Origin of the sequence: Nocardia implantans (assembly GCF_035544775.1) — a bacterium.
Taxonomy (GTDB): Bacteria; Actinomycetota; Actinomycetes; order Mycobacteriales; family Mycobacteriaceae; genus Nocardia; species Nocardia implantans.
The window spans coordinates 1-56,253 of sequence record NZ_JAYKYQ010000005.1; the positions used below are offsets into that span (position 1 = coordinate 1).

General features: G+C 68.6%; 50 protein-coding genes and 2 pseudogenes (1 of these 52 only partly in view). 36 read left to right on the top strand and 16 right to left on the bottom strand.

The annotated features are described in order from the left end of the window. Nucleotides 1–348: 348 nt before the first annotated feature. The gene (locus tag U3653_RS13235) at nucleotides 349–1,878 is read right to left on the bottom strand and encodes a UDP-N-acetylmuramoyl-L-alanyl-D-glutamate--2,6-diaminopimelate ligase (protein WP_435406564.1); all 1,530 of its coding nucleotides are present in this window, start codon (nucleotides 1,876–1,878) and stop codon (nucleotides 349–351) included. Nucleotides 1,879–2,545: 667 nt separating this feature from the next. Between U3653_RS13235 and U3653_RS13240 the strand changes: the two genes are divergently transcribed. The 7 genes from U3653_RS13240 to U3653_RS13270 are packed head-to-tail and all read left to right on the top strand — an operon-like array spanning nucleotide 2,546 to nucleotide 11,335. Further along, nucleotides 2,546–2,899 (top strand): L-rhamnose mutarotase, encoded by a 354-nt coding sequence (locus U3653_RS13240; RefSeq protein WP_323124409.1) that lies wholly within the window; start codon nucleotides 2,546–2,548, stop codon nucleotides 2,897–2,899. Between the two features lie 51 nt (nucleotides 2,900–2,950). Continuing rightward, nucleotides 2,951–4,321 carry an MFS transporter gene (locus U3653_RS13245; protein WP_323124408.1) on the top strand — a complete coding sequence of 457 codons (1,371 nt, stop codon included), beginning with the start codon at nucleotides 2,951–2,953 and terminating at the stop codon, nucleotides 4,319–4,321. Between the two features lies 1 nt (nucleotide 4,322). Further along, complete coding sequence (gene rhaI / locus U3653_RS13250) at nucleotides 4,323–5,522, top strand: L-rhamnose isomerase (RefSeq protein WP_195080287.1); 1,200 nt, start codon at nucleotides 4,323–4,325, stop codon at nucleotides 5,520–5,522. A 36-nt stretch (nucleotides 5,523–5,558) separates the two neighbouring features. Then, nucleotides 5,559–7,595: a bifunctional aldolase/short-chain dehydrogenase gene (locus U3653_RS13255; protein ID WP_195080286.1), complete on the top strand. Its 2,037-nt coding sequence runs from the start codon at nucleotides 5,559–5,561 to the stop codon at nucleotides 7,593–7,595. Then, a complete protein-coding gene (locus U3653_RS13260) occupies nucleotides 7,592–9,043 on the top strand; it encodes a rhamnulokinase (RefSeq protein ID WP_195080285.1) in 1,452 nt (483 codons plus the stop codon). The genes U3653_RS13255 and U3653_RS13260 overlap by 4 nt, the downstream gene beginning before the upstream one ends. Next, complete coding sequence (locus tag U3653_RS13265; protein ID WP_195080284.1) at nucleotides 9,043–10,293, top strand: alpha-hydroxy acid oxidase; 1,251 nt, start codon at nucleotides 9,043–9,045, stop codon at nucleotides 10,291–10,293. Before U3653_RS13260 ends, U3653_RS13265 begins: the two co-directional genes overlap by 1 nt. A 52-nt stretch (nucleotides 10,294–10,345) precedes the next feature. Then, entirely contained in the window at nucleotides 10,346–11,335 is a 990-nt protein-coding gene (locus tag U3653_RS13270) for a LacI family DNA-binding transcriptional regulator (protein WP_195080324.1), read from the top strand. Nucleotides 11,336–11,712: 377 nt separating this feature from the next. Here the strand turns inward: U3653_RS13270 and U3653_RS13275 are convergent, their stop codons facing one another. Continuing rightward, nucleotides 11,713–12,021: a DUF8020 domain-containing protein gene (locus U3653_RS13275; RefSeq protein WP_195080283.1), complete on the bottom strand. Its 309-nt coding sequence runs from the start codon at nucleotides 12,019–12,021 to the stop codon at nucleotides 11,713–11,715. 432 nt (nucleotides 12,022–12,453) lie between these two features. Between U3653_RS13275 and U3653_RS13280 the strand changes: the two genes are divergently transcribed. Both U3653_RS13280 and U3653_RS13285 read left to right on the top strand, forming a co-directional pair. Then, nucleotides 12,454–13,254 (top strand): SDR family NAD(P)-dependent oxidoreductase, encoded by an 801-nt coding sequence (locus U3653_RS13280; RefSeq protein ID WP_195080323.1) that lies wholly within the window; start codon nucleotides 12,454–12,456, stop codon nucleotides 13,252–13,254. A 41-nt stretch (nucleotides 13,255–13,295) separates the two neighbouring features. Next, a complete protein-coding gene (locus tag U3653_RS13285; protein ID WP_195080282.1) occupies nucleotides 13,296–13,829 on the top strand; it encodes a VOC family protein in 534 nt (177 codons plus the stop codon). Between the two features lie 9 nt (nucleotides 13,830–13,838). Here the strand turns inward: U3653_RS13285 and U3653_RS13290 are convergent, their stop codons facing one another. Continuing rightward, the gene (locus U3653_RS13290; protein WP_195080281.1) at nucleotides 13,839–14,216 is read right to left on the bottom strand and encodes a nuclear transport factor 2 family protein; all 378 of its coding nucleotides are present in this window, start codon (nucleotides 14,214–14,216) and stop codon (nucleotides 13,839–13,841) included. Nucleotides 14,217–14,354: 138 nt separating this feature from the next. On the opposite strand from U3653_RS13290, the gene U3653_RS13295 reads away from it, so the two are divergent. Further along, nucleotides 14,355–15,815: an FAD-binding protein gene (locus U3653_RS13295; RefSeq protein ID WP_195080280.1), complete on the top strand. Its 1,461-nt coding sequence runs from the start codon at nucleotides 14,355–14,357 to the stop codon at nucleotides 15,813–15,815. A 169-nt stretch (nucleotides 15,816–15,984) separates the two neighbouring features. Here U3653_RS13295 and U3653_RS13300 read toward each other — a convergent pair whose 3' ends face one another. Beyond that, nucleotides 15,985–16,245 (bottom strand): nuclear transport factor 2 family protein, encoded by a 261-nt coding sequence (locus U3653_RS13300; RefSeq protein WP_195080279.1) that lies wholly within the window; start codon nucleotides 16,243–16,245, stop codon nucleotides 15,985–15,987. 294 nt (nucleotides 16,246–16,539) lie between these two features. Between U3653_RS13300 and U3653_RS13305 the strand changes: the two genes are divergently transcribed. The 5 genes from U3653_RS13305 to U3653_RS13325 are packed head-to-tail and all read left to right on the top strand — an operon-like array spanning nucleotide 16,540 to nucleotide 21,304. After that, nucleotides 16,540–17,487, top strand: coding sequence for an SMP-30/gluconolactonase/LRE family protein (locus U3653_RS13305; protein ID WP_195080278.1), 948 nt, complete (start codon nucleotides 16,540–16,542; stop codon nucleotides 17,485–17,487). Between the two features lie 36 nt (nucleotides 17,488–17,523). Further along, nucleotides 17,524–18,429: an SDR family NAD(P)-dependent oxidoreductase gene (locus tag U3653_RS13310; RefSeq protein WP_195080277.1), complete on the top strand. Its 906-nt coding sequence runs from the start codon at nucleotides 17,524–17,526 to the stop codon at nucleotides 18,427–18,429. A gap of 29 nt (nucleotides 18,430–18,458) precedes the next feature. Then, complete coding sequence (locus U3653_RS13315; RefSeq protein WP_195080276.1) at nucleotides 18,459–19,688, top strand: cytochrome P450; 1,230 nt, start codon at nucleotides 18,459–18,461, stop codon at nucleotides 19,686–19,688. A gap of 8 nt (nucleotides 19,689–19,696) precedes the next feature. Then, the gene (locus tag U3653_RS13320; RefSeq protein WP_195080275.1) at nucleotides 19,697–20,017 is read left to right on the top strand and encodes a 2Fe-2S iron-sulfur cluster-binding protein; all 321 of its coding nucleotides are present in this window, start codon (nucleotides 19,697–19,699) and stop codon (nucleotides 20,015–20,017) included. A 3-nt stretch (nucleotides 20,018–20,020) separates the two neighbouring features. Then, nucleotides 20,021–21,304 (top strand): NAD(P)/FAD-dependent oxidoreductase, encoded by a 1,284-nt coding sequence (locus U3653_RS13325; protein ID WP_195080274.1) that lies wholly within the window; start codon nucleotides 20,021–20,023, stop codon nucleotides 21,302–21,304. Nucleotides 21,305–21,371: 67 nt separating this feature from the next. Here U3653_RS13325 and U3653_RS13330 read toward each other — a convergent pair whose 3' ends face one another. The 6 genes from U3653_RS13330 to U3653_RS13355 are packed head-to-tail and all read right to left on the bottom strand — an operon-like array spanning nucleotide 21,372 to nucleotide 27,371. Next, nucleotides 21,372–22,340 carry an alpha/beta hydrolase gene (locus tag U3653_RS13330; RefSeq protein WP_323124407.1) on the bottom strand — a complete coding sequence of 323 codons (969 nt, stop codon included), beginning with the start codon at nucleotides 22,338–22,340 and terminating at the stop codon, nucleotides 21,372–21,374. 4 nt (nucleotides 22,341–22,344) lie between these two features. Next, complete coding sequence (locus U3653_RS13335) at nucleotides 22,345–23,073, bottom strand: GntR family transcriptional regulator (RefSeq protein WP_195080273.1); 729 nt, start codon at nucleotides 23,071–23,073, stop codon at nucleotides 22,345–22,347. Then, a complete protein-coding gene (locus tag U3653_RS13340; RefSeq protein WP_195080272.1) occupies nucleotides 23,070–24,329 on the bottom strand; it encodes a CaiB/BaiF CoA transferase family protein in 1,260 nt (419 codons plus the stop codon). The genes U3653_RS13335 and U3653_RS13340 overlap by 4 nt, the downstream gene beginning before the upstream one ends. Next, nucleotides 24,326–25,411, bottom strand: coding sequence for an acyl-CoA dehydrogenase family protein (locus U3653_RS13345; RefSeq protein WP_195080271.1), 1,086 nt, complete (start codon nucleotides 25,409–25,411; stop codon nucleotides 24,326–24,328). The genes U3653_RS13340 and U3653_RS13345 overlap by 4 nt, the downstream gene beginning before the upstream one ends. Continuing rightward, complete coding sequence (locus tag U3653_RS13350; protein ID WP_195080321.1) at nucleotides 25,408–26,574, bottom strand: acyl-CoA dehydrogenase family protein; 1,167 nt, start codon at nucleotides 26,572–26,574, stop codon at nucleotides 25,408–25,410. The genes U3653_RS13345 and U3653_RS13350 overlap by 4 nt, the downstream gene beginning before the upstream one ends. Further along, nucleotides 26,571–27,371: an enoyl-CoA hydratase-related protein gene (locus U3653_RS13355; protein WP_195080270.1), complete on the bottom strand. Its 801-nt coding sequence runs from the start codon at nucleotides 27,369–27,371 to the stop codon at nucleotides 26,571–26,573. Before U3653_RS13355 ends, U3653_RS13350 begins: the two co-directional genes overlap by 4 nt. A 133-nt stretch (nucleotides 27,372–27,504) precedes the next feature. Between U3653_RS13355 and U3653_RS13360 the strand changes: the two genes are divergently transcribed. From U3653_RS13360 to U3653_RS13375, 4 genes are all read left to right on the top strand, one after another. Further along, on the top strand, nucleotides 27,505–28,263 hold the full coding sequence (locus tag U3653_RS13360; protein WP_195080269.1) for an SDR family NAD(P)-dependent oxidoreductase: 759 nt from the start codon (nucleotides 27,505–27,507) through the stop codon (nucleotides 28,261–28,263). Beyond that, entirely contained in the window at nucleotides 28,260–28,673 is a 414-nt protein-coding gene (locus U3653_RS13365) for a VOC family protein (protein ID WP_195080268.1), read from the top strand. Before U3653_RS13360 ends, U3653_RS13365 begins: the two co-directional genes overlap by 4 nt. Before the next feature lie 86 nt (nucleotides 28,674–28,759). After that, the gene (locus U3653_RS13370; RefSeq protein ID WP_195080267.1) at nucleotides 28,760–30,325 is read left to right on the top strand and encodes an FAD-dependent oxidoreductase; all 1,566 of its coding nucleotides are present in this window, start codon (nucleotides 28,760–28,762) and stop codon (nucleotides 30,323–30,325) included. 284 nt (nucleotides 30,326–30,609) lie between these two features. Then, entirely contained in the window at nucleotides 30,610–31,575 is a 966-nt protein-coding gene (locus tag U3653_RS13375; RefSeq protein ID WP_195080266.1) for an alpha/beta hydrolase, read from the top strand. Between the two features lie 297 nt (nucleotides 31,576–31,872). On the opposite strand, the gene U3653_RS13380 is transcribed toward U3653_RS13375, so the two are convergent. Beyond that, complete coding sequence (locus tag U3653_RS13380) at nucleotides 31,873–32,673, bottom strand: IclR family transcriptional regulator (protein WP_195080265.1); 801 nt, start codon at nucleotides 32,671–32,673, stop codon at nucleotides 31,873–31,875. Between the two features lie 228 nt (nucleotides 32,674–32,901). On the opposite strand from U3653_RS13380, the gene U3653_RS13385 reads away from it, so the two are divergent. The 12 genes and pseudogenes from U3653_RS13385 (at nucleotide 32,902) to U3653_RS13440 (ending at nucleotide 45,783) form a co-directional block, all read left to right on the top strand. Next, nucleotides 32,902–33,981: a 2Fe-2S iron-sulfur cluster-binding protein gene (locus U3653_RS13385; RefSeq protein ID WP_195080264.1), complete on the top strand. Its 1,080-nt coding sequence runs from the start codon at nucleotides 32,902–32,904 to the stop codon at nucleotides 33,979–33,981. Nucleotides 33,982–34,109: 128 nt separating this feature from the next. Then, entirely contained in the window at nucleotides 34,110–35,306 is a 1,197-nt protein-coding gene (locus U3653_RS13390) for a 3-ketosteroid-9-alpha-monooxygenase, oxygenase component (protein WP_195080263.1), read from the top strand. A 40-nt stretch (nucleotides 35,307–35,346) separates the two neighbouring features. Further along, nucleotides 35,347–36,531: an acyl-CoA dehydrogenase family protein gene (locus U3653_RS13395; protein WP_195080262.1), complete on the top strand. Its 1,185-nt coding sequence runs from the start codon at nucleotides 35,347–35,349 to the stop codon at nucleotides 36,529–36,531. 27 nt (nucleotides 36,532–36,558) lie between these two features. Further along, the gene (locus U3653_RS13400) at nucleotides 36,559–37,497 is read left to right on the top strand and encodes a VOC family protein (RefSeq protein WP_195080261.1); all 939 of its coding nucleotides are present in this window, start codon (nucleotides 36,559–36,561) and stop codon (nucleotides 37,495–37,497) included. Between the two features lie 184 nt (nucleotides 37,498–37,681). Continuing rightward, nucleotides 37,682–39,280, top strand: a pseudogene (locus U3653_RS13405) (flavin-containing monooxygenase); the annotation flags it as partial. A 213-nt stretch (nucleotides 39,281–39,493) separates the two neighbouring features. Further along, nucleotides 39,494–40,231 (top strand): annotated as a pseudogene (locus U3653_RS13410) (alpha/beta hydrolase); the annotation flags it as partial. Next, nucleotides 40,228–41,115 (top strand): SDR family NAD(P)-dependent oxidoreductase, encoded by an 888-nt coding sequence (locus tag U3653_RS13415; RefSeq protein WP_195080259.1) that lies wholly within the window; start codon nucleotides 40,228–40,230, stop codon nucleotides 41,113–41,115. The pseudogene U3653_RS13410 and the gene U3653_RS13415, both read left to right, overlap by 4 nt. Next, nucleotides 41,115–41,999, top strand: coding sequence for an SDR family NAD(P)-dependent oxidoreductase (locus U3653_RS13420; protein WP_195080258.1), 885 nt, complete (start codon nucleotides 41,115–41,117; stop codon nucleotides 41,997–41,999). Before U3653_RS13415 ends, U3653_RS13420 begins: the two co-directional genes overlap by 1 nt. Further along, nucleotides 41,996–43,969 (top strand): flavin-containing monooxygenase, encoded by a 1,974-nt coding sequence (locus tag U3653_RS13425; RefSeq protein WP_195080257.1) that lies wholly within the window; start codon nucleotides 41,996–41,998, stop codon nucleotides 43,967–43,969. The genes U3653_RS13420 and U3653_RS13425 overlap by 4 nt, the downstream gene beginning before the upstream one ends. A gap of 51 nt (nucleotides 43,970–44,020) precedes the next feature. Then, on the top strand, nucleotides 44,021–44,575 hold the full coding sequence (locus U3653_RS13430; RefSeq protein WP_195080256.1) for a flavin reductase family protein: 555 nt from the start codon (nucleotides 44,021–44,023) through the stop codon (nucleotides 44,573–44,575). Continuing rightward, nucleotides 44,572–44,832 (top strand): hypothetical protein, encoded by a 261-nt coding sequence (locus U3653_RS13435; RefSeq protein WP_195080255.1) that lies wholly within the window; start codon nucleotides 44,572–44,574, stop codon nucleotides 44,830–44,832. Before U3653_RS13430 ends, U3653_RS13435 begins: the two co-directional genes overlap by 4 nt. Before the next feature lie 84 nt (nucleotides 44,833–44,916). Then, entirely contained in the window at nucleotides 44,917–45,783 is an 867-nt protein-coding gene (locus U3653_RS13440) for an alpha/beta fold hydrolase (RefSeq protein WP_195080254.1), read from the top strand. Here the strand turns inward: U3653_RS13440 and U3653_RS13445 are convergent. Together U3653_RS13445 and U3653_RS13450 are read right to left on the bottom strand one after the other, a co-directional pair. Beyond that, complete coding sequence (locus tag U3653_RS13445) at nucleotides 45,780–46,475, bottom strand: Dabb family protein (RefSeq protein ID WP_195080253.1); 696 nt, start codon at nucleotides 46,473–46,475, stop codon at nucleotides 45,780–45,782. The genes U3653_RS13440 and U3653_RS13445 overlap by 4 nt on opposite strands. Further along, nucleotides 46,468–46,815: a hypothetical protein gene (locus U3653_RS13450; RefSeq protein WP_195080252.1), complete on the bottom strand. Its 348-nt coding sequence runs from the start codon at nucleotides 46,813–46,815 to the stop codon at nucleotides 46,468–46,470. Before U3653_RS13450 ends, U3653_RS13445 begins: the two co-directional genes overlap by 8 nt. 163 nt (nucleotides 46,816–46,978) lie before the next feature. Between U3653_RS13450 and U3653_RS13455 the strand changes: the two genes are divergently transcribed. Beyond that, nucleotides 46,979–47,584: a PadR family transcriptional regulator gene (locus U3653_RS13455; RefSeq protein WP_195080320.1), complete on the top strand. Its 606-nt coding sequence runs from the start codon at nucleotides 46,979–46,981 to the stop codon at nucleotides 47,582–47,584. A 34-nt stretch (nucleotides 47,585–47,618) separates the two neighbouring features. Here U3653_RS13455 and U3653_RS13460 read toward each other — a convergent pair whose 3' ends face one another. The 3 genes from U3653_RS13460 to U3653_RS13470 all read right to left on the bottom strand — a co-directional run bounded on the left by U3653_RS13460 (nucleotide 47,619) and on the right by U3653_RS13470 (nucleotide 50,384). After that, nucleotides 47,619–48,395 carry an IclR family transcriptional regulator gene (locus tag U3653_RS13460; protein WP_195080251.1) on the bottom strand — a complete coding sequence of 259 codons (777 nt, stop codon included), beginning with the start codon at nucleotides 48,393–48,395 and terminating at the stop codon, nucleotides 47,619–47,621. A gap of 91 nt (nucleotides 48,396–48,486) precedes the next feature. Then, a complete protein-coding gene (locus tag U3653_RS13465; protein WP_195080250.1) occupies nucleotides 48,487–49,728 on the bottom strand; it encodes an NADH:flavin oxidoreductase in 1,242 nt (413 codons plus the stop codon). Next, complete coding sequence (locus U3653_RS13470; protein WP_195080249.1) at nucleotides 49,725–50,384, bottom strand: TetR/AcrR family transcriptional regulator; 660 nt, start codon at nucleotides 50,382–50,384, stop codon at nucleotides 49,725–49,727. The genes U3653_RS13465 and U3653_RS13470 overlap by 4 nt, the downstream gene beginning before the upstream one ends. Before the next feature lie 89 nt (nucleotides 50,385–50,473). Here U3653_RS13470 and U3653_RS13475 point away from each other — a divergent pair, with 89 nt between their 5' ends. The 4 genes from U3653_RS13475 to U3653_RS13490 form a co-directional block, all read left to right on the top strand. Next, nucleotides 50,474–51,325 carry an SDR family oxidoreductase gene (locus U3653_RS13475; protein ID WP_195080248.1) on the top strand — a complete coding sequence of 284 codons (852 nt, stop codon included), beginning with the start codon at nucleotides 50,474–50,476 and terminating at the stop codon, nucleotides 51,323–51,325. 185 nt (nucleotides 51,326–51,510) lie between these two features. Continuing rightward, a complete protein-coding gene (locus tag U3653_RS13480) occupies nucleotides 51,511–52,755 on the top strand; it encodes an ABC transporter substrate-binding protein (protein ID WP_195080247.1) in 1,245 nt (414 codons plus the stop codon). A 38-nt stretch (nucleotides 52,756–52,793) separates the two neighbouring features. Further along, complete coding sequence (locus U3653_RS13485; protein WP_195080246.1) at nucleotides 52,794–55,586, top strand: ABC transporter permease subunit; 2,793 nt, start codon at nucleotides 52,794–52,796, stop codon at nucleotides 55,584–55,586. Beyond that, nucleotides 55,583–56,253, top strand: the 5' portion of a protein-coding gene (locus U3653_RS13490) for an ABC transporter ATP-binding protein (RefSeq protein WP_195080245.1). Its footprint extends 64 nt past the window's final position; the window shows 671 of its 735 coding nt (coding positions 1–671); the start codon lies at nucleotides 55,583–55,585; its stop codon lies beyond the right edge, outside the window. The genes U3653_RS13485 and U3653_RS13490 overlap by 4 nt, the downstream gene beginning before the upstream one ends.

A 56,253-nucleotide genomic window follows, 5' to 3' on the forward strand; every position in this document is an offset into this window, starting at 1 on the left:
GCGGTCCGGCCGACTGCACCGGATTCTCTTCTCCGCCGGAGGGGATGGTGGATCTTGCTTCCGGTGCAGTTCACCTGCCCGGCCAACCAGACATCTCATCTCCAACGACAGTGAATGTACTCCCCGCTTTCCAGAATGTCTACACCCTGCGATACAGATTTTCCCGCTTACCGAGTAGCTGTTTTCTGTCATGGATCGTCCGCCGCCGGCATCCTGCTCGTCACCAGCACATTCGATAGGCGAGCCGGTTGTTGTCGGCCGGTAGGTCGCCGACGGTGCGCAACGCGCCGGAGGCGTTGGAGATGAGCGGCGAGGACGAGCGCGACCGAATCCCGGTTTGGCCGGGTGTTATCGACGAGGTGGGACGACGTTTGCCGTGCCGCGTTCCAGAGCGTGTCGCAGTTCGGTTCGATCATCGAAGGCGAGTGTTACGGCGCCGTATGTTTGCACGGGGTCGTGTCCGCGGCCGGTGACGACGAGGACGTCGCCGGCTTGGGCGAGGGTGACGGCCAAGGCGATCGCGTCGGCGCGTCTGGGTTCGAGAATGACTTCGGCGTGGCCGGCGGCGTAGGCGCCTGCGGCGACGTCTTCTCGCAGTCGCGCGGGGTTGTCGGAGAAGGGGCTTTCGTCGGTGACGATGACCGTGTCGGCGAAGGTTGCCGCTGTCCAGCCAAGGGGGCGGCGTTTGCCGGGGTCGCGTTCACCGGTGGCTCCGATGACGACGATGATCTTGCCGCTGGTCAATGATCGCAGGTAGGGGAATTGGCGTTGTTGGCCTGCGGTGTTGTGCATGTAGTCGACGAAAGCCAGGAACGGTTGCCCGGCCTCGATGCGCTGCATCCGGCCTGGGACGCATTCCAGACTTTCCATGCCTTCGATCGCGGGTTCCGGATCGACGCCTGCTGTGGAAAGGGCCGCGATCGCGCCGAGGGCGTTGTCGACCTGATGACGGCCAAGGAGTCTGAGCCGGACCGCGGTGCTGCGGTCGGCGCCGTGCACAATGAACGAGGTGTTGTGTTCGTCGAGCCGGATGTGGTCGGCGTAGAAGTCGGCTGCTGTGGATTGTGTCGAGAACGTGCGGTGGGGAAGTGCGGTTTCCGCGGCGAGTCGTCGGCCGTAGTCGTCATCGATGCCGATCACGGCGGACTCGCATCGCTCAGGCGAGAACAGTTTCGCCTTCGCCGAGTAGTAGTTTTCGAGGTCGTTGTGGAAATCCAGGTGATCCGCGCCGAGATTGGTGAAAACGCCGACGCGGAATCGAATCCCTTCGACGCGGTGTAGAGCCAGCGCGTGACTGGACACTTCCAGCGCGACCGCGGACACGCCGCTCGCGTGGAAGGTCGCCAGGGTTTGTTGCAGTTCGCTGGCCTCGGGTGTAGTCCGCACGGCCGGCCGCTCGCCCCACGGTCCGCGGATCTCGACGCCGCTGATCAAACCGGTTTCGATCTTCGCCCCCCGCAGGCCCGCGTCGAGCAGATAGGCGGTGCTGGTCTTGCCGTTGGTTCCGGTGACGCCGAAGACGTCGAGTTCGCGGGAGGGGTGACCGTAGATCCACGAGGCGAGCGGCCCCAGCACACGTCGGGGGTCATCGACCAGAAAGGTCGGCAGCGCCTCACAGGGCCGGTCGCTGATCGCCGCGACCGCGCCGCGGGCCGCCGCCTCGACCGCGAAAGCGGCGCCATGGTGGCGGGCGCCGGGTAGCGCCGCGTACACCTCGCCCGGCGCGACCAGCCGCGAATCCTGACTGATTCCGGTGATCGTCGATTCCGCCGCGAGACCGTCCGGTGGCCCCGGCGCGCCCAAGCGCAGGGCGAGATCGCTCATCGACCGGCGATGCGGCGGTCGCGGACGATCGGCACCCCTGATCTGCGCGGTCATGCTGGACAGTGAACCACCTCACATCCGCTGACTTGCCGAACTGCGCCGGTCGCGTCGCGACCATCGGTGCGGCGCGGGTCGAGGGCGTCCAACGACGCCATCGGGGGCACGCGTTACCCGGAAGGCGTACAAGTCGAGTTCGTCGCACGGTCGCGCGACTCCTCGGTCAACCGAGTTTCGGCCTGCTCCTCTACAGCGCCGCTTGGGCGGGCTTCCGGGTCCGAGACCACTTCCGGATGCTCGTCGGCGGCCTGTCCGAAGCGGCCGACTCCCCCCGACGTCGCCGCGTGGGCCGGTCTCCTGAACGTCCATTGCGCCCTGCGTCCACAGGACCCGGCCGCGACGACACCGACAGGCTCGAGTTGGCTCCCTAGGTTGTGCCACGACCCGACGCAGCGTTCGCAACTCGAGCACACGGCCGCTCGATGACGCCTCCGACTGCGACCTTGATGGCTCGCAGGGTGATGGGCTGTCTGATCCGGTACGCGGTAGCGAAACCTTCGAGCGCGAAGGCGGCGGGGTCGCGGTGCCCTCGGTCTCCTAAGTTCGCGGGTACTCGGTCGGCGGGGTTCGTTCCGGGCGCTGCGATCCAGTATTGACTGGATCACCAATGCCCCGTACGGTGACTGCATTCACATTTTGAAACGTTTCAATCGAGGTTGAACCTATGCCCGACACCATGGAGCGTGTCTGCTTCCTGCTGACTTTGCGGCCGGACCGGATCGAGGACTATCTGGCCGCGCATGCCACGGTGTGGCCGGAGATGCTGGCGGCGCTGCGGGCGGCGGGTTGGCGGAACTACTCGCTGTTCCTCCGTCCAGAGGACGGATTGGTCGTCGGCTACCTGGAAACCCAGGACTTCGCACGCGCACAGGCGGCGATGGCGGCCACCGAGGTCAACGCGCGCTGGCAGGCGAGCATGGCCGAGTATTTCCAGGCGTCCCCGTTCTCCCGGGTGCAGCCGGACGCGCGTCCGGACGAATCCGTGCACCGCCTCGCGGAGTACTTCCACCTCGACTGACCCATCGTCCCCACTCCGCTTGGAACCCACTGCTAGACCCGAGGAATACCAATGAAGGTAGGCGCACGAACCACCACCGGGTGGAAGGCGACGATCTCCGTCGCGATGTCCAACTACATCGAGGCCGGCTCCATCATCGCCATCGCCACCAGCCTGACCTTCTGGCAGGACGCGTTCGGCATCAGCAACTTCGCCGTGGGCCTGCTGGCCGCGCTGAGCGCCAACGCCTTCGGCGCGGCGATCGGCGCGGGGATCGGCGGGCCCCTGTGCGACCGCTTCGGCCGCAAGGCGATCTACACCTACGACCTGCTCGTCTACATGGCGGGCGTACTGCTCGCGGCGTTCGCGATGAACTTCGCGATGCTGCTGGCCGCGTTCGTGATCACCGGTGTCGCGGTCGGAGCGGGGGTGCCCGCTTCCTGGACCTACATCGCCGAGCAGGCGCCGACCACCAACCGCGCTCGCCACGTCGGTACCGCGCAGCTGGCCTGGTCGGTGGGGCCGCTGGTGGGATTCGCCTTGGCCGCCGCGCTTGCGCCGCTGGGATTGCTCGGCTCGCGGCTGATCTTCCTGCATCTGTTCGTGGTGGCGGCCGTGGTCTGGTGGATCCGGCAAGGGCTGGCCGAATCGAAGATCTGGCAGGACGAGGCGGCCTCCGGTGCGAGCGCATCGCTGCGGTCGACCACGGGTGGGCAAGGGCTGCGCGGGCTGTTCTCGCGCCGGATCAATCTCACCGCCCTGCTCGTGCTGATGGGCATCTACGGATTCTGGAACACCGTCGCAGGCCAGGCCGGCATCTTCATGCCGCGGGTCTACGACAGCGCCGGTGTGCACAGTGCCGTGCAGCAGAACCTGCTGCAGGTGCTGGTATGGGGGTGCACCGTCGCGGCCACGTACTTCGGTTTCATGGCTTACGCCGACCGGATCTCGCAGCGGCTGCTCTACCTCATCGGCGCGGCGCTGGGGGTGCTGGCTTGGTGCGTGCTGGTGTTCTTCACCGACGCCGGGATGCCGACCTTGCTGCTGTTCGCGGTGCTGTGGGGAATCTCCAGCGGCATCGGCGCGCAAGCGTTCTACAGCCTGTGGACCAGCGAACTTTTCGCCACCCCCTATCGGGCCAGCGCTCAGGGTTTCCTGTTCTTCGTGGTCCGCTCGGCCACCGGCCTGCTCAGCTACTTCTTCCCGACCATGCTCGCCGCCACCGGGCTCACCACCGTCGGCTTGCTGCTGGTCGGACTGCTCACCGTCGCGCTGGTGATCGGTGCGGTGTTCGCGCCGCGGACGCAGGGCAAGACGCTGCGCGAGATCGAAGTCGAGCGCTACGGCAGCCCCGTGGGCGAGCTCGGCGGAGTCGGGCCGCGCACGGTGATCAGCACCGAGACCGGTCGCGGTGTCGAGGGCGCCCCGGTGGGAGGGCACTGACATGACCGACCCGTATCTCCCTGCCCCCGTAAAAGGAGCGCCGCTCGTGTCCGTCGACACCGTCCTGGAGTCCCTCGCCATCGAGTTGCCGTCCTGGGCGTTCGGTAACTCCGGCACCCGGTTCAAAGTGTTCGGGACCCCCGGCACGGCCCGCACCGTCCACGAGAAGATCGCCGACGCGGCCACCGTGCACCGGCTCACCGGGCTCGCACCCACCGTCGCGCTGCACATCCCATGGGACACCGTCTCGGACTACGGTGAACTCGCGCGATATGCCGAAGATCTCGGGGTCCGGCTCGGCACGGTCAACTCCAATACCTTCCAGGACGACGACTACAAGTTCGGCAGCCTGACCCACACCGACAAGCGGATCCGGCAGAAGGCGATCGACCACCACTTCGACTGCCTGGAGATCATGGCGGCCACCGGGTCGCGGGATTTGAAGATCTGGCTGGCGGATGGCACCAATTATCCCGGCCAGGGCGATATTCGGGGGCGCCAAGATCGTCTCGCCGAATCGCTGGCCACCATCTACCGGCATGTCGGTGCGAACCAGCGGTTGGTGCTGGAGTACAAGTTCTTCGAGCCGGCCATGTACATGACCGACGTACCGGATTGGGGTACCGCCTACACCCAGGTGAGCGCGCTCGGGGAGCGGGCGGTGGTGTGCCTGGACACCGGGCATCACGCACCGGGCACCAATATCGAGTTCATCGTGGCGCAGTTGCTGCGGCTGGGGAAGCTGGGGTCGTTCGACTTCAATTCTCGGTTCTACGCCGACGACGACCTGATCGTCGGCGCGGCCGATCCGTTCCAGCTGTTCCGCATCCTGTTCGAAGTGCTGCGCGGCGGCGGCCTCGACCCGGCGTCCGGGGTCGCGCTGATGCTCGACCAGTGCCACAACATCGAGGACAAGATCCCCGGCCAGATCCGCTCGGTGCTCAATGTGCAGGAGATGACCGCGCGCGCCGCGCTGGTCGATCTCGACGCACTGGCCGCCGCCCAGGAGGCGGGGGACGTGCTCACCGCCAACGGTGTGTTCATGGACGCCTTCTACACCGACGTCCGGCCGCGGCTGGCGGCCTGGCGCGCCGAGCGAGGCTTGCCGGAGGACCCCATGGCCGCCTATGCCCGCTCCGGGCAGCAGGAACGGCTCACCGCCGAACGCGCCGGGGACAGCGCCGCCTCCTGGGGCGCCTGACCACATCGACCACCCGAAACGAGGAAAGAACCTGTCATGACCCACCCCACGGTCGCGGACCTCATCGCCCGGTCCAACCGGCTCGGCGCCGACCCGAAGAACACCAACTACGCCGGCGGCAACACCTCCGCCAAGGGCACCGACACCGACCCGGTGACCGGCGAGCCCGTCGAGCTGATGTGGGTCAAGGGCTCCGGCGGTGACCTCGGCACGCTCACCGAGCAGGGCCTGGCCGTGCTGCGGCTGGACCGGTTGCGTGCCCTGGTCGGCGTCTATCCGGGTGTCGAGCGCGAAGACGAGATGGTCGCGGCGTTCGACTACACGCTGCACGGTCGCGGCGGCGCCGCCCCCTCCATCGACACCGCCATGCACGGCTTGGTGGAGGCGGCGCACGTGGACCACCTGCACCCGGACTCCGGGATCGCGCTGGCCACCGCCGTGGACGGCCCGGCGTTGACCGAGAAGATCTTCGGCGACCGGGTGGTGTGGGTGCCGTGGCGGCGACCCGGTTTCCAACTGGGCCTCGACATCGCCGAGATCCGCAGGCGCAACCCGCAGGCGATCGGCACCATCCTCGGCGGGCACGGCATCACCGCCTGGGGCGACACCTCGGACGACGCGGAGGCGCATTCCCGCGAGATCATCCAGACCATCGAGCGTTTCCTGCAGGTCAACGGCAAGCCCGAGCCGTTCGGGGCCGTGCTGCCGGGATATGAGGCGCTGCCCGAGTCGCAGCGCCGGGCCAAGGCGGCCGCGCTGGCGCCGTTCCTGCGTGGACTCGCGTCCACCGACCGACGCCAGGTGGGGCACTTCACCGACACCGCCCCGGTGCTCGAATTCCTCTCCCGCGCCGAGCATCCGCGGCTGGCCGCGCTCGGCACCAGCTGCCCGGACCACTTCCTGCGGACCAAGGTCGCGCCGCTGGTGCTCGACCTGCCCGCGGACGCGTCCGTGGAGCGGTGCAAGGAACGGCTCACCGAACTGCACGAGGCGTACCGGGCGGAGTATCGCGCCTACTACGAGCGGCACGCCACCCAGGACTCCCCGGCCATGCGCGGCGCCGACCCGGCCATCGTGCTGATCCCGGGCGTCGGCATGTTCAGCTATGGCGCGGACAAGCAGACCGCGCGGGTGGCGGGCGAGTTCTATCTCAATGCCATCAATGTCATGCGCGGTGCCGAGTCGGTGTCTCGATACCAGCCGATCGACGAGGCCGAGAAGTTCCGGATCGAGTACTGGGCGCTGGAAGAAGCCAAGCTGGCCCGCCGGCCGAAACCCAAGCCGCTGGCCACCCGGATCGCTTTGGTCACCGGCGCGGCGTCCGGCATCGGCAAGGCCATCGCCCAGCGGCTCGCCGCCGAGGGCGCCTGCGTGGTGGTCGCCGACCGGGACGGCGAGAAGGCCATCGAGGTCGCGGCCGAGATCGGCTCGGCCGACGTGGCGGTCGGCATCAGTGCCGACGTCACCGATGAGGGGCAGGTCCAGGCCGCGGTGGACGCGGCGGTGCTCGCGTTCGGCGGCCTGGACCTGGTGGTCAACAATGCCGGACTGTCGCTGTCGAAGTCGCTGCTCGAGACAACCGAAGCGGACTGGGACCTGCAACACGACGTCATGGCCAAGGGCTCATTCCTGGTTTCCAAGGCGGCGGCCCGTGTGCTGATCGACCAGCGTATGGGTGGTGACATCCTCTACATCTCGTCCAAGAACTCGATCTTCGCCGGTCCGAACAACATCGCGTACTCGGCGGCCAAGGCCGACCAAGCGCACCAGGTGCGGCTGCTTGCCGCCGAACTCGGCGAACACGGCATCAAGGTCAACGGCATCAACCCCGACGGGGTAGTGCGCGGCTCGGGCATCTTCGCCGGTGGCTGGGGCGCGCAGCGCGCCGCGGTCTACGGGGTGGAGGAGTCCGAGTTGGGCGCCTTCTACGCCCAGCGCACCCTGCTCAAACGGGAGGTGCTGCCCGAGCACATCGCCAACGCCGCGTTCGCGTTGTGCAGCGCGGACTTCTCGCACACCACCGGCCTGCACGTGCCGGTCGACGCCGGGGTCGCCGCGGCGTTCCTGCGATGACCGCGACCGGCGCGGTGGCCGCGGTCGATCTAGGGGCCACCAGCGGACGGGTGATGCTCGCCCGGGTCGGCCCGGGTCGGCTCACCATGCGGCAAGTCGCCCGGTTCGCCAACGATCCACTGCCGCTGTGGAACGGCGTTCGCGAGGCACTGCACTGGGATCTGCCCGGGTTGTACCGGCAGGTCGGGCGCGGGCTGGCCGAGGCCGCCCGGTCCGAACCCGCGTTGCTCGGCGCCGGAATCGACTCGTGGGCGGTGGATTACGGCCTGTTCCGCGACGGTCGGCTGCTCGGACTGCCCTACCACTACCGCGACGGCCGTACCGCCGACGGTGTCGCCGCCGCGCACGCCGTCGTCGCACCGTCGGATCTGTACGGCCGCAACGGCCTCCAGTTCCTACCGTTCACCACCGTGTACCAGCTCGTAGCCGAGCGGATCGCGGGCACATTGGCCGCCGCCGACTCGGCTCTGCTGATTCCGGACCTGCTGGGCTTCTGGCTCACCGGAACCCGGGTCACCGAGCGGACCAACGCGTCCACCACCGGCCTGCTCGGCATCGACGGCCGCTGGGACGCCGACCTGCGGGCGCGGCTGAGGCTGCCGAGCCTCTTCCCGGCGCTGGCTGATCCCGGCACCCCGCTGGGCCCGGTACTGCCCGGTGTCGCGTCGGCGTTCGGGCTGGACCGCCGACTCACCCTGAGTACCGTCGCCTCGCACGACACCGCGTCCGCGGTCGCCGCTGTCCCGATGGCGCCGGAGTCTGCGGCCTACATTTCCTGCGGCACTTGGGGTTTGGTGGGCGTGGAACTGTCCGACCCGCTGATCGGCCCGGCGAGCCGGGCCGCCAACTTCACCAACGAGGCGGGTCTGGACGGTCGCACCCGTTTCCTGCGCAATGTGATGGGGCTGTGGCTGCTCAGCGAATCCATGCGGCACTGGCAGGGCGCGGGCGCGACCTATGATCTGGCCCGCCTGCTCGCCGCGGCCGCCGAAAGCCCCGCGCCCGCAGCAGTATTCGACGTAGACGATCCTGTGTTCCTCGTACCCGGCGACATCCCCCAGCGCATCGCGGAGTGGTACGCGCAGCGCGATTTGCGGGTGCCGGAAGGGCCGGTCGCGACCGTGCGAGCGATCGTGGAGAGTCTTGCCGCCGCTTTCGCCACCGGCGTGCGCACCGCCGCCGAACTCAGCGGCGTCCCCGTGCGCACTATCCACCTGGTCGGCGGTGGCGCGCGCAACCGGCTGCTGTGTCAGCTGCTGGCCGACCACTCCGGCCTACCGGTGCTCGCAGGCCCGGTGGAGGCGACCTCACTCGGCAACATACTGGTCCAAGCCCGCGCACACGGATTGCTGCACGGCGACGTGGACGCGCTGCGGGCCGAGGTGGCCACCGCGTTCCCGTCGCAGCGGCACGAGCCGCGCACCGAACCCGTCAGGAAGGCTGGCTGATGAAGCGACAAGTACCCCGCCCCCGCGATCTCGCACCGCTGCTACGGTTCCGCGCGCCGCGTCTGAACGCGACCCGGCGCCGCCTCGACGCCGCACTCACCATCGAAGACCTGCGCCGTATCGCCAAGCGGCGCACCCCGCGGGCGGCGTTCGACTACACCGACGGCGCCGCCGAAGCGGAGATTTCGCTCGATCGCGCACGGCAAGCGTTCCTGGACATCGAATTCCACCCCGCGATCCTGCGTGACGTGTCCAAGGTGACCACCGGCTGGGACGTGCTCGGCGGTCCTGTCTCGCTGCCCTTCGGCATCGCCCCCACCGGTTTCACCCGCATGATGCAGACCGAGGGGGAGTACGCGGGCGCACGTGTGGCAGGGCGAGCCGGCATCCCCTTCTCGCTCTCCACCATGGGCACCGCCTCCATCGAGGACGTGGCAGCCGCCAACCCGCACGGGCGCAACTGGTTTCAGCTCTACATGTGGAAGGACCGCGACCGGTCCATGGCTCTGGTCGAGCGGGCCGCCGCCGCGGGCTTCGACACCTTGCTGGTGACCGTGGACGTGCCGGTGGCCGGCGCCCGGCTGCGCGATACCCGCAACGGCATGTCCATCCCACCCGCGCTCACCCCGGCCACTGTCCTGGACGCGCTGCCCCGGCCGCGCTGGTGGATCGACTTCCTCACCACCGAACCGCTGGCCTTCGCGTCCCTGGACCGCTGGTCCGGCACCGTCGCCGAACTGCTCGACTCCATGTTCGACCCCACGGTGAATTTCGAGGACCTGGCCTGGATCCGGGACCAGTGGCCGGGCAAGGTCGTGGTGAAGGGCATCCAGACCCTCCCCGACGCCCGCGCCGTGGTGGACGTCGGAGTCGACGGCATCGTGCTGTCCAATCACGGTGGACGACAGCTGGATCGGGCACCGGTGCCGTTCCACCTGCTGCCCGAGGTCGCCGCCGAACTGGGCAACGACACCGAGATCATCCTCGACACCGGCATCATGTCCGGCGCGGACGTCGTCGCGTCCATCGCGCTCGGCGCCCGCTTCACCCTCATCGGTCGCGCCTACCTCTACGGCTTGATGGCGGGCGGCGAGGCCGGTGTCGCCCGTGCGGTGGAGATCCTGGCCGGGCAGATCGAGCGCACCATGCGACTGCTCGGCGTGACCTGCCTGGAAGAACTGCAGCCCCGGCACGTCACCCAGCTGACCAGACTTGCCCCGCGCGCGGTGTCCATCCAAGATCGAAGGTGAGGAGTTCGGGCAAAGTATCGGCACATAGGAGGCGCGGTCACCGGTGGTGAGCATGCGGGAAGTGGCCGCTGCGGCCTCGGTGTCGGTCGGCACCGTCTCCAACGTGCTCAACGCCCCCGACAAAGTCGCTCCCGCCACCGTGGAACGGGTACTGGCCGCCATCGATCGCCTCGGATTCGTCCGCAACGACGCGGCCCGTCAGCTCAAGGCTGGCCGCTCCCGCTGCGTCGGCCTGGTAGTGCTCGACATCGCCAACCCCTTCTTCTCCGACGTCGCCCGCGCCGCCCAGCAGCGCGCCGCCGAACACGACCTCGTCGTGCTGCTCGGCTCCAGCGACGACGACCCCCACCGGGAGCGGCTCTACCTCGAAACCTTCGACGAACAAAGGGTTTACGGTCTGCTCATCACCCCTTCCGGGAGCGATCAGGACCGGCTGATCGCCCTGCACAACCGAGGCGTTCCGGTCGTGCTGGTGGACCGCGACGGGCACGGCACCCCCTTCTCCTCGGTCGCCGTCGACGATGTGGCCGGTGGAGAACTGGCCGTCCAGCACCTGTGCGCCACCGGCCGCCGCCGCATCGCCGTCGTCGGCGGCCCCGCGACGCTCTCCCAGATCGCGGACCGCCGCACCGGCGCTCACCGCGCCGCCGCCGGGCGCCCCGGCGTCACCCTCACCGTTATCGACACACCCGCCCCCACCGTGCTCGCCGGCCGCGCCGCGGGTGAACGCCTCGCCGCCATGCCCGCAGGCGACCGCCCCGACGCCGTCTTCTGCGTCAACGACCTGCTCGCCATCGGCGTCTTGCAGGGCCTGACCCTGCACGGCGTCACGGTGCCCGACGACGTGGCCCTGATCGGTTACGACGACATCGATTTCGCCCAGTCCGTCGTCGTCCCGCTCACCTCGATCCGCCAGCCGCGCGCGGACATCGGATCCTCTGCCATCGACCTTCTGGTAGCAGCGGCAAACGATCGGCAGCAGGGGCAGGAACATATCTGTTTCCGCCCCGATCTCGTCGAGCGTGCCTCCACCGTCGGCTGAACGATCCGACGACTTCCGATTATCGGTGACACCTGTCCCAGGAGGTGAGCGGCCACGACGCGTCGCGAGTGCGACGACTTCCGGTGATCCGCCGACTTCGTGTCTCGGAGGTGTTTCTCTCCTGAGCGAGCGGCGGTGAGCGTACGGCCCGGGTAAGGCGCGGTGTCATGCCTGCGCACGCGGTGCATGAGGAGATCTGCCTGTTCTGGCCGTCGACTGCTATCGTGCAACTAGCACGAGATAGTGACAGGAGATGCGAAGCCCTCATGGACGCAATCGCTGAAGAGGCCCCCACGGCGGCGCTGACGCTCGATCAAAAGATCGCGCTCGGCGCTGGGGCGTCGTTCTGGACCACGCGAGCCGTTCCCGGAGTCCGTTCATTGATGCTCACCGATGGCCCCCACGGACTTCGGGATCAGGGCAAAGCGGGAGATCATCTGGGTATCGGCAGAAGCCGCCCCGCGACCTGCTTCCCGACAGCAAGTGCGCTCGCGTCGTCCTGGGACGTCGGCGTCCTGCAGGGCGAAGCTGCCGTTCTCGAGGGTGGTCACCACCGATTCGCCGACCAGCTTTGCCTGATAGGACACGGGCGGCGGCTGGTTCGAATCGGCATGCGCGGTGGTCATGCCCACCACGACGCCGGTCACGGCGAGCGCGGCCGTGAGCGTCGTTCGGCGAAGTTTCATCGAAGTTCCTCATCGAAGTGGTTCGGAACACTGTCGAGCGACAGTGAGAGGTGTATCACTAGCACGAGACAGTAAGGTAAACGAAAAGTAGCGCCGGTGTCACGTGCTAGTTCGATCAGGCGCTTCGGTGGATGAATCTGTTCGTCGCATCTCCCGACCAGCGGGACACCTGTCGTCGAGAGCGGCCGAGTTGCGCCACGCTGGCGTTGTGGCATCGGAAACCGTCAGGACGTTCTCCTCGGGCATGGTGGAGCGAGAGTTGTTCCGGACGTGCGGACTGCCGCGCGGCTGGCTGGAACCGTCGAGCATCTGGTGTCGGGGAACGGCTATCGGCGTCCCGATCCCTGCGGCGCCTCCCGGTACCGCTCGAATCCAGGCGGCATCCGTAGCACGAGGTGCCTGCGACGCCGTGCTACTCAGAAACGAGGACCGATGCAACTGAACGGAAAGGTTTTGGCCGTCACCGGAGCGGGCAACGGCATCGGCAGGCAGACGGCGCTGCGCCTGCTCGCGCGCGGAGCGCGAGTCGCGCTCATCGACCTGAACGAGGATTGGCTGCGGGAGACGCGTGCGCTCGCCGGCGCGCCGGAGGACCGCCTCTCGCTGCACGTTGCCGATGTCACCGACCCGGCGGCCGTCGCATCGCTGCCCGCCGCGGTGCTGGCCGAGCACGGAGAGGTCGACGGCCTGGTGAACATCGCGGGCATCATCCATCGCTTCGCTCCCGTCATCGAACTCGAGCGTGGCGAGATCGAGCGGGTGGTGCGGGTGAACCTGTGGGGCACCATCGACATGTGCCTGGCGTTTCTGCCCGAGCTGCGGACACGTCCCGAGGCGATCCTGGTGAACATGTCGAGTCTGTCCGGGCTGATTCCCTTTGCGGGCCAGACGATCTACAGCGCCACCAAGGCAGCGGTGAAGCAGTTCAGCGAGGGGCTGTACCAGGAGCTGGCGGACACGAACGTCACAGTCGTCACTGTCTTCCCCGGCAACGTCAGCACGAATCTGAGCGGCAACTCAGGCGTCGCGATGATCGACTCCGGCGGCCGGAAGGTCAGGGCGAGTACCCCCGAGCGTACGGCAGATCTGGTCGTCGCCGGCATGGAGAAGGGCAGCTTCCGGGTGCTTGTCGGGCAGGACGCGAATCTGCTCGACCGGCTCGTCCGCCTCGCTCCGCGCTGGGCGACGAACATGGTTGCCGGGCAGATGAAGAACGTGCTTCGCGCCGAGTGAGCCGGATCGAGCGGAGCAGCCGGCGAGGAGGTCACAGGGATATGCGCGGAATCAACCACATCGTTCTGTACGTAGCGGATCTGGAGCGCAGCTTGGAGTTCTACGAGAGCGTGCTCGGGTTCGAACGTCTGCCCGGAGGCGTCCCGGGTGGCGCGTTCCTGCGCTGCGCGGGATCGGCGAATGACCACGATCTGGGGCTGTTCCGATCCAGGAACCGTGCCGTCCCTGCGGCAGGCTCCGTGGGGTTGTATCACGTCGCCTGGGAGGTCGCGACACTGTCCGAACTCGCGGCGGTCCGCGATCGTCTGAGGCGTGTGGGCGCCGAGATCGGTGCCTGCGACCACGGCTCGACCAAAGCGCTGTACGGTCGCGACCCCGACGGCATCGAGTTCGAGGTGTGCTGGCTGGTTCCGGACGAACATGTCGAGGAGGCGCTGCGGCCGGGCACCGCGATGACGGCTCCGTTGGACATCACGGCCGAGGTCGCGCGTTACGGTGCCGACACCCCGGGCGGCCCGCGCACCGACACGACCATGTGGGAGCGCGTGGCCGCGAGGCTGGCCGCAGGGCGGTGAGCCCCGCTCTCAGCGAGCTGTGGTGACGATATCGGCGGCGTTGTAGAAGGCGCGCATGCTCGTGATGTGTCCGTCGGCGTCGAAGGCCATGACATCGATGGGTTCTACGATGATCACCCGGTCGGGCGTCGTCGTGGTGACTCGCATGTGGAAGGCCGCCGAAGACCCCGAGACCCGGACCACCAGCAGCTCCGCGCTGTTGTCGACGGCGTCGAGCGGGCCGTAGAAGGCGGTGATGGCGTCGCGCCCGCGCCGGACTTCCGCGCCGACGGGGTCTTCCACAGTGGCGTCCTCGGCGTAGAGGGCGGCGATTTCCGCCGCCGTGCCGGTGGTGAGGCGGGACACGTATTCGCGCACCACCGCGGTGATCTGCGCTACCGATGACATGGAGTCCTTTCCCGGCGGCGCTTTCGGCCGCCTCGACCTGCTCATGGCAGCAGACCGGCCCCCAGGCGTGGGGGGCTCGTTCCGCTCGGTGGGAGGCGATCTGGCGCATCGCCGTCGGTCCGGGCGACTCTGCCCGGCATGCGAACCGATATTCCTGAAGTAGTGGCGGCCGCCGAGGTGGCGGAGTGGTCGGACGAGGTCGACGTCGTCGTGATCGGCGCGGGCATCGCCGGGGGTTGCGCGGCGGCCGAGGCCGCGGCACAAGGAGCACGGGTGCTCGTCCTGGAACGCGCGGCGGCGCCTGGCGGGACCTCGGCGATGGCCGGAGGCCATTTCTACCTCGGCGGTGGCACGCCCGTGCAGACGGCGACCGGGCACTCCGATTCGGCCGAAGAGATGGCGAAGTACCTCACCGCAGTTTCACGCAGCCCCGACGTGGACAAGATTCGCGCCTACTGTGCCGACAGCGTCGAGCACTTCCACTGGCTGGAGGACCTGGGCTTCCAGTTCGAGCGCACCTTCTACCCGCAGAAGGCGGTGATCCAGCCCGGTACGCAGGGTTTGATGTACACCGGCAATGAGAACGTCTGGCCGTTTCGCGAGCTGGCGGTGCCGGCGCCACGCGGACACAAGGTTCCCGTCGCCGGTGACACCGGCGGCGCGGCGCTCGTCACCGGGCTGCTCGTGGAGCGCCTCGCGCGCCTCGGCGTAGAGATACGCTACGCCGTCGGCGCCAGGAACCTGGTGTGCGACGGACAGGGCGCGGTCACGGGCGTCGCCTGGAAAGGGTTGTCGCAGCGCGGAGTGATCAAGGCGGGTGCGGTTGTCGTCGCGACGGGTGGTTTCGTCATGAATCCCGACATGGTGCGGCAATACGCGCCGGTCTTGGCCGAGAAGCCCTACACGCTGGGCTCCTCCTATGACGACGGGCTTGGCATCCGCCTGGGCATGTCCGTCGGCGGCGCGACCGAACACATGGACCAGTGCTTCCTCACCGCCCCGATCTATCCGCCCGCCCGCCATCTCACCGGCATCGTGGTCAACGCGCTCGGGCGGCGGTTCGTCGCCGAGGATTCCTACCACGCCCGCACGGCGGGTTTCGTCCTGGAGCAGCCCGGTGCGAAGGCCTACCTGATTCTGGACGAAGCGCATCTGGAGAAGCGCGATTTCCAGTTGGTGCCGTTCATCGACGGCTGGGAGAGCGTCGCCGAGATGGAAGCTGCGCTCGCGCTTCCGGAGGGAAGCCTGCAAAAGACCCTGGACGATTACAACGCGCACGCGGTGCGCCGGGAGGACCCGGCTTTCCACAAGCAGCCGGAGTACGTCGAGCCGCAGGACCACGGACCGTGGGCAGCCTTCGACCTTTCGCTGGGCGCGGCGTCCTACGCCGGATTCACCCTCGGCGGGCTGCGCACGACGGTCGACGGCCGGGTTGTCGGCGGCGACGGTGCGGTCGTGCCGGGCCTCTACGCCGCCGGCGCGTGCGCACCGAGCCTGGCCCAGGACGGCAAGGGATACGCCAGCGGAACCCAACTCGGCGCCGGTTCCTACTTCGGCCGGCGCGCGGGGCGGCATGCGGCGTCGTGGGCCGCGCCGTAGCTGCGGAGCCAATCGATGGCCTCGACCATTTCCCGCTGGCCGAGGCGGGCCCTGAACCGGTCAGCACAAGGCGTCCGGCGCTCCGACATCTCGGGCGACAGCGCGTCGAGCTTGTCCGGCCGGTCGACGGTTTCGCGCGCTCGCCCGTGCCCAAATGCACGACGCGGACCTAACAGCTGGATTCCGCCGCGTCACCGTCGACGGCGACGCGATAGGTGCCGAGCAAGTGCTGGGATGGGCCGCACGGATCGAGATATCCGGCGATGGTCCGGATCAGCGTGGCGCGCCCTTCGACGCGGAAACCGCCGTAGTCACCGGAGGCGTCGGGGTGGAAGACGTCTTCGAGGATCGTCCAGTCGCGGCCGTCGAGCGCGTAACCGTATCGGTTCAGCACGCCGACGATGGCCCGATGGTCGGACTGATCGGGCATGGTGACAGGTCCTCTCCCGGCGGTGCCGTTCGCCGCCGCGGTCCGCTCATAGCAGCAGACCGGCCGCCGTGCGGAGGCCACCCGTTCCGCTCGCCGGGAAGCGCACCGGCTCCGTCCGGTGGGGGCTCCCGCTGAATGGGAGCGCACCGTCCGGTGAGTGAGGCGCGCCCTATCGTCCTGACATGCCAAGTCCTTGTGACCCAGTTCACGCGTGAGTTTCGCGCTTCCGCACACCGGTTCCCGCCGCAGGCGGGGCCGGCGACATCGGTCACCGTTTCCCGGAAGGTCCAGACCATGACCAATCCCGTTGACACCGTCGCTGCCGCCGTCAGCGCCGCCGGCGCCTCGACTTTCGAGGCCCGCAAGGTCTCGAGTGGATACTCCTGGCCGGAGTGCCCGCGGTGGCACGCGGGCGCCTTCTGGTTCTCGGACATGTACACCGGAACTCTCAAGACGCTCGACGCCGACGGCAACGCAACCGTCGTCGTGGACGCGACCGGCCGCGCCGCGAACACCGATGCTCCGATCGTGCTGGGCGGGTTCGGCTGGCTGCCCGACGGCCGCCTGATCGTGGTGTCCATGCACGAGAAGCTGGTGCTGGTGCACGGTGGCGGCGGACCCGGCGACCTGTCGGTGTATGCCGATATCTCGCAGTACTGTTCGGCCGCCGCCAACGACATGGTGGTCGACGCCGACGGTCGCGCCTACATCACCCAGCTCGGCTTCGACATCTTCAAGGGTGAGCAACCGGTCGCCTCTCCGCTGATCGTGGTCGAGCCGGACGGCGCTGTCTTCACCCCGGAGAAGGTGGGTCCGCTGCTGTGCGCGAACGGGATCGCCGTCAGCGCCGACGGCACCAAGGTCTACACCGCCGAGGTCATGGCGTTCAAGATCACCGTGCTCGACCGCGCTCCGGACGGCACGCTGTCGAACCCCCGTGACTTCGCCTCCTGCCCGTTCATGCCCGACGGCATCGGGCTCGACGCGGAGGGCGGGGTGTGGGCGGCCATGCCCGGCGGCGGCTACGTCGCGCGCTTCACCGAGCAGGGCATCACCGACGCGATCCCGATGCCGCTGGAGAACGGCATCGCCTCCGCGTGCCTGCTGGGTGGCCCGGACCGGGACCGGCTCTACATGACGGTCGGGTACGAGGTCTACGACTTCGAGAAGTCGGCCCGGGAGGCGCTGGGCAGCGTCTGGGTGGCCGATGTGGCCCACCGCGGCGGCGACACTCGCCCCTGATCACACCGAGACAGCCAGGAATACGAGGAAAAGACAATGGCAACACTGGATTTCAGCGATCGCGTCGTCATCGTGACCGGCGCGGGTCGTGGCATCGGGCGGGCGAACGCGCTGCTGCTCGCCTCGCGTGGCGCCGCCGTGGTGGTGGGTGACCTCGGTGCCCGCATCGACGGCTCCGGCGTAGAGGGTGACGACCCGGCCGCGGGTGTGGTCGCCGAGATCACCGCCGCCGGCGGCAAAGCCGTCGCCTGCAACGCCGACGTCTCGACCGAGCAGGGGGCGCGCGCGCTGGTCGACGCCGCCATCTCGTCGTTCGGCAAGCTCTCGGCTGTCGTCAACAACGCGGGCATCGTCCGTACCGCGCCCTTCACGGAGGTGCCGGACGAGGAGTACCAGCGTCATCTCGACGTGCACTACTTCGGCGCGATGCGGTTGTGCCGGGCGGCTTGGCCGCACCTGCTCGAGGCCGACGCCCCGCGTGTGGTCAACACCATTTCGCAAGCGATGCTGGGCAACCCGGGTATGTCGCACTACGGCGGTTCCAAAGGCGCGTTGTTCGGTCTGACCCGCAACTTGGCGCTCGAAGGCTTGGCCGCGGGCATCAAGGTCAATGCCATCGCGCCGGGCGCGGGCACCCGGATGGCCGAGGCAGCGGCCGACACCTTGTCGCCGGAGATCATGGAGTACATGCGCACGGCGCTGCTGCCGGAGCACGTGGCTCCGGTGGTGGCCTATCTGGTGCATCCCGACTGCCAGGTCACCGGTGAGGTGTTCAACGTGGCTGGCGGCATCGTGAACCGGTTGGCGCTGGTCAATACCGTCGGCATCCACGACCCCTCGCTCACCGTCGAGACCGTCGCCGAGCAGTTCGAGCAGATCATGGCGATCACGCCGCAGGCTGTGCCGCAGGTCGTCGCCCCGGCCCAGATGCCGGTGTCCTGAATCCCGACGTCCGTTCCAGGAGCCATCACATGAGCACAACCGAGACGGCGACCGGCACCGAATACCCCTTCGGCGCGGTCGGTCCCGACGAAGCGGCCGCGCGGTACCGGGCGATCGCCGCGGACCGGCCGATGACGAAGATGACGATGCCCTTCGGCGGCGACGCGTGGGTCATCCACCGCAATGCCGCGGCTCGGCAGATGTTGAGCGATCCCCGATTCGTGCGGGAGCCGTTCCGCACCGGTGAACGCGTGACCCCTTACTTCGTGGAGTTCCCGGACTTCTTGCGGACCACCTTGCAGTTCGAGGATCCGCCGCATCACACCAAGCTGCGCAAGCTGGTGCAGCGCTCGATCTCGCCGAAGCGGGTCAAGGCCATGCGTGATTCGGCGGTGGAGTTCGCCGATCATCTGATCGACGAGATGATCGCGAAGGGCGCGCCGACCAACCTGGTGCACGACTACGCGGTGGCGCTGCCGATCCAGATGCTGGCCAACTTGCTCGGCGTGCCGCCGGAGGATCGGCCCAAGTTCCAGAAGTGGAGCTCGTCCACCCTGGCCGTGGCGAACATGCCGGAGGAAGAGGTCGTCGCCAACATGACCGAGCTGGTCGTGTACATGATGGCCCTCATCGAGGAGCGCAGGAAGAACCCGCGCGAGGATCTGCTGAGTGACCTGGCCAACGCTCGCGACAAGGACGACAGCCTCACCGACGCCGAAATCCTGCCGATCGCCCTGGTTCTGATCATCGGCGGGTTCGACAACACCGCGAACTTCATCTGCGCCGGTGTGCTGTCGCTGCTGCGCAATCCCGATCAGCTCGAGCTCTTCCTGCGGGATCCGGACGGGATGGCCCCCACCGCGGTAGAGGAGATCCTGCGGCACGGACGGATGGCGCTGGGCGACACGATCACCGGTGGCGGCGGGCTCGTTCCCTTCGTCGCCACCGAGGACGTGGAACTCGACGGCCAGGTGATCGCCCGTGGCGAGGCCGTGCTGGTCGATCCCGCCTCGGTCAACCACGACGGCGTGGCCGTCGAGAACGACGAGGTCTTCGACATCCGGCGCAGCAACAACCCGCACCTGACCTTGAGCTACGGCTTGCACCACTGCTTGGGTGCGCCCCTGGCCCGGATGGAGATGCAGGTCGGCCTGGCCGAACTGTTCAAGCGACTGCCAGGACTGAAGCTCGACGGGGAGGCGGTCATCGACAAAGACAACCTCACCCAGGCGATCACCGATCTGCCGGTCAGCTGGTAGGAGCAGCGATGCCGAAAGTGTTCTACACCCAGCCCGACGGCGTGGTGAAGGTCGTCGACGGCGTCGCCGGGGACTCGGTCATGTCGACCGCTGTGCGCAACGGCGTGAACGGCATCGTGGGCCAGTGCGGTGGCACGTTGTCATGTGCCACCTGCCACGTCTACCTCGATCAAAAGGAGCTGGGGTTCTTTCCGGAGCCCACCGAGGACGAGGACGACATGCTGGACTGCACGGCATCGGACCGGCAGGACAACTCACGCCTGTCCTGCCAGCTGACCTTGTCGGACGGAATCGACCTGCACGTGACCGTCCCCGACGAACAGGTCTGACCGATGACCGGAGCGCAGGACACGCTTGGCCCGGAGGTGTCGATGCCGCACAGCGTCGTGGTCGTCGGGGCCTCGCACGCCGGTGTACAACTCGCCGATCGCCTCCGTACCGAGGGCTACACCGGAGAGATCACACTGATCTCCCACGAACCACACCTTCCGTACCAGCGGCCACCGCTGTCCAAGGCATGGCTCAAAGGCGAAGCCAGCAGCGACTCGGTGCTGTTGCGCGGTCCCGCCCACTACGAGAACCAGAAGATCGAACTGCTCACCGGGGCGCGCGTGGAGGAGCTCGAGCGGACCTCGGCGGGAGTCGAGGTGCGGTTCTCGCGGGACGGCGAGCGCCTCGTGCGACGGTTCGACCGGCTGGTGCTGGCGACCGGAGCGCGGGCGCGGCGGTTGACGCTGCCGGGCGCGGACCACTCCGACGTGCTCGTGTTGCGCGATCTGGACCACGCCCGGTCGCTCGCCGCCCGGGTGCAGGCCGGCCCCCTGGTGGTGATCGGCGGCGGGTTCGTCGGCCTGGAGGTCGCCGCCACCGCGCGTGCACTCGGGGCCGAGGTAACCGTGATCGAGGCGGGCGAGCGATTGCTCGCCCGCGCGGTGGGCGCGGACACCGCCACCGCCCTGCTCGTCGCCCATCGTGCGATGGGAACCGAGGTCGTGCTCGGCGCGGCGCCGGTGGAAATACTGCACGACGGCGACGGAGTCCGGGCGGTGCGGCTCGATGACGGCCGCGAGATACCGGCGGCGACGGTGCTGGTCGGTATCGGAGCCGAAGCGCGCACCGAGCTGGCCGAGCAGTTCGGGCTGGAGTGCGACGGCGGAATCGTCGTCGACGAGCGGTGCCTGGCCTCCGACGGGTGGACACTGGCGGTCGGCGACTGCACCACCCACGTGTCGAGCACCGGCAGCCGCTACCGGCTCGAGTCGGTGGACAACGCGGTGGAACAGGCCGATACCGCTGCCGCGGTGCTGCTGGGGCGACCGGTCCCCGATCGGGCCGCCCCGTGGTTCTGGTCCGATCAGGGCGATCAGAAGCTGCAAATCACGGGTCTCATCGGTGGCCACACCGCGATGCTCGTGCGGGTCGATCCGCAGCGCCCGCGCCGGCGGGTCGCCCTCTACTTCACCGACGACGCGCTGGTTGCCGCCGAGTGCCTGAATTCGCCGGCCGACTTCGTGGCGTTGCGGTCGGCGCTCGGCAAGGGCCATCGTCCAGGTCCAGAAGTTCTGTCCGACAACGCGGTCCCGCTCAAGAAGCTGCTGGCGCCGGGGCGCGGCTGAGCATCGAGCCGCACGAACCCGGGCCTCCGAGCATCGGCTCCGGGGCCCGTGTCGTGTGTTCGCGCGGCTACGCCTGCCGGAAACGCGCCGCCACCAAGGCGCCGACCTCGGCCATCGCCGCCCGAGCGCGGGCGACCGAGGCGGTCTGCATGGCGAAGCCGTGGCCGACGCCCGGGTAGCGCAGCTGTGCGGTGGGTACGCCGGCGTCCCGCATCCGGTCGCCGTAGGCCTCGACGGCGTCGCGGAGGGGATCGCCGTAGCCGACGGCGATGACGGCCTGCGGCAGACCCGCGAGTGAATCCGCCAGCGCCGGAACGCCGTAGGCGTCGTCGACGGCCGGATCCTCACCGAGGTACAAGCCCTTCATCCAGTCGATATCCGGGGCGGTGAGAAAAGGGGAATCGCCGAACTCGCGCATCGACGGCCTATCTGTGCGCCGTTCGATCCCGGGATAGAACAGCACCTGCTGGGCGATGGCGGGCCCGGCCAGGTCCCGGCCGCGCAGCGCGGTCGCCGCGGCCAGACTGCCGCCCGCGCTGTCTCCGCCCACGCCGATGCGGGCAGCGTCGACGCCCCATGCCGCGGCGTTCTCGCTCACCCAGCACAGGGCCGCGTACGCCTCGTCGTTGGCGACGGGGTAGCGGTGCTCGGGTGCGAGCCGGTACTCGACGTTGAACACCACCGCACCGGTGGCGTGGGCGACATCACGGGCCAGCCGGTCGAACGACTGCAGCGTGCCCATGATCATGCCGCCGCCGTGGAACCAGACGAGTGCGGGCGCGCTCGTCTCCGGTGCCGCGTGCGGCCGGTAGACGCGCAGCGGGATCGTGCCGTGCGGGCCGGCGATCGTCGCGTCGCGTACCGCCGCCATCTCAGGGCCGGGCGGGCGGACGATGGACTCGAGCGAACGGCGGGCCGCCTCGACGCCGACGGTCCGCAGAGGGGCCGCTCCGATGCTCGCCATCCGCTCGACGAGCACGGCGACATCGGGATCCCAGACGAAACAGTACGGCGGATGCCCGGTCGGAACGGTCACTGGTCTACTCCTGGGGAACGGCGGGAACTGCCGGGTGATCCGCGGCTGTGCGCGTGGCGCGCAACATGATCCCGGTGCTCGTCTCCCCACCCCGGCGGTGCTCGTTCATCAACTCGACGAGCCGCTCGTTGTCGTGGCGGGCGAGCGCTTCGATCATCTGGTCGTGTTCGGCCACCACGCGCGCACGGGCGGCCGGGTCGTAGAGATAGGCGGCGTGGTACGGCATGGCCAGCGTCCACAGCCGGCGCACTTCGGCGACCACCAGGTTCAGTGGTGATCGGTCGAAGATCGCGAAGTGGAAGGCGTGGTTGTGCAGCCGCATGGCGAGTACGTCACCGTGCTCAGCGGCGGCGACCACCAGTTCGGCGGCCCGGGTGACCTCGGCGAGGGCGTCTTCGGGAAACAGCGGAAGCGACCGCAGCACCTCGGGCTCGAGCGCGGCGCGCATGAGGTAGATCTGGTCGAAGTCGGACTGTTGCAGACGGGCTACCGTATAGCCGACATTGGGCTCGTGCTCGACCAGGCCTTCGGCGGTGAGGTGGCGCAAGGCTTCGCGGATCGGCAGTCGGCTGACGCCGAGTCGCTCAGCCATCAGGACCTGGCGGATCGGCTGACCCGGCAGCAGTTCACCGCTCACGATCAGCCGCTCGATCTCCTCGACCACCCGTCCGGTGGCCCGGCCGACGTCGCGACCGCCCTCCGCCGCCGCTGCACTGCCGGTTCGCTTGCTCACGGATTCCCGAAGATACCAGCCGCCCGCAGCGCCGCGATCCGCTCGGCGCTGTAGCCCATGGCGCTCAGCACGGCTGCGGTGTCGGCGCCACGCGGCACCGCAGGGCGCGGGGTGCGGTACGGGGACCGACTCAGCTTGATCGGCACCCCGACGCCCCGATAGTCCTCCGTCTCGAGAAACAGGCCGCGATGCCGCGTCTGCGCGGCCCGCAACGCCTCGTCCACGGTGTTGACCGGTGCGGCGGCCACTCCGACCTGTTCCAGGCGCAGCGCCAGCTCCTGCCGCGACCACGGCGCGATCCGCTCGGCGAGGATCGCGACGAGCTCTTCACGGTGGGCGTGGCGCCGGCCGTTGGTGGTGAAGCGTGCGTCGTCGGCGAGTTCGGGCACCCCGAGAGTCTCGGCGAGCGAACGGAACTGTCGGTCGTTGGCCGCGCTGACGAAGAAGTCGCCGTCGGCGGCACGGAATACTTGGTAGGGCACCACCGTCGGATGGAAGTCCCCGGTCCGCTGCGGCACCTTGCCGCTGGCGACCCAGTTGGCCGCGTGCGGATGCAGGAGGGAGATGACCGAGTCCAGCAGCGCCAGGTCGACCAACTGCCCCCGGCCGCTGCGCTCGCGCTCGAACAGCGCCAGCAGGATTCCGTTGACCGCGAAGTTGGCCGTGACGATGTCGACGATCGGCACCCCGACCCGCAGTGGGTTCCCGTCCGGGTAGCCGTTGATGCTCATCAGCCCGCCGAAGGACTGCAGCACCGCGTCGTAACCGGGCAGCCCGCCCATCGGCCCGTCCACGCCGAAACCGGTGATGCGGCAGTAGATCAGGCGCGGATGCCGCTGCGCCAGCACCGTCTCGAAATCGAATCCCCAGCGCGCCATGGTGCCCGCCTTGAAGTTCTCGATCACGACGTCGGCGCAGGCGAGCAGGTGCGCGAGGATCTCGCGGCCCTCGTCGGTGCGCAGGTCGAGACCGATGTTCTCCTTGCTGTGGTTGAGACTGGCGTAGTACGCGCTGCTGGCGCCCTCGTCCACGAACGGCGGGCCCCAGCAGCGGGTTTCATCACCGCCTGGCCCCTCCACCTTGATGACCTCGGCGCCCTGATCGGCCAGCATCTGCGCGGTGTACGGGCCAGCCAGCACACGGCTCAGATCCAGCACGCGCAGCCCGCTCAATACGCCGGCGCCGGTCGTGGTGTCCGCGGCGCGCCAGGCGGCGCGGCCGTCGACGCCCGTCGCGTCGGTGGTGACGATAGTCATCGCGAATACCTTTCTGCGGCAACAGCGTCGGTTGACTCCGCACCGATGATCAGATCCCATGGATCGGCGCCCTCGTCCAGGATTTGCCCGGCCAGGACCTCCGACCAGTACCGCTCCGAGCCGTAGCGGTTGCGCCAGCTCCACAGCGCGGTGGTCGAGCGCCCGAGCATGTGCTCGGAGGTGAATCCGATGGCGCCGTGGATCTGGTGCCCGGCGGCGGCCACCTCCCGGGCCGACGCGGAGGTCACCACCTTGGCGGCCGCGATCGCGGTGCGGCGAGCCGTGTGGTCGGCGGTCGCGGCGGCCTCGGTCGCCGTCTCCATCAACGCGGTCGACGCGGCGAGGCCGGCGAGTCGTTGCTGGATGGCCTGGAACTTGGCGAGGGGGCGACCGAACTGGACTCGCTCGGCGGCATAGCGCAGCGTCCGATCGCGGACCGCACCCGCTGCCGCGGTCAGCGCCACCGCGTACGCGAGTGCTCCGCGTTCCTCGACTTCGGTTGTGTCCACTGGGGATCGGTACAGCCGGACGGGCGTGCCGTCGAAGCGGTAGTCGTCGAGTGCGGCACCCAGCAGGTCGCTGCCTCTCTCCGAGCTGATGCCGGCCGCGTCGGCCGCCACGATCGCGACCGATGGTCGCTCACCCGCGCCGGACGCGGGCAACAACACCACCAGCAGTTGGGCGTCGGACCCGTGGACGACGCCGGTGACGATGCCGTCGAGCACGACACCGTCGCCGGTGTCGCGTGCAGTGCAGCCCTCGCGAGCGATGGCGAGGGTGGCGGGCTGATTCGCCGGGTTGCCGGTGCACTCGGCGACCAGACGGCTCGCCAGCACGGTGTGCTCGAGCAGCATGGTGAGAGCGCCGTGCCGGGCGACCGCGTGCAGCACCGACAGCGCGTCGGCCGTGCTTCCGCCGCTGCCGCCCTGCGCCTCCGGGATCCCGATCTCGGTGAAGCCTGCCTCGGTGAGCGCGGCCCACAGCGCGCCGTCGGTTCCCCCAGCGGGCGTAGTGGTGTCGATCCCGACGCGCTCGGCCATCGAGGCGACCGCCGAGATCAACTCGGGGTTGAGGTAGGTCATCGCAATCCCACTCCGCGCGCGACGATTCCGCGCAAGATCTCGTTCGTGCCGCCCCGCAGGGTGAACGCCGGTGTGTGCAGTACCCCGGCGGCGAGGAGGCGGGCGAACGCATCGCCGCCATGGCGCCGGGGCTCGGTCTCGACGCAGGCGCGAATGGCCTCCACGAGGTCGCCCTCGAAGGTGGAGCCGAGATCTTTCACCATCGCCGCGAGGACGTCGGGCTTGCGGCCCGCGGCGAGTTCGGCGGTGACGGCGAGTGACATCCGGCGCAGCGCCCAGGCGTGCGCGGTCAGCCAACCGAGTGTGACGCGCTGCTGCTCGGTGGCGCCGGTGCGGCGCAGCCGCTCGGCCCACGCGCGCAGCAGCGGCATGGTCGACAGGTAGCGCTCGGGGCCGGACCGTTCGAAGGCGAGCTCGCTCATCACCTGAGTCCAGCCCGCACCGCGCCGACCGAGCAGGGCGTCGGCGCCGACCTGCGCGTCGTGGAAGACGACCTCGTTGAAGTGCGCGCCGCCGTCGATGCTGCGCAGCGGGCGTACCTCGATATCCGCGTGCGACAGGTCGACCACGAACTGCGACAGCCCGGTGTGCCGGTCACCAGGACCGCCGTCGGTGCGGGCCAGCAACACCATGGCGTGCGCCACGTGCGCTCCGGTGGTCCAGACCTTGGTGCCGCTGATCGTCCACGAGCCGTCGGAGCGCTCCACCGCCTTCGTGCGCACCGCGGCGAGGTCGGAGCCGGCGTCGGGCTCGCTCATCCCGATGGCGAAGAACAGCTCACCGGCCGCGATGCCGGGCAGGTAGCGCTGCTTCTGCTGCTCCGTGCCGTTGGCCGAGATGCTCGGCGCCATCTGCCGGTCGGCGATCCAGTGCGCGGCGACCGGTGCACCGTGAGCGAGAAGTTCCTCGGTGACCACGAAGCGTTCGAGGAGGGGACGCTCGTGCCCGCCATAGCGTTTCGGCAGCGTCATGCCGAGCCAACCGCGCGCCCCCAGCCGGGCGCTGAACGCCGGATCGAACCCGCTCATCCAGTTGTCCGGCGCGGGGGAGAAGGAACCGGCGTCGAGTTCCGCGCGCAAGAAGGCGCGCACCTCGCCGCGGACCCGCCGCAGCTCGGCGTCCGCGGCGGGGGAGCCGCCGGGCGCAGTGGACACGGCGGTCATCGTCCGGGCCCCCGCGACGACCAGGAACTCTCGCCCTTGCGCGACATCGACCACATCTGCACACCGCGCTCGATCTCGAGGGCCGACGACCAGCTCACCGCGGGCGGGCCCAGTTCGAGCCGGGCGCTGTTCATGATGCGGCGGGTGAGTTCGGGATCGGCGGCGGCCGGGGCGGTGAGCTCCGCGATGCGCGCGTCGAGGTCGGACTCCGCGGCGGCCAGGTGTGCCAGGCCGCGGGCGACCGCGTCGGTACCGGTCAGCGACAGACCGCAGGCGGCAAGCGCGATGGTGCTCGACCAGCCGACGGCACGGCCGAGCAGTGCCAGGTGCCCGCCGCCGGGGTGGATGCCGCGAGCGAGGAATCCGCTCTCCAGCCGCGCCTCGGGCGTGACCACCAAGAGGTCGGTGGCCATGGCGAGGTTGAGTCCGGCGCCGACCGCGCCGCCGACCACTCGTGAGATGGTGGGAACGGGCAGCATGCCGACCCGGACGAAGGCGCCGTAGACCGCTGACGTGCGGCTCACCGCTTCGGGGGAGGCGGGGTCGGCCGAGGATGTCGCCAGGTCGCGGGTGTCGGCGCCGCTGCAGAAGTAGGAGCCCGCCGCGCGCACCACGACCGCGCCGATGCCGGGGTCGGTCTCCACCCGGGTGCAGAAGTCACCGATCAGCGCGGCCATCTCCAAGGTGATCGCGTTCTTGCGGCGCGGATTGTTGAGTGTCAATTGCGCGACACCGTCCGTGAAGTCGGTCAGGACCGGCGGCTCGGACGGGGCGCCGACCGGATTGTCAGGCGTCATGGGGCCACGGTAGCAGATTGGATCCAAAATAAAATCCAATGATGATTGACAATCCTGACGTCCGGCTCGGAGAGTGTGCAGAGGCAGGACGTCACCCCTGCGATCTGGTGACGAATCGACGAAAGGTGAACTCGTGTTCGAATTGAATGGGCGAATCGCCCTGGTCACCGGTGCGGGCCAGAGCGTGGGGGAGGGCATCGCGACGGTGCTGGCGCGTCAAGGGGCGACAGTCGTGGTGAACGATTTGTTCGCCGATCGCGCGGAGCGGGTGGCGACGGACATCGTCGCCGAGGGCAACAAGGCCATCGCCAGGGCGTTCGACGTCACGGACTACCAGGCGACGGTCGACGCCGTTCGCTCGGCCGAGGCCGAGCTGGGGGGCCACGTGAACATCCTGGTGAACAACGCCGGCGTAGCCGAGGATCGGGTCAGCAAGCCGTTCCGGGAGCTGACGCCCGAGCAGTGGCCGCCGTCGATCGACCTCAACATCTACGGCGCGATGAACTGCATCAAGGCGGTCATCGACGGCATGTGCGACAACGGCTGGGGCCGTGTCGTGCAGATCTCGTCGGGGTCGGCGCGCACCGGCCAGAACATCAATGTCTCCATGTACGCCACCGGCAAGAGCGGCATCGAAGGCTTCATCCGTCATCTCGCCGCCGAAACCGGGCAGTACGGCGTGACCGCCAATATCGTCGCTCTCGGCCTGCAGGCCAACCTGGTGCACAAGATGCCGCCGGAACAGATCGAGCGGCTGATCGCCGGTATCCCGATCGGGCGCTTGGGCGACCCGATCGAGGTCGGCGCGTTCTGCGCGTACCTGGCCTCGAACGAAGCCGGGGGAATGACCGGACAGACGCTCGACTTCAACGGCGGGTCGCAGACCCGATGAGCGGGACCCCGACGCCGGGAGTGAGTCTCTCGCTCACCGCGATCCGCGTCACCGACCTGGCGCGGTCGGCCAAGTTCTACACCGCAGGATGCGGATTCTCCGAAGAGCGGTCCTTCACCACCGACACCTTCGACGCGGTGATCCTGCGGGCCGGAACGGCCGGAGTGGAACTCATCGCACCGCATGGCGCTCCCGCGGCACCCGACCACGGCACCATGCTCGTGAAATTGGTCCTGAACACCGAGGACGTGGCCGGGCTGCTGGACACTGCTTGCGCGCACGGCGGCACCGGGGAAATGCCCGCGACCACGCTGGCCCGGTTCGGCGGCCGCACCATCGGCAAGGTGCGTGACCCCGACGGCTATTTGATCGAGGTCGTGAGTTCCACCGCGCAGCCGAACGACCGCTGAGCGGGATGACCGGGCGTGACGGTGCCGCGCGAGGTCTAGCGTGACGCCGTTCACACCCGGACCGGAGAGATGGAGTGCAGTCGACGATGAGCTGGGGCAGTACCTTTGACGTTGTAGTGGTGGGCTCGGGTGGCGCGGCCCTGGCGGGAGCGCTGGCAGCGACCCACCGGGGTCTGTCGACCTGCGTGATCGAGAAGACGGATCGTTTCGGCGGCACGTCGGCCTATTCCGGTGGCAGCGTCTGGTTGCCCGGCAATCACGTGCTGAAGCGGGACGGTGTCGACGATTCCGTCGAGAAGGGACTCGCCTACTTCTCCGCGCTCGTCGGTGACCGCACCCGCCCCGAGGTGCAGCGTGCCTACCTGGAGACCGGTCCGGTCGTCGCCGACTTCCTGGAGAACACGATCGGCATCCCACTCGAGCACCGGCCTTTCCCGGACTATTTCGACGCGCCGGGACGAAGCGCCAACGGGCGCAGCATCTTCGCCCGCCCGATCTCGGCGGAGGAGGTCGGTGACCGGCTGGGCGACATCCGGCCGGTCGTGCCGGTCGACCAGTTCGGGATCGAAATGGACCGGTCGATGCTCGACGGCGGCCAGGCCTGGATCGCCCGGATGATCCTCGCTCTGGACGCCTCGGGTCGCGCCGAGCTGAAACTGTCCACCCCGGCCACCGGCCTGGTGCAGGACGAGGAGGGGCGGGTCACCGGCGTCGTCGTCACCGGACCGGACGGCACGCAGACCCGCATCCGGGCGCGCGCGGGAGTATTGCTTGCCGCGGGCGGTTTCGAGCGTTCGGCGGAACTGCGCGCGAAGTGGCAGGACATGCCGACCGCCGACTGGAGTTCGTCGCACCCCGACACCGGCTCCGGCGACGCCGTCGCCTTGGCGCAGTCGGCGGGCGCCGAACTGGACCTTCTGGACCAGTCGTGGTGGTGTCCGGCCACCCTGTTCCCCAACGGCCATGCCGCGTTCACGCTCGGCGTGCGGGCCGGAATCTTCGTCGACGGCACCGGGCAGCGCTTCGCGAACGAGATGCTTCCTTACGACCGGATGGGCCGCGCGATGCGCGAACGGATGCGGCTCGGCCACGGCGACGCGTTCTGGTTCGTTTTCGACGACCGATCCGGTGACGATCTGCCCGCCATCTGCGTCCCCTCGCCCGACCGCGAGGAACTCTCGGCGGCCGGGTTGTGGCACACCGCAGGCGACATCGCCGAACTCGCCGGCGCGATCGGCGTCGATCCCCAGCGACTGGTCGCGACGGTGCGCCGGTTCAACAAGTTCGCCGAGCGCGGCCGGGACGCGGACTTCGACCGCGGCGAGGACCCGTTCGGCCGCTTCTTCGTGGGTGCGACCTCGGCGCAGCCGTGCCTGCGCCCGCTCGACGGCTCCCGCTTCCACGCGGTCCGGCTGGTCCTCGGCGATCTCGGCACCAAGGGCGGCGCGGTGATCGGCCCCGAAGGCGCGGTCGAGCGGGGCGACGGCTCGGTGATTGCCGGCCTCTACGCCGCGGGCAACTCCGCGGCCTCGGTAGCGGGGCCGGTCTATCCAGGCCCCGGCGTGCCGCTGGGCTCCGGCATGGTGATGGCCTACCGCGCCGTGGCCGACATGGCCGGTCGGCTCAGCGGAGCTGACGCCGCCGCATCCTGACCGGCCGCGGGGCGGGGGGGGCGCCCCCCCCCCCCCCCCCCCCCCGTTGGTGGGGCACCGCCGCCGGGGCGGCGCCGCCCCCCCGCCCCCCGGCAGGGGGAGTCTGCCGGTCTCGGCCATCGCCGAATTCGTCGTGCGCGGCATGGCGGAGCGCAAGACCCACATCCTCCCCGCACCCCGACTGGCCCCCGCTGTGGGTCGAGCGGGTGGAGCGGGTCACGGCGCAGGCGAATCCGGCCGCCACTGGTGCCTGACCCGGCTACCGATACGTCGTAGGAGTCGCCATGCCTGTACCTTCGCTGGATCCCGACGTCGCGGCGCGTATCGCCCGCCTCGGGCCGATACCGTCGATGCGCTCGCGCGGCATCGAGGCAGTCCGAACCGGCGTCGAAGCCATGCCGCTGCCCGCGGGCATGCCGTCGATGGCGCAGATCGAGGACCTCGCTGTTCCCGGCCCGTACGGTGACATCCCGTTGCGGGTGTACCGACCCGCGATGGACTCCGCCGCGCCGGTCGTCGTGCACTTGCACGGGGGCGGGCTGGCCATGGGTTCCAACGCCTCCTTCGAACCGCTCGCACGGCAGTTGGCCGCCGCGAGCGCGGCGACGGTGGTCGGCGTCGACTACCGGCTGGCCCCGGAATGGCCCGCTCCCGTGCAGGTCGAGGAGGCATACGCGGCTACCGCCTGGGTCGCCGAGAACGCGGCCGCGTTCCGGGTCGACGCCGCTCGGCTGGCGGTGCTCGGCGACAGCGCCGGCGGGGGACTGGCAGCCGGAGTCGCCCTTTTGGCCCGCGATCGCGGTGGCCCCGCGTTGTTCGCCCAGGTACTGCTGTATCCGGGACTGGACCGGGACATGGGCGCGGCGTCCGTGGTGGAGATGCCCGACGCGCCGACTCTCCTGCGTGACGACATCACCTATCTGCACGAACTCGCCGATACCGGCGCCGCGGATCCGCCCGACTGTTACCGGGTTCCCGCCTACGCCGCCGACTTGTCCGGGCTGCCCCAGGCGATCGTGGCCACCGCCGAATGCGATCCCATCCGCGATTGGGGCGAACGCTACGCCTCCCGGCTGCGCGACGCTCGCGTGCAGACCACGTTGACCCGCTATCCCGGCGTGTTGCACGGTTTCCTGATGCGGCCGGAGAACTCGGCCCGGGGGATGCTCGCTGTGGCCGAGACCGGCGCACTGTTGCGCGCCAAGTTCGCCTGCGCACAGCAGCCGCCGGTCACTTCACCAGAAGCGTGATCGAACGCTTACTCCGAGCCGACGTCGCGGTGAGTGGGCCGGTAACAGGTAGTGCCCGTGACGTCGGCTTCGTTTCGTTTTCGCCTGGCAGTCCGCCCGAGCAGGAATGGACCTGACGCCGACCGGCATGACGGCGAGGAACCGGACGCCCAGGCGGCGGACCAGCCGGAGGCCCTGCGGCGGATCGGCGGTTCCATGGGCTCTGGGCTGGGACAGAAGTAGCCCGGACGGACAACCGGTATCGGCGGCCCCAGGAGAGGTGAACACGCACGCGAGCACGATCCGGCGCAGTACTGTCTAATGCGACGCCAGGTCGGCCGCCACGCAACGTTCCCAGATCTCGCGGGCTGCCATCCGGACGGGACCGACCAGCTTGCGGTAGTCGAGCGTGGTGACCGGCGCGCAGATCGAGATGCCGGCCAAGTTGCCGTAGATGTGGTCCGGCGGACCGATGGAGACGCCGACACAGCCGATGCCGGAGAACGCCTCACCACGATCGAACGCGGCGCCACGATCCCGGATGGCGGCGAGTTCCTCCTCCAGCTTGGCGTCGGTGGCGATGCTCTGCGTAGTACGCCGTAACAGCTCACCGCCGTCGGTGTGCTGCAGCGCGCGCACGACATGCGGATCGCGAGTCGCCTCGGCGAAGGCCAGCTGCACCTTGCCCACGGCGGTCAGGTGTGCGGGCACCCGCTGACCGACCGCTGTCGGCGTCGGCCCCGACGAGCGGCCGTTGACCTTCGCGAGGTAGACGGCGTCGCCGTGGTCGACCACGGCGAGTTGGATGGTGAGGCCCGTCTGATGGGCGAATGCCTGCATGACCGGGCGCGCTCCCTGCAGCAGCCGATTCTGATTGAGCGCGGCCTGACCCATCTCGTACGCCTTGACGCCGAGTTCGTAGGTCTGCTCGGGCGAGCGCGCGAGCCAGCCCGCGCTCGCGAGCTGCTCCAGCAGGCGGTGCACCGACGACCGGGGCAGACCGGTCCGGGACGTCACCTGAGCCAAGGTCAGCGGCCCGACACCATTGAACGTCTCCAGCACCAGGGATATCCGCTCGACCACCGAAACCGGCACCCCGGCGGGACTTGATGTTCTCACTCGACCTCCCAGCGCTCATCACATCGCTGTGACATGGGTCACGGTACTACCACGTGCATGTGGGCATCAAACCGCCCGTGACAAGCGTGCGCACCACCATCGCACGAGTCCTGGAGCGCTTCCCGATCAGCGAGACATTCCCGTCTGCCGCGCTCCCGCGCGCCATAGCCTCGCGAGGCCCGGATCCGACCGGAACGGGGAACGCACCATCGACGAGCAGGAGGGCGGATGTCCACGGAGACAAGTGCCGGTCCGGATGTCCTCGCGGATCCGGCGACGACGGCGCCGCGCGGCAGTCGTGTCCGTGTGATCGAGGTGATCGAGGAGACCGCCGACGCGCGTTCCTTCGTCGTGGAACCGCTCGGAGGTGACGGCGACAACGGCTATCGGGCCGGTCAGTTCCTCACTGTCCGGGTGCCCGATGTCGGCACCGGTTCCGCGCGCTGCTACTCGCTGTCGAGTTCGCCCTACAGCGACGCCGCGATGAAGTTCACCGTCAAGCGGGTGGCGGGCGGCCACGGATCCAACTGGCTCTGTGACACGGTCGGCGCCGGAGACGAACTCGAGGTGCTGCCGCCTGCGGGCACCTTCACGCCTGCCTCGCTCGACGAGTCGGTGGTCCTCGTGGCGGGGGGCAGCGGTATCACCCCGGTCATCGCGATCGCCAAGTCGATCCTGTTCGCCGGCAGCGGTGACGTCGTGTTGATCTACGCCAACCGGGATCAGGACTCGGTCATCTTCGCGCGCGAGCTGCAACAGCTCGAGCGCCGCTTCGCCGACCGGCTCTCGGTGATTCACGTGCTCGAGTCGGTGCAGGGCTATCCGACGCGGCGCACGTTGTCGATGCTCGTGCGCCCCTTGCGCGACCGCGCGGTCTACATCTGCGGCCCGACGCCCTTGATGGATCTCGCCGCGCAGGTGTGCGCGGCGGAAGGCTTCCCCGCGTCCCGGGTGCACTCCGAACGCTTCCTGTCCCTACAGGCCGACCCGTTCACCGACGCGGAACCCGGTGACGACCGAGATGCTTCGGGCGAAGTGGTGTGCCGGATCCGGGTGAGCATCGACGGCACGGAACGCCAGGTGCCGTGGACGGCGGGCCGCAAGTTGCTCGACGCCTTGCTGGCCGCCGGTGTCGAGGCGCCGTACTCCTGCCGCGAAGGCGCATGCAGCGCCTGTGTGTGCTCCCTGACGGAGGGGCGGGTGACCATGGCGCGCAACGAGATCCTCACCGAGGACGACCTCGCCGAAGGCTACATCCTGGCCTGCCAGGCCGAACCGGTCACCGACGAGATCGCGATCGAGTACTGAGCGGCAGATCGGCGCCCCGGAAACCTGTCCCACTCAGCAGGAGACGCGCGTCACACCGGGAGTTCCGCTGACAAGCTGATCACAGTGCGACGAGATTCGCGGTCGCAGCCATCTGACCAGGAGGTATTGTGACTTCCACCTCGCAAACCGGAGACCGGGTCCGTGTCATCGACACCGGCCTGCCGCCCGAGCGATACGCCCGCGGCTGGCACTGCCTCGGACTGGTCCGCGACTTCGCGGACGGCCGTCCGCATCAGGTCCGCGCGTTCGGCACCGAGCTCGTCGTGTTCGCAGGCGAAGACGGAAAGCTGAACGTGCTCAACGCCTTCTGCCCCCACATGGGTGGCAACCTGGCGCACGGGACGGTGAAGGGCGACACGATCGCGTGCCCCTTCCACGACTGGCGCTGGCGCGGTGACGGCAAATGCGCCGAGATCCCCTACGCCCGGCGAGTTCCGCCGCTCGCGCGGACCAAGTCGTGGCAGACGATGGAGATCAGCGGTCAGTTGTTCATCTGGCACGATCCGCAGGGGCGCAAGGCCCCCGCCGAACTGACGATTCCGGAGATTCCCGCTTACGGTGATCCGGGCTGGACGGACTGGGTGTGGAACTCCATCGTCGTCGAGGGCTCGCACTGCCGCGAGATCGTCGACAACGTCGTGGACATGGCGCACTTCTTCTACGTCCACTACGGCATGCCGACCTACTTCCGCAACGTCTTCGAGGGCCACACCGCCACCCAATTCATGCGGTCGCGTCCACGCGCGGACGCGGTGGGCGTCAGCCAGAACACCGATTCCGGTCTCGAAAGCCGTTCCGATGCTACATATTACGGACCGTCCTACATGGTGGACGCGCTCTGGAGCGCGCAGTACGCCGACCGGCCAGAGCCGAACATCTACCTCATCAACTGCCACTACCCGATCACCCCGACCTCCTTCCGCCTGCAATACGGCGTGATCGTGGAGAAACCGGCAGGCATGGACGACGACGCCGCGAACGCGATGGCCGCCGCGGTGGGGCGAGGCATCGCCATCGGCTTCGAGCAGGACGTCGAGATCTGGAAGAACAAGGCGCGCATCGACAATCCGCTGCTGTGCGAGGAAGACGGGCCGGTCTACCAGCTGCGCCGCTGGTACGAGCAGTTCTACGTCGATGTGGAAGACGTCAAGCCAGAGATGGTCAACCGGTTCGAGTTCGAGATCGACACCGAGCGCGCTCTGCAGAACTGGCAGGCCGAGGTGGACGCCAACTTGGCCGCTGGCCGCAGCGCCATCGCCCCCAACCTGGCAGCGAACCGCGAGGCCGCGCCCACCGGTTCCTGACAACCAATCCTTCCCGAGACTTCACGGACCAGGAGTTCTGATGCCCCATACCGTCCTCGACAACATCGTCGCCATCGCCGATGAGATCCGCGCAGCCGCGGAGGAATCCGATTCGCTCGGCCGGCTGACCGATGGCATGGCCGCGCAGCTCAAGGAGGCCGGCCTCATCCGGCTGCTGCAGCGCAAGAAGTACAACGGCTACGAGGCGCACCCGCGAGAGTTCGCCGAGACCGTCATGAAGACCGCCAGCATCTACGGCTCGGCCGGCTGGGTCGGCGGCATCGTCGGCGTGCATCCCTGGCAGCTCGCCTTCGCCGACCCCAAGGTCCAGGACGAGGTGCTCGGCACGGATGGCGATACCTGGCAGGCCTCGCCCTATATGCCGGGCGGGATCGCGGTGCCTACCGACGGCGGCTACGTGATGAACGGGCGCTGGCAGTTCTCCTCCGGTACCGACCACTGCGACTGGATCTTCCTCGGCGCCATGGTCGGCGGCCCGGACGGCAAGCCGCTGATGCCGCCGCAGGGCCTGCATGTGATCCTGCCCCGTTCGGATTACGAGATCGTGGCGGATTCCTGGGACGTGGTCGGCCTGCGCGGCACCGGCAGCAAGGACATCGTCGTCGAGGACGCCTTCATCCCGAGTTACCGGGTGATGGACTCGGCGAAGGTCATGGACGGCACCGCGGCCAAGGAGTACGGCGTCACCGAGACGCTCTACAAGATGCCCTGGTCCACCATGTTCCCGCTGGGCATCACCTCGGCGACCATCGGCATCTGCGAAGGCGTGCTCGCCGCCGGAATCGCATACCAGCGCAATCGCGTCGGCGCCACCGGCACCGTCGTCAAGGACGACCCCTACGTCTTGCACGCGCTGGGTGAGTCCGCCTCGGAGATCGACGCCGCCCGTCAGCAGTTGCTGGCGAACGTCGATCGCATCTACGACATGGTCGACCGCGGCGAGGAGATCGACTTCGAGACGCGCGCCAAGGTACGCCGGGACCAGGCCCGCGCCGCGTGGCGCGCGGTGCGTGCGGCCGACGAGATCTTCGACCGGGCCGGCGGCAACGCGCTGCGCATGGACAACGCGCTGCAACGGTTCTGGCGCGACGGCCACGCGGGCCTGCACCACGCCATCCACGTCACGAGCACCACCTACCACGCCGCCGCCTTGGCGTCGCTGGGCGTGGAGGTCCCGCCGGGACCGCTGCGCGTGATGATCTGACCGGTTCGGAAAGGAACGCGAGCAACGATGACCGAAATCAAGGGGCTCGGCTACGTCCGGGTTCTCGCCACCGATATGGAGCGCTGGCGCGAACTCGGTTTCGAGGTACTGGGATTCGCGCCGGGCTTCGGCCCGGAAGAGGACGCCCTGCACTTCCGGATGGACGAGCGACCAGCCCGCATCACCGTCGAACGCGGTGACGTCGACCGGGTGACCGCGGTCGGCTGGGAGGTCCGGGACGGTCTCGCGCTGCGGCGGCTGGCCGAGCATCTGCAAGCCGCCGGATTCCAGACCACCCCGATGTCGCAGGAACTGGCGGACCTGCGCAAGGTCGAGGCCGGATTCAGCATGAAGGATCCCGGTGGCACGCCGCTCGAGTTCTTCCACGGCCCGGTGCTCGAGCACAGCCCCGTGCTGACCAAGTACGGTCAGCGTTTCGTCACGGGACAGCAAGGCATGGGCCATGTGGTGATGCCGACGACCAATTTCGACGAGTCCTTCGCCTTCTACAACGAGACGCTGGGCTTTCTGTCCCGCGGCGCGTTTCGGATGCCGACCCCGCCGGGGACGCCGCCGATGCGGATCCGGTTCATGGGGGTCAACCAGCGTCACCACAGCTTGGCGATCATGCCGAGTCTGGAGGGCCGGGATCCGGGGCTGATCCACGTGATGGTCGAGGTGGACGAGCTCGACGCGGTCGGCCGCGCCTATGACCAGGTGCTGGCCCGCGAGTTCCCGGTGTCCTCGACTCTGGGCAGGCACACCAACGACAAAATGATCTCCTTCTACGTCCGGGTGCCCGGCGGCTGGGACATCGAGTACGGCTACGGCGGCAAGCTCGTCGACGAGAGCTACTACACCGCCGAAGAGATCACCGCGGACAGCTACTGGGGCCACGAGTGGATGTGGATGCGGGAAATGAAGGAAGCACAGAAGACCGCGGCCGCCGAGACAGTCGGCTCCTGACGGCTGTCGGAAGTGTCTCGCGTGCCGGGACGGACCCATACCGCCCGTTCCCGGCACGCACACGTGGTGCGAAGAACCGCGGATCTCGAGGACCGATGGGCGGGAGCGCACCGTTCCGGAAGCCGTTATGCCACTCACGGTGTGGCTCCAACCGACGATCACCTCATCGAGGGAAGTGAATGTAGTGACAACTCAGGACAGCGATTTCGACGCCGTCGTCGTCGGGGCGGGGATATCCGGCCTGTACGCGGTGTACAAGCTGCGCGGCCGCGGTATGCGCGTGCACGGTTTCGAATCCGCCGACGGAGTGGGCGGCACGTGGTATCACAACCGGTACCCCGGTGCGCGCTGCGATGTCGAGAGCATCGACTACTCCTACTCCTTCGATGAGGAGTTGCAGCGGGAGTGGACCTGGTCGGAGCGGTTCGCGACGCAGGAGGAGATCCTGCGCTATCTCGAGCACGTCGCCGACCGGCACGATCTGCGCTCTGCCTACGACTTCCTGACCCGGGTGACCGCCGCGGTCTATGACGAGAAGACCGAGCGGTGGACGATCTCCACCGACACCGGCCGTACGGTGACCGCGCGCTTCTGCATCCTCGCCACCGGTGTGCTGTCCGCGACCAACATGCCGGACATCCCGGGCCGCGACACCTTCACCGGCGAGGTCTACCACACCGGGGAATGGCCGCACGAGCCGGTTGATCTGAGCGGCAAGCGGATCGGCGTCATCGGCACCGGGTCATCGGCGATCCAGGCCATCCCGGTGATCGCCGAGCACGCCGAGCACCTGTATGTGTTCCAACGCACGCCGAACTACTCGATCCCGGCGGGCAATCGCCCCCTGGACCCGGAGTTCGTGGCCGAGGTCAAGGCGAACTACGCCGAGCGGCGCAGGCTGTCGAGGATCAGCGGCGGCGGCACCCCGAACAGCCCGTACCCCAAGGGCGCGCTGGAGATCGACCCCGAGGAGCGGACCCGGATCTACGACCAGTGGTGGCAGCGCGGCGGCTACCTGTTCGCCAAGGCTTTCCCGGATCAGACGACGAACCCGGCCGCCAATGACACAGCGCGCGAGTACGTCGAGGCCAAGATCCGCGAGATGGTGCGCGATCAGGAGCTCGCCGATCAGCTGATCCCGAACGATCACCCGATCGGCACCAAGCGCATCGTCACCGACAGCGGCTACTTCGAGACCTACAACCGCGACAACGTCACCCTGGTGAACCTGCGGCGCACGCCGATCGAGGCGGTCACCGAGACCGGGGTGCGGACCACGGCGGAGACCTACGACCTCGACGTGCTGATCTTCGCCACCGGCTTCGACGCCATGACCGGGTCGCTGTCGCGCATCGACATCCGCGGCCGCGGCGGCCGGGAACTACGCGAGGACTGGTCGGCGGGCCCGCGGACCTACCTCGGGCTCGCGGTCGCCGGGTACCCCAACATGTTCATCCTGGCCGGCCCCGGCAGCCCCAGCGTGCTGGCCAACATGGTGCTGATGGCCGAGCAGCACGTGGACTGGATCGCGGGCTGCCTGGACTATCTCGACGAACACGGGCACACCACCATCGAGGCGACCGAGGAGTCGGTCGAGGAATGGGTGGCCGAGTGCAACGCGAAGGCGGCGGCCACGTTGTTCCCCTCCGCCAACTCTTGGTACATGGGCGCGAATATCCCGGGCAAGCCGCGGGTCTTCATGCCTTACATCGGCGGGTTCGGCAACTACAACAGCATCTGCTCGGAGGTGGCCGCCGCCGGATACAAGGGATTCGACCTCGGTGGCGCCACGGGCTCGCGGCGGCGGCCGGACCTGCATCCTGATGTCGAGGCGATGCTCGCGGCCCTGGAGTCGTTCCCGGATGTGACGCGGCACGAGGCCGCCGAACTGCGCGAGATCATCGTGTCCCGGCGGGCGCCGCTGACGCGCCTGCCCCGCATGCGCATCGCCGAGGACCGGGTGATCGAAGGCCCTGGCGGTGATCTGGCGGTGCGCGTGTACGTGCCCGAGCGCGACGCGAAAGCGCCGCTGCCGGTGGTGGTTTTCGCGCACGGCGGCGGATTCGTCTTCTGCGATCTGGACAGCCATGACGAATTCTGCCGATCGATGGCCGAGGCGGTCGGCGTCGCGGTCGTCTCGGTGGACTATCGGCGCGCGCCCGAGCATCCCGGCCCCGCGGCGATGGAGGACATGTACGCGGCGCTGAGCTGGGCGGCCGCGCATGCCGCCGAGTTCGGCGGCGACCCGGGTCGGCTCGCTGTGGCCGGCGACAGCGCGGGCGGCAACCTGGCGGCAACCGTGAGCCTTGCCGCCCGCGACCGCGGCGGGCCGCGGATCGCCGCTCAGATCCTGCTGTATCCGGTGATCGACGACGATTTCACCACCGAGTCCTACCGGCTCTACGGCGAGGGCTACTACAACACCACCAAGGCCATGCGCTGGTATTGGCAGCAGTACGCGCCGCACGGCACCGACAACCCGTATCTGGTGCCGAGCCGGGCCGACTCGCTGGCCGGGCTACCCGCGGCGGTGGTGGCGACCGCCGAGCTGGATCCGCCGTGCTCGGCGGGGGAGGACTACGCCCGGCGGCTCGCGGAGGCGGGCGTCCCGGTCACCGCGCACCGCTTCGACGGGCTGTTCCACGGATTCCTGACCTTCCCGAGCCTGTCGCTGACCGGGCCGGCGCGTGAGGTGCTCTGGCAGCTGATGCGCGACGTGCTGGAGGTGTCATGACACAGCGACTCACGACCAAGATCGCCCTGGTCACCGGCAGCAGCCGGGGGATAGGCCGGGCCATCGCGCAGCGTTTGGCCGCAGAAGGCGCGACCGTCGTCGTCACGGCCCGGTCGAACTCCCCGACACCGTCGATTCGCGACGGCGCCACGCATGTGCTGTCCGGCTCCCTCGGGGAGACCGTGCAGTTGATCGAAGCCGCGGGCGGTCGGGCGATCGCCGTCCCGGCCGATCTCGAGGACGCCGAACAACGCGCCGGCTTGGTCGAGAAGGTCGTCGAGGAACTCGGCGGCATCGACATCCTGGTCAACAACGCGGGTTTCGCGGACTACAGCGTGATCGAGAAGATGAGCGACGCGACGTTCCACCGGACCGTCCAGCACTACCTCGAGGTGCCGTTCGCGCTCTGCCGTGCCGCGATTCCGCACCTGCGCAAGCAGGGCAGCGGCTGGATCGTCAATATCGGATCGTCGACCGGTCTGAGCCCCATCCGGCCGTTCCGCGAGTACAACAAGACCTCCGGCGACGTCGTGTACGCCTCGGTCAAGGCCGCGCTGCACCGCTTCACCCAGGGGCTGGCCGCGGAGTTGGTCGACGAGGGGATCGCGGTCAACGCCGTGGGACCCTCGACCGCCATCATGACTCCGGGGGCGGCGACGCTGCTTCCGGAGGGTTACGACACCGAGCCGGTCGAATACCTCGCGCAAACAGTGCTGGAGATGTGCACGATGCCCGCCGTCCACCGTACCGGCCTGGTGGCTTTCAGCTTGCACTTCCCGTGGGCGACGAACACCCCGGTGATGTCGCTCGACGGGCGCACCGAACTGCCACGGCGACAACCACCGGCATGGGCCAACCCGCACATCCTCCCGGAGGGAGTGTGATGGCCACGACCGCACGAGAACGGTTCTCCGACGGCACTGCGGTCGTCACCGGTGCGGCGGCAGGAATCGGCCGCGGCCTGGCTCGCCACCTCGGCGTCCTCGGCATGACCGTCGTCGTCGCCGACATCGACGAGGACCGCGCCGCCGGTGTGGCCGCGGAGATCATCGAGCACGGCGGCAACGCCCATGGCTTCGGGGTCGATGTCGCCGACGCGGGCGCGGTCGAGGACATGGCCGCGACGATCTTCGCCCGGCACGGCAGCGTCGAACTACTGATCAACAACGCGGGAGTCGAGTCGGCGGGACTGCTGTGGGAAATAGATCCCGCCCGGTGGCGCCGACTCATGCAGATCAACGTGGACGGGGTCTTCTACTGCTTGAAGTCCTTCGTGCCGCGCATGATCGAGGCGGGTACCCCGGCCTGCATCGCCAACCTGTCCTCGGTCGGCGGTCTGAACACCGTCGCCGTGCAGTCGCCCTACATCGTCAGCAAGTTCGCGGTGCAGGCGATGACCGAGTGCCTGTGGCAGGACCTGGCGGTCGTCGGCGCTCCGATACAGGTCAGCGCCGTGGTACCGCATTCGATCCGCAGCGAGATCTTCCTCGCGGCTCAGCGCGACGCGCCCACCACCGACCCGACCGCCAACGCGGTGTTCGCCGCGATGCAGCGGGACAACGTGGAGAAGGGGCTCGACCCGCTCGAGGCCGCCGAGCACATGGTCGAACAGATCGCCCGCGGCGACTTCTGGGTCTTCTCCGACGACGCCATGTGCACCGCCTCGGCGACCCGGCGCGGTGAGCAACTGCTGTCGCTCAGCCCGCCCTCCAACCCACGAGACATGCTCGCCCGGATGGGCGTGCCACTCCCGGAAGGTAGCTCATGACCGAGACCATCGTCGCCGGCGTCTCCGCCGCAGATCGAGAAGCCGCGCTCCATCAGGCGATCGCGGAATGCGAGGCGGCGCCGCTTCTGATGTCGATGGTGCACGTGACCGGTGATCTCGGACTGCTCGACGAGTTCGGCGCGCGCCTGTCGATCGAGGAGCCGGGTAACCATTACCGCACCGGCACACGCCCGACGGTACCGCCCGGCACCTACCCCGACGACGTCGCCGCCGACATCCGCGCCCGCGCCCGCGAGGTGCTCACCCCGGATTCCGTTGCCGCGCTCGGTGTCCCCGACGACGAGCTGTTCCGCCGCATGGCGACCCTCTGCACCGCTGAGCGGGTCGATGCGGAGTTCGTGCCGATCCTGCTGGAGCAGGCCGGATTCACCAAGGACCGACGCCACGTCCCGGTGACCGTGACACCGCCGGCCGACTTCGAAGTGATCGTGATCGGTGCGGGCATCGTCGGCATCAACGCGGGAATCAAGCTGGGGGAGGCGGATTTCCCCTTCACCATCTTCGAGGAACGCGATGATATCGGCGGCACCTGGCACCGCAATACCTATCCCGGTGCGGCGGTGGATACCCCGAGCCATTACTACTCCTACTCGTTCGAGCTCAACCCGAACTGGTCGCGTTACTATCCGACCGGGCCGGAATACCAGAGCTACCTGCTCGGTGTGGTCGAGAAGTACCGGTTGCGCGAGCACATCCGGTTCGGCACGCGGGTGCGGTCCGCGACCTGGCTGGCGGGGGAGAATCGCTGGGAGGTGGTGACCGAGGACCGCGACGGCGTGGTCACCCGTCACCGCGCCCGCGCCGTGGTCACCGCGCTGGGCATGCTCAATGCGCCCAACATTCCCGAGGTGCCGGGTATGGAGACCTTCGCGGGCACCGTCGTGCACACCGCGAACTGGGACACCGGCATCGACCTGCGTGGCAAGCGGGTCGTGGTGCTGGGCACCGGCTGCACGTCGGTGCAAGTGGTGGCGAGCATCGTCGACGAGGTCGACACGCTCGATGTCGTGGTTCGCAGCCCGCACTGGCTGGTGCCCGAGAAGACCGTCGGAGGGGAGGTGCCCGCGGGCGAGAAGTGGGCGATGGCGAATCTCCCCTTCTACGACAAATGGTTCCGGCTGCGCACCTACTGGTTCGCCTCGGACAATCTCTACCCGCTGCCGCGCATCGATAAGGAGTGGGCGGCCACCCACCTGTCCGCGTCCCCCGCCAACGACATGGTGCTGCGCACCGCGCTGGAGTACTTGGACAAGAGCTTCCCGGACCGTCCCGACCTGATCGAGAAGCTGACACCGGACTTCCGGCCCTACGCCAAACGAATCGTGAAGGACCCCGGCTTCTTCGCGGCACTCAACCGCGAGCACGTGACCCTGCACCGCGCCTCGTTCCAGCGGGTGACGCCCGAAGGCGTGGTCACTACGGAGGGCGAGTTCATCCCCGCCGAGGTGATCATTCTCGCCACCGGGTTCGAACTCCAGTTCACCACCACGATCGACATCACCGGCCGGGACGGCCGGACACTGGCGGAGGTGTGGAAGGGCGGCGAGGACCCGCGCGCCTACCTGGGCGTGCAGGTGTCGGGGTTCCCGAATCTGTTCGTCACCGCCGGGCCCAACGCCGCGCCGAACCACGGCGCCGGGCACAACATCACCGGCGAGGAACAGGTGCACTACATCATCGAGTGCTTGCAGTACCTGTTGGAGAACGACCACGCCGCCATGGACGTCCAACAGGGAGCGCTGGACGAGTACAACCGCCGCGTCGACGAAGCGCTCGACGAGACCGTGTGGGTGCATCCGGGTGCGCAGGTCAACGGGTACTACCGCAACAGCTCCGGCCGGGCGATCGTGCCGTGCCCATGGCGTCTCGTCGACTACTGGACGATGCTGCGCGAGCCCCATCCCGAGGATCTGACTTTCCTCCCGCACCGAGGCCCCGCCTCGGTATAGCGCCGCCGACACCTTCACGGCGTGTGTCCATCGACTCATGAGGAGCAGGGGATGACATCCATCGACATCGACCGCGAGACGGCGCGCCACGCGGCGGGGACCGACCTTCCGGAGCTGGATCCGGCTCTGCTGCGCACTGTTCTGGGACACTTCGCCACCGGCGTCGTCGCGATCACGGGGATCGATCCACAGACCGCGGCGCCGACGGGTCTGGCCGCGAACTCGTTCACCTCGGTGTCGCTGGATCCGCCGCTCATCGCCTTCTGCGTGGGCGCGACCAGCACTTCGTGGCCCCGCGTGCGGGCGGCGGGCCGCTATGCGGTCAACATCCTGTCCGACGCTCAGGAGCCGGTGTGCCGGCAGCTGGCCACCCGCGGTGTCGAGAAGTTCCAGGGCATCGAATGGCGGCCATCGCCGGCGGGGGCGCCGATCATCGCGGATTGCCTGGCCTGGATCGAAGCCGAGCTGGAGGCCGAGCACGCCGCGGGCGACCACACGATCGTGGTCTCCCGGGTGCGGCACCTGTATGCCTCCGACCTGGCGCCGCTGATCTTCTTCCGCGGCAGTTACGGCAGCGTCGGCCCCAGCGCGGAGGCATCCCGATGACGATGCGCCCACTGGACTGTGAGCGCTGCGGCCAGCGCGTTCTGATCGAGAAGTTCAGCCCCGCGCACACTTCGGTCCAGTGGGTCGGCGACGCAGGCCGTTGCCCGGTGATCGCGGCCCGGAACCGGAGTGTCGGTCACGAGGAGCGCGGGTGTGACGCGTTGCACCGCAGCATCGACCGGGCGGTGCGTGCTCGTGAGCTGCCCGAGTCCCGGATACAGCTCCCCACCGGTGACGCCATTCCGCGGCTGCACTGAGCTCGGGCATGACGGCCCGAAAGGGTGTACCGCTCACCGGGAGGCTTGCCGGACAGGCGGTGTCGGCGGTGGAAGGCTCGGGCCATGAGTACCTCAGTCGAATCCCGCGTTGCTCCCGAGTTGCGTGAACTGCCCACCGAGCGTGGCGTCTTGCGTTACCGCGAGACCGGTGACGGTCCGCCCCTGCTCCTGCTGCACGGCTCCGGCCCCGGAGTGACGGGCTGGCGCAACTTCGGAGCCAACGTCCCGGTCTTCGCTCAGCACTACCGCACACTGGTGCTGGAGTTCCCCGGCTTCGGGGTCAGCGACGACTTCGGCGCTCCGCACCCGATGATGTCCGCGCAGCAGGCGGTCGGCGCCTTCCTGGACGGGCTGGGCCTGGACCGCGTGCGCGTCGTCGGAAACTCCATGGGCGGCTTCGTCGCCACGGATTTCGCCCTCGCGAACCCCGATCGGGTCGATCGGCTGGTCACCATCGGCGGGATCGGAACACCCGTCTTCAGCGCCCAGCCGGGTGAGGGGATCGTGCGGCTGAGCGAGTTCGTCGAGAACCCCACTCGCGAGGCGCTGATCGCTTGGCTGCACTCGATGGTGTACAACTCCGCTCTGGTGACGGAGGAACTGATCGAGCAGCGCTGGCAGCAGGCGACCGATCCGGCGACCTTGGAGAACTCGCGCCGCATGTACGGCAAGGCCGCCTTGGCGCGGATGGCCGAGGCGGCCCGCAACGCCGACACCACCCCGGGGTGGGCGAAGCTGGGCCAGATCACGGTCCCGGTGCTGGTCACCTGGGGCCGGGACGACCGGGTGAGCCCGGTGGACATGTCCCTGCTGCCGATGCGCACCCTGCGCAACGGCGAGGTGCACATCTTCCCCAACTGCGGGCACTGGGTGATGATCGAGCAGAAGCAGGCATGGGAGGCCACCGTCCTGGCCTTCCTCGGTCGTTAACCTTCGCCCTCGGCCGGCGGCATCACCGGCGCCGCGTCGATGACCGGCGCCGGGATCGCGCAGAAACTGTGGCAGACCCGGTCCTTGATGATCCGCTCCGGGCATTCCGGATCGAACCACCGGTCCACATGCCCCCAGTGGATCGGGTGATTCATATACGGCCCGAGCAGGGCCTCGACATCGGCGAACTCCTGCTCCCACACGTGCGTCCACTGCGACGTCCCGGCGGCGTGCCGGACCGGACTCAGCTGCCAAGCCAGGATGGCCTGGATGTGCCGCGGCATCTGCAGCGTGGCGTGCTCGAACCGGCGGACCTGCGCGGAGTCGGCCGCTGCGTCCACACGCAGCAGCAGCGTCCGGTACACCCGGGGTGGGCGCGAGGTCCACCGCCGTCCACCGCGCGCATCCGCGGGCGACGCTGCCAGGTACTCCACCGCGTCGACGTGCCCGATCGCGGGCACGGAAGTCGCCTCATCGATCGCGGCCCGGCTGCGGCACCACTCGTCTTCGGACCGGAAGTGGAAGTGGGCGAGCACATCTCCGCCGTTGCGTACACCCGGCAAGGTGCGAGCGACCAGTGACTGTTTTGCGCCGGCCGATTCCGCCGCGGCGGCGATGCGCTTGATCGTCACGTCTGCGACCATCTCCTCGCCCGGGTCCGTCAGGTGCAGCAAACGGGTCACCTTATACATCGCAGAGTCCTTCCACGTCCGCGGAACGGCTCGCCATCGACCTGGTGCGTTCGACGATCATCGGTGCCATCGATTCCCACCATCGCGCCGGCGCGGGGTCGTGTCGCGCCCGGACCGCCGCCGCCCACCAACCGGCCGTGCCCGACACGGTCCAGGTAGCGGTGACGGTGTTCGTCTCACCCTCTATCCAGACCGGCGGGCTCACCAGGATCTGCTCCAGCGTCAACCCGCGTTCCCGTGCCGCGGGTGCGTACTCGTCGAGGTAGGCATCGATGAACGCCCGTGCGCTGCCGGATCTGAGCACGACTCGGTCGATGATGTAGAGGGTTGGGTCGTCCATGAATCGAACGTAGGCGCTGTCGCGAGAGCCGACGGCCCGTCATCCCGGTGGCCGGGAGCCGCTGGCGCCGAATCGCGTTGCAGGGCTTGTAAGCTGCACGATCGTGGCAGCCGACCTCGATTCCTACCCCCCTCTGCCTGCGACCAGCTGGGCCGTGCTGGGCATGCTGTCCTTCGGTGAGGAACTGACCGGCAACGACCTGAAGAAGTGGGCGGATTGGAGCATCGGCTTTTTCTATTGGAGCCCTTCGGTCAGCCAGGTCTACGCCGAGCTGAAGAAACTCGAGGAACTCGCTTTGGTGCGGTCCCGACTGGTGGCCGACGAAGGGGTGCGCGGTCGACGGCTGTACGGCATCACCGATACGGGGCTGCGCGCGCTGCGGAACTGGTCCCGGAACGCCGGGGTGGACATGCCGGTGCTGAAACACGGTGTGATGCTGCGTCTGTGGATGGGTCATCTGCACGATCCCGAGCACCTGAAGAGGATCGTGCGTACCCACATCGACAACCTGCGTGAGCAGGCGAGCCGGGCCGCACTGCACGCCGACCGATCCGAGCCGGAGCCCGGCTGGGCGTTCACCGAGATGACTCTGCGGTGGTCGCAACGCCATTTCGAGGCGGAGATCGAGTTGGCCGAGCAGTTGCTGGCTGACATTGATGAGGCCGCCGCGCGATATCGTGAGCTGGCCGTCCGCGACGAGAACGATCTCCCGGTGCCTCGTCATCCCGGGGTTTGGCGCACGGTCGGGGAGGATTCCGCGGACAGCTGAGTTCACGGTCCGCGACGCCTGCGGTTGCCGATATTCAGCCTTCGGCGAGCACGCTGGGGGCGGTCGGCAGCGACCGCAGGATATTGCGGCGCTGCAGCGTGGGAGTGACTCGGCCGCCTGCGGTCATACTGCGCCAGATGGCGTGGGCGGCCAGCTGGACCGGGGTGGTCATTCGGCTGTCGAAACTCATCCGGCTCAGCGGTCCGCAAACGGACACCGCGGTCGTCGCCTCGCCGACCGGTCCGATCGGTGCGGCGATACAGCCGAACCCGTGCAGCGCGCCATTGCGCTCGACGGCATAGCCGAGTTCCCGGATCCGCGCGCTGCCCGGCTCCGCTCGGCCCGCGAAGGCGAGCAGGGCCCTGCCGAGTGCCGACTTCGACGCGGGCAATCTGCCTCCGACGCGGGTCGGGACGTGGGCGGCCAGGCGTCCGCCGATCTTGTCGAGGTACACGACGTCGTCGCCGTCGAGGACCGCCAGATGCACGACCATGCCGGTGGCGCGGTAGAGATGCTGTAGGTGCTCGCCGGAGGCCGCGTGCACGCGGTCTTGATGCACTGCGAGCGAGCCGAGTTCGACGAGACGGATGCCGAGGCTGTAATTGCGCCCCTCCCGCCGTAGCCACCGTAGCTGGACCAGCCGGTCCAGCATCCGGTGGGCGGAGGAGCGCGGCAGGCCGGTGCGGGCGACGACCTCCGTCAGGCCGAGGCTGTCGCGCCCGTCGAACGCGTCGAGGACAAGCGACAGCCGGTCGAGAAGGGCGCTGGGGGTGGTCGCCTCACCGGGCCGCATGTCCTGCGCGATCGTCATGCGCTGACTCCTTTGTCACTCTAACCAGGGCTCTGACGTGCCTATTTCTATTAGGAAATAGTGCCACATCTCCATCGGTATGTGAAGCGGATCACGAAGGAAGGGCTAGTGCATGCGGTGCCGTATCGCTGCCCGGTCGGCCGGTCGAGGCCAGTGGACACCGCGTGCCGGTGAAGATGCTGGCCGCACACAGGTTGCAGTGGATACACAGCGATTTCTTCGCCGACTCGGACTGGATGCGGTTGATCAGATCCGGCTCGCGCAGCAGGGCTCGGGCCATGGCGACGAATTCGAATCCGTCGTCCATCGCGGCGTTCATGCCCGCGAGATCGGTGACGCCGCCGAGCAGGACCAGCGGCATATCCAGCTCGTCGCGGAACTGGCGGGCATAGTCGCGAAAGTAGAGCGGTTCGTAGGAATAGCGCCGGAACACCATGCTCCCGAACATCTTCATGCCCAGTTTGACCAGACCGCGCTGGGTCTCGGCCATCTCCCGCACCGGCACATCACCCCGGAACAGGTACATCGGATTCAGCAGTGAGGAGCCGCCGGTCAGCTCGAGCGCGTCGACGTAACCGTCGCGCTCGATCATCTGTGCGACGGTGAGCGACTCGTCGAGCCAGAGACCGCCCGGGACGCCGTCGGCCATGTTCATCTTCGCCAGCACCGCGATCCGCCCGTCGGCGGCCTCGCCGACCGCCCGCAGGATGAGCCGGGCCAACCGGGCTCTATTGGCGAGCGAACGGCCCCAATCGTCCTTGCGGCGGTTGAGCTTCGGGCTGAGGAACGAGCTGGCGAGGTAGTTGTGCCCGAGATGAACCTCCACCGCGTCGAATCCCACCTCGATCGCGTGCCGGGTCGCTTGGGCGTGAGCGTCGATGATCCGGTGGATGTCGTCCTCGGTGGCGGCCCTATCGAGGCTCATCGACAGCGGGTTGGGCCGGGTGGACGGAGCCAGGGACGGCAGGCCGGTGGAGCGCGAGTTGGCAACCGGCCCGGCGTGCCCGATCTGAGCCGAGATCGCGGCGCCCGTGGCGTGTACGGCGTCGGTGAGCTTGCGCAGGCCGGGCAACGCCTCCGGCCGCCAATAGATCTGGTCCCTTTCGGTGCGCCCTTCGGGTGACACGGCGAGGTAGGCGACGGTCGTCATGCCGACACCGCCTTCGCCGACCGCGACGTGGAAGTCGATCAGCGCGTCGGTGACCAAGGCGTCGGTCGTGACTCCCTCGAAAGTCGCGGACTTGATGATCCGGTTGCGCAACCGCACCGGACCGAGCGAGGCGGGTGCGAGGGGATCCGGCCGGGCGGGTGGCGTGGCGGGCGCTGCGGTCATGGCGAAACTCCTTGTGCGGATTGATGTGTACGGCGCGGGAGCTGGTCGGACGGGATGGTCACGGGGGCATGGATGTCCATCCATCGCAGCATCTCGTCGACCGCGTCGGCGCAGTCGCCGTCGGCGCCGGCGTCGGCCCACTCGATCAGGGCGGCGAATGCCGCCGCCTGGTACGCGGTGGCCAGCGCGCGGCAGATGGCTGCGGGAGCGTCGGGGAGCCGGCTCGCGATATAGCGCGCCAGCGTCTCGATCCAAGGGCGGTAGGCGAGCGGTGCGGTGGCGGCGAGTTCGGGCTCGGAGGAGATCAGGCGCAGCCAGTCGGGCGCGACGCGCCGGACCCGTGGCTCATGCGAGACCGACTCGACGATGGCCGAGCGGATGACGACCGACGGCTCGCCGGTGCGGGGGGCGTTGTCGAGGGCGTCTTGTAGCCGCGCTGTCGCCGGTTGGACTCCCAGCCAGGCGATTTCCGACCGCGACGAGAAGTGACGCAGCAAGGTCCGTGTGCTGATTCCCGTGGCGCGCGCGAGATCGCTCCAGCTCGTCGAAGCGTATCCGCGTTCGGACCACAGACGGAGCGCGCTTTCGGCGACAGCCGCGCTGTCGAGCACCGAGGGTCGGCCGCGTCCACGGGAAGCGGAGATCTGATCGGTCACCGCGACAGCTCACCATTTTTGGCGAAGTGTGTCAATATTGCGCCGCATCCGATCCTCAATGCTGGAAACAGCGGAAAGCAGGTGCTCTGGTGGGTGTTTATGTCGTGACCGGGTCGGCCTCCGGGATGGGGCGAGCCGTGGTGGACAAGCTGCGCGAAGGCGGGCACACCGTCGTCGGAGTCGATCTTCGAGACGCCGAGATCATCGCCGACCTGTCCACCGGGCAGGGGCGGCGCGCGGCCGTCGACGGTGTACTCGCCGCGGTGGACGGGCGCTTGGACGGCGCCGTGCTCGCGGCGGGAGTCGGTCCCGCCCCCGGCGCCGAACGACCGCGGCTCATCTACGAGGTGAATTGTCGTGGCGTGATCGAGTTGCTCGAGGGCTGGCGGTCGGCGCTGGCCGGGGCCGCCGAGGCCAAGGTTGTCGTCTTCGGCAGCAACGCGACAACCACTACGCCCGCGGTACCCAGCCGGGCGATACGGGCGCTGCTGGCCGGCGATGTCGCCAAAGCATTACGAGCGGTGCGCATCTTCGGCAAGAACGCGCCGGGCATCGCCTACGCGGCCTCGAAGATCGCGGTCACTCGCTGGGTGCGGCGTCATGCTGTGACCGCCCGGTGGGCGGGCGAAGGGATCCGGCTCAACGTGCTGGCTCCCGGCGCCGTGCTGACCCCCTTGCTCGAGCAGCAGCTCGCCACACCGGCCGAAGCCGAGGTGATCCGCCGTTTCCCGGTACCGATCGGCGGATTCGGCGACGCGCGGGATCTCGCGGAGTGGGCCGTGTTCATGCTGTCCGAATCCGCGCGGTTCCTCTGCGGGAGCGTGGTGTTCGTCGATGGCGGCAGCGACGCGTACTTCCGGGCCGACGACTGGCCGCGCGCTGTCCCGCTGCGCAAGCTCGTCGGCTACCTGCGGCGCTTCGGCGGTTGCGGCGCTCGCTGACCCGGATCCGCGTTTCCGGCGCTTCCGCCACCGATTGTCCCGGTCACCGGGAACTGCCCCTCGGAGACGGTGGCGGAATACGCACATAATTCTCCGCCCACATCGGCAGTGATGTGGCTCACGCGAGGACCTTTTCGTCGGGACGACCCGGTGCGGCCTCGCCTTCGGAGAAGGAGAACCAGATCATGAGACTTGATGGTCTGAGTCGTCACCGGCGAGCCATCGCCGGCATCGGCGCCGCAGTCCTGTTCACCGCACTCGCGGCGACGGGCTGCGCCGGCGATGACGAGTCGAACAACAGCGCCGTGGCCGGTGCGCCGACCACGGCGCTGCCCGACAAGCCGGCCACGGGTACACCGGTGCGCATCGGCTTCGTATCGACCGAGGGCGGCGCCGTGGTGTCGTTGCCGGAGATGCGCCAGGGCGCCGAGGCGGCCGTGGCATACGTGAACAAGAACGCGGGCGGCATCGCGGGCCACCCCATCGACCTGGTCGTGTGCAAGCAGCAGGAAGAGCCGACTTCGGCGACGAAATGCGCGAACCAGTTCGTCGAGCAGAAGGTGGCCGCCGTGCTGTCCCCCGGCACCTCCCAGGGCGGCACCATCCTTCCGATCGTCGCCGGTGCGGGCATTCCCTACGTCACCCTCAACGGTGTGTCCCCGCAGGAGCTGACCTCCCCCGACTCTGCGGCACTCTCGGCCGGCCTGCCCGGCACCATCACCGCGATGGCCGCGGCGGCCAAGGACAAGGGCATGCGCACGTTCACCCTGTTCGCCAGTGACGGTGGTGGCCTGGGCGCCTTGGTCGACGCCATGGGCGCGCCCCTGTTCCAGAGTGCGGGCGTGACCTTGAAGGTGGTGCCGATCCCCCTCGGCGTGCCGGACCCTACGCCGCTGGTCACTTCCGGACTCTCGGGCAAGCCGGACGGGGTCGGGGTCATCGCCGATGCCGCGACCTGCACCTCGGTCTACAAAGCGATTCAGACCACCGACCCCGCAGTCCAGAAGGTCTACATCCCGGTCTGTCTGGCTCCCGACGTCACCGAAATCATCGGCATGGACGCGGTGCGGGGTAGCACCGGCATCACCGCGACCGACTACCTGTCGGATCGTCCCGACACGGTGTTGTACCGCTCGGTCCTGCAGACCTACGCGCCTGAGGCGACAGTGACCGGCGCGGCCTCCTCCGGATACCAGGTCGTCGCGGCGCTGGCTCTGGCCACCCGCAGCATTCAGGGCGAGGTCACCCCGGCGAGCATCAAGGAGGCGCTGCGGACCGCGAAGGGAATCGAGATGCCGGCGGGCGGCGGCGTCACCTTCACCTGTGACGGCACCGCCGTGCCACAGATGGCGTCGATCTGCTCGCGTCAGATGCTGATCGGCCCGATCAACGACCAAGGTGTGCCGGTGAACCTGAAAGTGACCGGATAGTCCCGGACGGCAATGATATTCGGCCAGGGAGATCAGCCATGACTGACCATCTTTCGTATCTCGTGCTCGGCCTCGGCAACGGGGCGGTGTACGCCGCGCTCGGGCTCGCGCTCGTATTGACTTTCAAGAGTTCCGGGGTGGTGAACTTCGCGACCGGCGCGGTCGCGCTCTACGCTGCCTACACCTATGCCCTGCTGCGCAAGGGCGAGCTGATGGTCCCGATACCGGGACTGCCCGAGACCATCGATCTCGGCGGACCGCTCGGTGTCGTTCCCGCCATGGCGATCTCCCTGGTCGCTGCCGCCGTTCTCGGGGTGCTGTGTTACGCGTTGGTCTTCCGCCCCATGCGCAGCGCCTCGGTAATCGCCAAGGCCGTCGCCTCGATCGGACTCATGGTTGTGGTCCAGGCACTGATCGCTCAGCGGGTGGGTACACACCTGGTCGCGGTGAAGCCGATCTTCGCGCTCGACACCTTCTCGCTGGGTGATCGCAAGGTGCCCACCGATCGAGTCCTTCTAGCAGCGTCCATCGTCGGACTTGCCTTGGTAACAACCTTGATCTTCCGCTACACCCGGTTCGGCGCGGCGACCGAGGCCGCGGCGGAGTCGGAGAAAGGCGCGTATCTGACCGGGCTTTCGCCCGACCGGATCGCGTTCAGCAACTGGGCGCTGTCATCGGTGGTCGCGGGCCTCGGCGGCATCCTCATCGCACCTTTGGTGGCGCTCAATCCTGTGGCGTACTCGTTGTTCATCGTCCCGGCGCTGGCCGCCACTCTGGTCGGCAATTTCAGTTCGATCTGGTCGACCGTGGCCGCCGGAATCGCCATCGGCGCGCTCCAAGCCGAGGCGACCAATCTCCAGGGTCTCTACAGCTGGTGGCCGAGAGCCGGTACGGCGGAGGCCATTTCGCTCCTGCTGATCTTGGTTTTCCTTGTGATCAAGGGTCGTCCACTGCCGGACCGGGGTTCGGTGATCCGCCGGACGCTCGGGCGCGCGCCGCGTCCCGACCGCGTCCTCGCTCCCATGCTGGCATCCCTTGCCGTCGTGGTCGTCGCATTGTCGGCGACCTCCGGCAGCTACCGTGCCGCGATCGTCAGCAGCGTCATCTTCGCGGTTCTCGGGCTCTCCCAGGTAGTGGTCACCGGATACGCCGGTCAGGTGTCGCTGGCGCAGCTCACCCTCGCGGGAGTGTCGGCATATGCGCTGAGTGTGCTGAACCAGCACCTCGGCATACCCTTCCCTTTCGCGCCGATCCTCGCCGCCCTGTGCGCCACCGCGGTCGGTGTGGTCGTCGGCCTGCCGGCGCTGCGGGTGCGCGGGCTGCCGCTGACAGTGGTGACTCTCTCCCTCGCGGTGTTCGTGGAAGCCTTCTGGTTCCGCAACCCGTCGCTCAACGGCGGCGTCCACGGCGCGCCTGTCGACGCCCCCCGGCTCTTCGGGATCGAATTGGGCATCGGTACGGGCCAGGCATATCCACGGATCGCCTTCGGTCTGCTGTGCTTGGCGGTGCTCACCGTCGTCGGCCTCGGCGTCGCGTGGCTGCGGCACAGCAGTCTCGGTACCGACATGCTCGCCGTGCGGGCCAACGAGCGGTCGGCGGCGGCAGCGGGCATCGATGTCTCCAGGACGAAGCTGATCACCTTCGCGATCGGCGCGTTCATCGCAGGCCTCGGCGGCGCGTTGCTCGGGTATCAGCAGAGCTTGGCTACCCCGGAGCCGTTCGCGGTGTTCCTCGGGATCTCGCTGTTCGCCGTTGTCTATGTCGCGGGTGTCACCTCCATCACCGGAGGGATTCTGGCCGGTGTGATGGCGCCCGGTGGCATCCTCTACCTGCTGGTGGACCGGTTCCTGCATATCGGTGACTACTATGCGGTGCTCAGCGGTCTGCTGCTCGTGGTGACGGTCATGACCAATCCCGACGGCCTCGCCGGCAAGCTCCCGCGGATTCCGTGGCCGGCACTGCGGCGCCGTGCCCGTCACGCCGACGAGGTGTCGCCGATAGCTGCCGAGTCCTCGGACGCCGCCGGGCGTACGCGCGATGTGGCCACACCGATTCTCAGCGTGCAAGGAGTGAGCGTCAGCTACGGTGCCGTGAAGGCCGTCTCGGACGTCGGTTTCGAGGTATGTTCCGGAGAAATCGTCGGCCTCATCGGACCCAACGGAGCGGGGAAAACGTCCGTCATCGACGCGATCACCGGCTTCGCGGCGGCCACCGGAGCGGTGACCCTGGCCGGCGAACCGCTCGCCGGACGGCCACCGCACCAACGCAGCCGCGCCGGCCTCGGCCGCAGTTTCCAGGAGGTGGAGCTCTACGACGACCTCACCGTTGCGGAGAACGTCAGGGTGGGCGCGGCCCGCTCACAGTCGCCACTACCCGTCGCGCAACGGGTGGCCCGGACGCTGGCAGTCCTCGGCCTGAGCGATCTGGCCGATCAGGAGGCCGGAATTCTGTCGCAAGGGCAGCGGCAGCTGGTCTCGATGGGGCGGGTCCTTGCGGCCGAACCCGTCGTAGCGCTGCTCGACGAGCCGGCTGCTGGTCTGGACACCGTCGAAAGCCGTTGGCTGGGAGAGAGATTGCGTTCTGTTCGCGATGACGGAACCGCCGTCCTCCTGGTCGATCACGACATGGAGCTGGTGCTCACGGTGTGCGATCGGGTCATCGTGCTGGATTTGGGCACTGTCATCGCCAGCGGAACACCCGAGCAGATCCGCACCCATCCGGAGGTACTGCGGGCATATCTCGGGGTACCGGCGGACACCGTCGACCTCGACGCCGAAGCCGTGCCGGAATTGCACGTCCACCGGGCGACATCTCAGGAGGCGACGCTGTGACCACGCTGGAATGCCGGGGCCTCACCGCCGGGTATCTGAAGGAGCGCCCGTGTGTGCGTGAGGTGGACCTCGCGCTCGAAGCCGGGCAGATCACCTGCCTGCTCGGACCGAACGGCGCCGGAAAGACGACACTGCTGATGACACTGGCCGGGTTGCTTCCTCGCGCAGGGGGAGAGGTCGAGGTGGTAGGGCGGGCGGTGCGTGGTGGCCGTCCACGGGACGCGGTGCGGGCCGGAATGGTTCTCGTTCCCGACGATCGCGCCCTGTTCCGGCAGCTGAGCACCAAACAGAACCTGATGCTCGCGGTAGCGGACCGCTCGCGGCGCCGCGCGGGCCTGAACCAGGTACTCGAGTATTTTCCCTCGTTGGAGAAGCGGCTGGGCGTCGCCGCCGGACGACTGTCCGGCGGCGAGCAGCAGATGCTGGCAATCGGCCGGGCGATCTTACAACGCCCGAAGGTGCTCCTGATCGATGAGCTGAGTATGGGTTTGGCCCCGGTGATCGTCACCGAGATCCTCGAGGTTCTGAAAAAGCTCGCCGCCGAGGAAGGGCTCAGCCTGCTGCTGGTGGAACAGCACGTGCACCTGGCACTCGGCATCGCGGACAAGGCCACGGTGCTGGTGCACGGACGGATCGCCGACTCGGCCACCGCAGCGGCCCTCCGGGA

What these genes read in the sequence shown, in the direction of transcription:
- U3653_RS13265 (WP_195080284.1), top strand. Translation starts at nt 9,043, where the DNA reads ATGAAGCGACAAGTACCCCGCCCCCGCGATCTCGCACCGCTGCTACGG.
- U3653_RS13395 (WP_195080262.1), top strand. Translation starts at nt 35,347, where the DNA reads ATGCCCCATACCGTCCTCGACAACATCGTCGCCATCGCCGATGAGATC.
- U3653_RS13325 (WP_195080274.1), top strand. Translation starts at nt 20,021, where the DNA reads ATGACCGGAGCGCAGGACACGCTTGGCCCGGAGGTGTCGATGCCGCAC.
- U3653_RS13315 (WP_195080276.1), top strand. Translation starts at nt 18,459, where the DNA reads ATGAGCACAACCGAGACGGCGACCGGCACCGAATACCCCTTCGGCGCG.
- U3653_RS13425 (WP_195080257.1), top strand. Translation starts at nt 41,996, where the DNA reads ATGACCGAGACCATCGTCGCCGGCGTCTCCGCCGCAGATCGAGAAGCC.
- U3653_RS13310 (WP_195080277.1), top strand. Translation starts at nt 17,524, where the DNA reads ATGGCAACACTGGATTTCAGCGATCGCGTCGTCATCGTGACCGGCGCG.
- U3653_RS13375 (WP_195080266.1), top strand. Translation starts at nt 30,610, where the DNA reads ATGCCTGTACCTTCGCTGGATCCCGACGTCGCGGCGCGTATCGCCCGC.
- U3653_RS13445 (WP_195080253.1), bottom strand. Translation starts at nt 46,475, where the DNA reads ATGTATAAGGTGACCCGTTTGCTGCACCTGACGGACCCGGGCGAGGAG.
- U3653_RS13340 (WP_195080272.1), bottom strand. Translation starts at nt 24,329, where the DNA reads ATGACTATCGTCACCACCGACGCGACGGGCGTCGACGGCCGCGCCGCC.
- U3653_RS13300 (WP_195080279.1), bottom strand. Translation starts at nt 16,245, where the DNA reads ATGCCCGATCAGTCCGACCATCGGGCCATCGTCGGCGTGCTGAACCGA.
- U3653_RS13260 (WP_195080285.1), top strand. Translation starts at nt 7,592, where the DNA reads ATGACCGCGACCGGCGCGGTGGCCGCGGTCGATCTAGGGGCCACCAGC.
- U3653_RS13400 (WP_195080261.1), top strand. Translation starts at nt 36,559, where the DNA reads ATGACCGAAATCAAGGGGCTCGGCTACGTCCGGGTTCTCGCCACCGAT.
- U3653_RS13345 (WP_195080271.1), bottom strand. Translation starts at nt 25,411, where the DNA reads ATGACCTACCTCAACCCCGAGTTGATCTCGGCGGTCGCCTCGATGGCC.
- U3653_RS13320 (WP_195080275.1), top strand. Translation starts at nt 19,697, where the DNA reads ATGCCGAAAGTGTTCTACACCCAGCCCGACGGCGTGGTGAAGGTCGTC.
- U3653_RS13255 (WP_195080286.1), top strand. Translation starts at nt 5,559, where the DNA reads ATGACCCACCCCACGGTCGCGGACCTCATCGCCCGGTCCAACCGGCTC.
- U3653_RS13365 (WP_195080268.1), top strand. Translation starts at nt 28,260, where the DNA reads ATGAGCGGGACCCCGACGCCGGGAGTGAGTCTCTCGCTCACCGCGATC.
- U3653_RS13480 (WP_195080247.1), top strand. Translation starts at nt 51,511, where the DNA reads ATGAGACTTGATGGTCTGAGTCGTCACCGGCGAGCCATCGCCGGCATC.
- U3653_RS13485 (WP_195080246.1), top strand. Translation starts at nt 52,794, where the DNA reads ATGACTGACCATCTTTCGTATCTCGTGCTCGGCCTCGGCAACGGGGCG.
- rhaI (WP_195080287.1), top strand. Translation starts at nt 4,323, where the DNA reads ATGACCGACCCGTATCTCCCTGCCCCCGTAAAAGGAGCGCCGCTCGTG.
- U3653_RS13270 (WP_195080324.1), top strand. Translation starts at nt 10,346, where the DNA reads ATGCGGGAAGTGGCCGCTGCGGCCTCGGTGTCGGTCGGCACCGTCTCC.
- U3653_RS13285 (WP_195080282.1), top strand. Translation starts at nt 13,296, where the DNA reads ATGCGCGGAATCAACCACATCGTTCTGTACGTAGCGGATCTGGAGCGC.
- U3653_RS13290 (WP_195080281.1), bottom strand. Translation starts at nt 14,216, where the DNA reads ATGTCATCGGTAGCGCAGATCACCGCGGTGGTGCGCGAATACGTGTCC.
- U3653_RS13305 (WP_195080278.1), top strand. Translation starts at nt 16,540, where the DNA reads ATGACCAATCCCGTTGACACCGTCGCTGCCGCCGTCAGCGCCGCCGGC.
- U3653_RS13450 (WP_195080252.1), bottom strand. Translation starts at nt 46,815, where the DNA reads ATGGACGACCCAACCCTCTACATCATCGACCGAGTCGTGCTCAGATCC.
- U3653_RS13460 (WP_195080251.1), bottom strand. Translation starts at nt 48,395, where the DNA reads ATGACGATCGCGCAGGACATGCGGCCCGGTGAGGCGACCACCCCCAGC.
- U3653_RS13430 (WP_195080256.1), top strand. Translation starts at nt 44,021, where the DNA reads ATGACATCCATCGACATCGACCGCGAGACGGCGCGCCACGCGGCGGGG.
- U3653_RS13245 (WP_323124408.1), top strand. Translation starts at nt 2,951, where the DNA reads ATGAAGGTAGGCGCACGAACCACCACCGGGTGGAAGGCGACGATCTCC.
- U3653_RS13385 (WP_195080264.1), top strand. Translation starts at nt 32,902, where the DNA reads ATGTCCACGGAGACAAGTGCCGGTCCGGATGTCCTCGCGGATCCGGCG.
- U3653_RS13355 (WP_195080270.1), bottom strand. Translation starts at nt 27,371, where the DNA reads ATGACGCCTGACAATCCGGTCGGCGCCCCGTCCGAGCCGCCGGTCCTG.
- U3653_RS13435 (WP_195080255.1), top strand. Translation starts at nt 44,572, where the DNA reads ATGACGATGCGCCCACTGGACTGTGAGCGCTGCGGCCAGCGCGTTCTG.
- U3653_RS13440 (WP_195080254.1), top strand. Translation starts at nt 44,917, where the DNA reads ATGAGTACCTCAGTCGAATCCCGCGTTGCTCCCGAGTTGCGTGAACTG.
- U3653_RS13455 (WP_195080320.1), top strand. Translation starts at nt 46,979, where the DNA reads ATGCTGTCCTTCGGTGAGGAACTGACCGGCAACGACCTGAAGAAGTGG.
- U3653_RS13350 (WP_195080321.1), bottom strand. Translation starts at nt 26,574, where the DNA reads ATGACCGCCGTGTCCACTGCGCCCGGCGGCTCCCCCGCCGCGGACGCC.
- U3653_RS13235 (WP_435406564.1), bottom strand. Translation starts at nt 1,878, where the DNA reads ATGACCGCGCAGATCAGGGGTGCCGATCGTCCGCGACCGCCGCATCGC.
- U3653_RS13275 (WP_195080283.1), bottom strand. Translation starts at nt 12,021, where the DNA reads ATGAAACTTCGCCGAACGACGCTCACGGCCGCGCTCGCCGTGACCGGC.
- U3653_RS13370 (WP_195080267.1), top strand. Translation starts at nt 28,760, where the DNA reads ATGAGCTGGGGCAGTACCTTTGACGTTGTAGTGGTGGGCTCGGGTGGC.
- U3653_RS13280 (WP_195080323.1), top strand. Translation starts at nt 12,454, where the DNA reads ATGCAACTGAACGGAAAGGTTTTGGCCGTCACCGGAGCGGGCAACGGC.
- U3653_RS13465 (WP_195080250.1), bottom strand. Translation starts at nt 49,728, where the DNA reads ATGACCGCAGCGCCCGCCACGCCACCCGCCCGGCCGGATCCCCTCGCA.
- U3653_RS13420 (WP_195080258.1), top strand. Translation starts at nt 41,115, where the DNA reads ATGGCCACGACCGCACGAGAACGGTTCTCCGACGGCACTGCGGTCGTC.
- U3653_RS13295 (WP_195080280.1), top strand. Translation starts at nt 14,355, where the DNA reads ATGCGAACCGATATTCCTGAAGTAGTGGCGGCCGCCGAGGTGGCGGAG.
- U3653_RS13415 (WP_195080259.1), top strand. Translation starts at nt 40,228, where the DNA reads ATGACACAGCGACTCACGACCAAGATCGCCCTGGTCACCGGCAGCAGC.
- U3653_RS13240 (WP_323124409.1), top strand. Translation starts at nt 2,546, where the DNA reads ATGCCCGACACCATGGAGCGTGTCTGCTTCCTGCTGACTTTGCGGCCG.